Annotated in this window: 62 protein-coding genes, 1 tRNA gene and 1 pseudogene (1 of these 64 running past the window's edge); 39 read left to right on the top strand and 25 right to left on the bottom strand. The window is 60.6% G+C overall.

Annotated features, from left to right (window positions below):
* Positions 1–654 carry the end of a DUF1254 domain-containing protein gene (locus ACP7CJ_RS05250; protein WP_426099760.1) on the top strand. The gene continues 747 nt to the left of window position 1, outside the view, so the window shows 654 of its 1,401 coding nt (coding positions 748–1,401); the start codon falls outside the window, past its left edge; its stop codon occupies positions 652–654.
* An 18-nt stretch (positions 655–672) separates the two neighbouring features.
* On the opposite strand, the gene ACP7CJ_RS05245 is transcribed toward ACP7CJ_RS05250, so the two are convergent.
* From ACP7CJ_RS05245 to ACP7CJ_RS05230, 4 genes are all read right to left on the bottom strand, one after another.
* Positions 673–1,344: a DUF3313 domain-containing protein gene (locus ACP7CJ_RS05245; RefSeq protein WP_426099759.1), complete on the bottom strand. Its 672-nt coding sequence runs from the start codon at positions 1,342–1,344 to the stop codon at positions 673–675.
* Positions 1,345–1,423: 79 nt separating this feature from the next.
* Positions 1,424–1,918, bottom strand: coding sequence for a hypothetical protein (locus tag ACP7CJ_RS05240; protein ID WP_276192927.1), 495 nt, complete (start codon positions 1,916–1,918; stop codon positions 1,424–1,426).
* 68 nt (positions 1,919–1,986) lie between these two features.
* Positions 1,987–2,451, bottom strand: coding sequence for a DUF934 domain-containing protein (locus ACP7CJ_RS05235; protein ID WP_276192926.1), 465 nt, complete (start codon positions 2,449–2,451; stop codon positions 1,987–1,989).
* Positions 2,448–4,112, bottom strand: a complete 1,665-nt coding sequence (locus ACP7CJ_RS05230) for a nitrite/sulfite reductase (RefSeq protein ID WP_426099758.1) — start codon at positions 4,110–4,112, stop codon at positions 2,448–2,450. The genes ACP7CJ_RS05235 and ACP7CJ_RS05230 overlap by 4 nt, the downstream gene beginning before the upstream one ends.
* A 201-nt stretch (positions 4,113–4,313) precedes the next feature.
* Between ACP7CJ_RS05230 and ACP7CJ_RS05225 the strand changes: the two are divergent.
* Positions 4,314–4,556, top strand: a pseudogene (locus ACP7CJ_RS05225) (cbb3-type cytochrome c oxidase subunit I); the annotation flags it as partial.
* Positions 4,557–4,690: 134 nt separating this feature from the next.
* Positions 4,691–5,383 carry an aspartate/glutamate racemase family protein gene (locus ACP7CJ_RS05220; RefSeq protein ID WP_426099757.1) on the top strand — a complete coding sequence of 231 codons (693 nt, stop codon included), beginning with the start codon at positions 4,691–4,693 and terminating at the stop codon, positions 5,381–5,383.
* On the opposite strand, the gene ACP7CJ_RS05215 is transcribed toward ACP7CJ_RS05220, so the two are convergent.
* The 3 genes from ACP7CJ_RS05215 to ACP7CJ_RS05205 form a co-directional block, all read right to left on the bottom strand.
* Entirely contained in the window at positions 5,380–5,892 is a 513-nt protein-coding gene (locus ACP7CJ_RS05215) for a GNAT family N-acetyltransferase (RefSeq protein ID WP_426099756.1), read from the bottom strand. The two genes, ACP7CJ_RS05220 and ACP7CJ_RS05215, sit on opposite strands and share 4 nt — an antisense overlap.
* A 75-nt stretch (positions 5,893–5,967) precedes the next feature.
* Complete coding sequence (locus ACP7CJ_RS05210; protein WP_426099755.1) at positions 5,968–7,107, bottom strand: glycerate kinase; 1,140 nt, start codon at positions 7,105–7,107, stop codon at positions 5,968–5,970.
* A 91-nt stretch (positions 7,108–7,198) separates the two neighbouring features.
* Complete coding sequence (locus ACP7CJ_RS05205) at positions 7,199–8,305, bottom strand: sugar diacid recognition domain-containing protein (RefSeq protein WP_426099754.1); 1,107 nt, start codon at positions 8,303–8,305, stop codon at positions 7,199–7,201.
* A 161-nt stretch (positions 8,306–8,466) separates the two neighbouring features.
* On the opposite strand from ACP7CJ_RS05205, the gene ACP7CJ_RS05200 reads away from it, so the two are divergent.
* Positions 8,467–9,777 carry an MFS transporter gene (locus ACP7CJ_RS05200; protein WP_426099753.1) on the top strand — a complete coding sequence of 437 codons (1,311 nt, stop codon included), beginning with the start codon at positions 8,467–8,469 and terminating at the stop codon, positions 9,775–9,777.
* Between the two features lie 48 nt (positions 9,778–9,825).
* On the opposite strand, the gene ACP7CJ_RS05195 is transcribed toward ACP7CJ_RS05200, so the two are convergent.
* On the bottom strand, positions 9,826–10,530 hold the full coding sequence (locus ACP7CJ_RS05195; RefSeq protein WP_276192915.1) for an SDR family oxidoreductase: 705 nt from the start codon (positions 10,528–10,530) through the stop codon (positions 9,826–9,828).
* Between the two features lie 101 nt (positions 10,531–10,631).
* Between ACP7CJ_RS05195 and ACP7CJ_RS05190 the strand changes: the two genes are divergently transcribed.
* From ACP7CJ_RS05190 to rarD, 3 genes are all read left to right on the top strand, one after another.
* On the top strand, positions 10,632–11,534 hold the full coding sequence (locus ACP7CJ_RS05190) for a LysR family transcriptional regulator (RefSeq protein ID WP_276192914.1): 903 nt from the start codon (positions 10,632–10,634) through the stop codon (positions 11,532–11,534).
* Between the two features lie 82 nt (positions 11,535–11,616).
* Positions 11,617–12,627, top strand: coding sequence for an aldo/keto reductase (locus ACP7CJ_RS05185; protein ID WP_276192913.1), 1,011 nt, complete (start codon positions 11,617–11,619; stop codon positions 12,625–12,627).
* A gap of 157 nt (positions 12,628–12,784) precedes the next feature.
* Entirely contained in the window at positions 12,785–13,666 is an 882-nt protein-coding gene (gene rarD, locus ACP7CJ_RS05180) for an EamA family transporter RarD (protein ID WP_276192912.1), read from the top strand.
* A gap of 58 nt (positions 13,667–13,724) precedes the next feature.
* On the opposite strand, the gene ACP7CJ_RS05175 is transcribed toward rarD, so the two are convergent.
* The 3 genes from ACP7CJ_RS05175 to ACP7CJ_RS05165 all read right to left on the bottom strand — a co-directional run bounded on the left by ACP7CJ_RS05175 (position 13,725) and on the right by ACP7CJ_RS05165 (position 17,353).
* A complete protein-coding gene (locus tag ACP7CJ_RS05175; protein ID WP_276192911.1) occupies positions 13,725–14,978 on the bottom strand; it encodes a dermonecrotic toxin domain-containing protein in 1,254 nt (417 codons plus the stop codon).
* A 129-nt stretch (positions 14,979–15,107) separates the two neighbouring features.
* Complete coding sequence (hppD, locus tag ACP7CJ_RS05170) at positions 15,108–16,184, bottom strand: 4-hydroxyphenylpyruvate dioxygenase (RefSeq protein WP_247402030.1); 1,077 nt, start codon at positions 16,182–16,184, stop codon at positions 15,108–15,110.
* Between the two features lie 245 nt (positions 16,185–16,429).
* Positions 16,430–17,353, bottom strand: a complete 924-nt coding sequence (locus ACP7CJ_RS05165) for a DMT family transporter (protein ID WP_426099752.1) — start codon at positions 17,351–17,353, stop codon at positions 16,430–16,432.
* A gap of 78 nt (positions 17,354–17,431) precedes the next feature.
* Between ACP7CJ_RS05165 and ACP7CJ_RS05160 the strand changes: the two genes are divergently transcribed.
* From ACP7CJ_RS05160 to ACP7CJ_RS05150, 3 genes are all read left to right on the top strand, one after another.
* Entirely contained in the window at positions 17,432–18,346 is a 915-nt protein-coding gene (locus ACP7CJ_RS05160) for a LysR family transcriptional regulator (protein ID WP_276192907.1), read from the top strand.
* Positions 18,347–18,393: 47 nt separating this feature from the next.
* Positions 18,394–19,935 carry an EAL domain-containing protein gene (locus ACP7CJ_RS05155; protein WP_276192906.1) on the top strand — a complete coding sequence of 514 codons (1,542 nt, stop codon included), beginning with the start codon at positions 18,394–18,396 and terminating at the stop codon, positions 19,933–19,935.
* Between the two features lie 196 nt (positions 19,936–20,131).
* The gene (locus tag ACP7CJ_RS05150) at positions 20,132–20,494 is read left to right on the top strand and encodes a histone-like nucleoid-structuring protein, MvaT/MvaU family (RefSeq protein ID WP_247402038.1); all 363 of its coding nucleotides are present in this window, start codon (positions 20,132–20,134) and stop codon (positions 20,492–20,494) included.
* A gap of 113 nt (positions 20,495–20,607) precedes the next feature.
* On the opposite strand, the gene ACP7CJ_RS05145 is transcribed toward ACP7CJ_RS05150, so the two are convergent.
* Positions 20,608–21,144 carry a DUF4946 domain-containing protein gene (locus ACP7CJ_RS05145; protein ID WP_426099751.1) on the bottom strand — a complete coding sequence of 179 codons (537 nt, stop codon included), beginning with the start codon at positions 21,142–21,144 and terminating at the stop codon, positions 20,608–20,610.
* Between the two features lie 197 nt (positions 21,145–21,341).
* On the opposite strand from ACP7CJ_RS05145, the gene gloA reads away from it, so the two are divergent.
* Positions 21,342–21,863: a lactoylglutathione lyase gene (gene gloA, locus ACP7CJ_RS05140; RefSeq protein ID WP_276192904.1), complete on the top strand. Its 522-nt coding sequence runs from the start codon at positions 21,342–21,344 to the stop codon at positions 21,861–21,863.
* Between the two features lie 74 nt (positions 21,864–21,937).
* On the opposite strand, the gene ahpF is transcribed toward gloA, so the two are convergent.
* The 3 genes from ahpF to ACP7CJ_RS05125 form a co-directional block, all read right to left on the bottom strand.
* Positions 21,938–23,491 (bottom strand): alkyl hydroperoxide reductase subunit F, encoded by a 1,554-nt coding sequence (ahpF, locus tag ACP7CJ_RS05135; protein WP_276192903.1) that lies wholly within the window; start codon positions 23,489–23,491, stop codon positions 21,938–21,940.
* A gap of 117 nt (positions 23,492–23,608) precedes the next feature.
* A complete protein-coding gene (ahpC, locus tag ACP7CJ_RS05130; RefSeq protein WP_276192902.1) occupies positions 23,609–24,172 on the bottom strand; it encodes an alkyl hydroperoxide reductase subunit C in 564 nt (187 codons plus the stop codon).
* A 133-nt stretch (positions 24,173–24,305) separates the two neighbouring features.
* Positions 24,306–25,238, bottom strand: coding sequence for a site-specific integrase (locus tag ACP7CJ_RS05125; protein ID WP_426099750.1), 933 nt, complete (start codon positions 25,236–25,238; stop codon positions 24,306–24,308).
* A 169-nt stretch (positions 25,239–25,407) separates the two neighbouring features.
* On the opposite strand from ACP7CJ_RS05125, the gene ACP7CJ_RS05120 reads away from it, so the two are divergent.
* On the top strand, positions 25,408–26,415 hold the full coding sequence (locus ACP7CJ_RS05120) for a DNA-binding protein (protein WP_276192900.1): 1,008 nt from the start codon (positions 25,408–25,410) through the stop codon (positions 26,413–26,415).
* Here ACP7CJ_RS05120 and gorA read toward each other — a convergent pair whose 3' ends face one another.
* Positions 26,416–27,774, bottom strand: a complete 1,359-nt coding sequence (gene gorA, locus ACP7CJ_RS05115; protein ID WP_276192899.1) for a glutathione-disulfide reductase — start codon at positions 27,772–27,774, stop codon at positions 26,416–26,418.
* A 105-nt stretch (positions 27,775–27,879) separates the two neighbouring features.
* Positions 27,880–28,719, bottom strand: a complete 840-nt coding sequence (gene galU / locus ACP7CJ_RS05110) for a UTP--glucose-1-phosphate uridylyltransferase GalU (protein WP_003212579.1) — start codon at positions 28,717–28,719, stop codon at positions 27,880–27,882.
* 310 nt (positions 28,720–29,029) lie between these two features.
* Here galU and ACP7CJ_RS05105 point away from each other — a divergent pair, with 310 nt between their 5' ends.
* Together ACP7CJ_RS05105 and ACP7CJ_RS05100 are read left to right on the top strand one after the other, a co-directional pair.
* Complete coding sequence (locus tag ACP7CJ_RS05105; protein WP_247402407.1) at positions 29,030–29,215, top strand: hypothetical protein; 186 nt, start codon at positions 29,030–29,032, stop codon at positions 29,213–29,215.
* 144 nt (positions 29,216–29,359) lie between these two features.
* The gene (locus tag ACP7CJ_RS05100) at positions 29,360–29,641 is read left to right on the top strand and encodes a YgdI/YgdR family lipoprotein (protein ID WP_247402404.1); all 282 of its coding nucleotides are present in this window, start codon (positions 29,360–29,362) and stop codon (positions 29,639–29,641) included.
* An 11-nt stretch (positions 29,642–29,652) separates the two neighbouring features.
* Here ACP7CJ_RS05100 and ACP7CJ_RS05095 read toward each other — a convergent pair whose 3' ends face one another.
* A complete protein-coding gene (locus tag ACP7CJ_RS05095; RefSeq protein ID WP_276192897.1) occupies positions 29,653–29,883 on the bottom strand; it encodes a hypothetical protein in 231 nt (76 codons plus the stop codon).
* Between the two features lie 251 nt (positions 29,884–30,134).
* Positions 30,135–30,485 (bottom strand): hypothetical protein, encoded by a 351-nt coding sequence (locus tag ACP7CJ_RS05090; RefSeq protein ID WP_276192896.1) that lies wholly within the window; start codon positions 30,483–30,485, stop codon positions 30,135–30,137.
* Positions 30,486–30,698: 213 nt separating this feature from the next.
* Between ACP7CJ_RS05090 and ACP7CJ_RS05085 the strand changes: the two genes are divergently transcribed.
* The 10 genes from ACP7CJ_RS05085 (at position 30,699) to ACP7CJ_RS05040 (ending at position 39,474) form a co-directional block, all read left to right on the top strand.
* Positions 30,699–31,001, top strand: coding sequence for a DUF1883 domain-containing protein (locus tag ACP7CJ_RS05085; RefSeq protein ID WP_276192895.1), 303 nt, complete (start codon positions 30,699–30,701; stop codon positions 30,999–31,001).
* A gap of 26 nt (positions 31,002–31,027) precedes the next feature.
* Positions 31,028–31,192, top strand: a complete 165-nt coding sequence (locus tag ACP7CJ_RS05080) for a hypothetical protein (protein WP_276192894.1) — start codon at positions 31,028–31,030, stop codon at positions 31,190–31,192.
* A gap of 4 nt (positions 31,193–31,196) precedes the next feature.
* Positions 31,197–31,862 carry a DNA oxidative demethylase AlkB gene (gene alkB, locus ACP7CJ_RS05075; protein ID WP_426099749.1) on the top strand — a complete coding sequence of 222 codons (666 nt, stop codon included), beginning with the start codon at positions 31,197–31,199 and terminating at the stop codon, positions 31,860–31,862.
* 75 nt (positions 31,863–31,937) lie between these two features.
* On the top strand, positions 31,938–32,984 hold the full coding sequence (ada, locus tag ACP7CJ_RS05070) for a bifunctional DNA-binding transcriptional regulator/O6-methylguanine-DNA methyltransferase Ada (RefSeq protein ID WP_426099748.1): 1,047 nt from the start codon (positions 31,938–31,940) through the stop codon (positions 32,982–32,984).
* 119 nt (positions 32,985–33,103) lie between these two features.
* The gene (locus ACP7CJ_RS05065) at positions 33,104–34,162 is read left to right on the top strand and encodes an NAD(P)H-dependent flavin oxidoreductase (RefSeq protein WP_426099747.1); all 1,059 of its coding nucleotides are present in this window, start codon (positions 33,104–33,106) and stop codon (positions 34,160–34,162) included.
* Between the two features lie 119 nt (positions 34,163–34,281).
* Entirely contained in the window at positions 34,282–35,049 is a 768-nt protein-coding gene (gene modA, locus ACP7CJ_RS05060) for a molybdate ABC transporter substrate-binding protein (RefSeq protein WP_426099746.1), read from the top strand.
* Positions 35,050–35,730, top strand: a complete 681-nt coding sequence (gene modB, locus ACP7CJ_RS05055) for a molybdate ABC transporter permease subunit (protein WP_276192889.1) — start codon at positions 35,050–35,052, stop codon at positions 35,728–35,730. It abuts the gene before it with no gap.
* 5 nt (positions 35,731–35,735) lie between these two features.
* A complete protein-coding gene (gene modC, locus ACP7CJ_RS05050) occupies positions 35,736–36,815 on the top strand; it encodes a molybdenum ABC transporter ATP-binding protein (protein WP_426099745.1) in 1,080 nt (359 codons plus the stop codon).
* 262 nt (positions 36,816–37,077) lie between these two features.
* Positions 37,078–38,700, top strand: coding sequence for an ABC-F family ATP-binding cassette domain-containing protein (locus tag ACP7CJ_RS05045; RefSeq protein ID WP_276192887.1), 1,623 nt, complete (start codon positions 37,078–37,080; stop codon positions 38,698–38,700).
* A 69-nt stretch (positions 38,701–38,769) separates the two neighbouring features.
* On the top strand, positions 38,770–39,474 hold the full coding sequence (locus tag ACP7CJ_RS05040; RefSeq protein WP_276192886.1) for a YoaK family protein: 705 nt from the start codon (positions 38,770–38,772) through the stop codon (positions 39,472–39,474).
* A gap of 143 nt (positions 39,475–39,617) precedes the next feature.
* On the opposite strand, the gene ACP7CJ_RS05035 is transcribed toward ACP7CJ_RS05040, so the two are convergent.
* Complete coding sequence (locus tag ACP7CJ_RS05035; protein WP_276192885.1) at positions 39,618–39,971, bottom strand: hypothetical protein; 354 nt, start codon at positions 39,969–39,971, stop codon at positions 39,618–39,620.
* A 110-nt stretch (positions 39,972–40,081) separates the two neighbouring features.
* Between ACP7CJ_RS05035 and ACP7CJ_RS05030 the strand changes: the two genes are divergently transcribed.
* Positions 40,082–40,339, top strand: coding sequence for a hypothetical protein (locus ACP7CJ_RS05030; protein WP_247405364.1), 258 nt, complete (start codon positions 40,082–40,084; stop codon positions 40,337–40,339).
* Positions 40,340–40,445: 106 nt separating this feature from the next.
* On the opposite strand, the gene ACP7CJ_RS05025 is transcribed toward ACP7CJ_RS05030, so the two are convergent.
* The 3 genes from ACP7CJ_RS05025 to ACP7CJ_RS05015 form a co-directional block, all read right to left on the bottom strand.
* Entirely contained in the window at positions 40,446–40,757 is a 312-nt protein-coding gene (locus ACP7CJ_RS05025; protein ID WP_426099744.1) for an AzlD domain-containing protein, read from the bottom strand.
* Positions 40,754–41,449 carry an AzlC family ABC transporter permease gene (locus ACP7CJ_RS05020; RefSeq protein WP_426099743.1) on the bottom strand — a complete coding sequence of 232 codons (696 nt, stop codon included), beginning with the start codon at positions 41,447–41,449 and terminating at the stop codon, positions 40,754–40,756. Before ACP7CJ_RS05020 ends, ACP7CJ_RS05025 begins: the two co-directional genes overlap by 4 nt.
* Before the next feature lie 71 nt (positions 41,450–41,520).
* On the bottom strand, positions 41,521–41,736 hold the full coding sequence (locus tag ACP7CJ_RS05015) for a hypothetical protein (RefSeq protein WP_003191339.1): 216 nt from the start codon (positions 41,734–41,736) through the stop codon (positions 41,521–41,523).
* 177 nt (positions 41,737–41,913) lie between these two features.
* Between ACP7CJ_RS05015 and ACP7CJ_RS05010 the strand changes: the two genes are divergently transcribed.
* The 11 genes from ACP7CJ_RS05010 (at position 41,914) to ACP7CJ_RS04960 (ending at position 51,709) form a co-directional block, all read left to right on the top strand.
* A complete protein-coding gene (locus ACP7CJ_RS05010) occupies positions 41,914–42,270 on the top strand; it encodes a metalloregulator ArsR/SmtB family transcription factor (RefSeq protein ID WP_276192880.1) in 357 nt (118 codons plus the stop codon).
* Between the two features lie 19 nt (positions 42,271–42,289).
* Positions 42,290–43,573 (top strand): arsenic transporter, encoded by a 1,284-nt coding sequence (locus tag ACP7CJ_RS05005; RefSeq protein WP_276192879.1) that lies wholly within the window; start codon positions 42,290–42,292, stop codon positions 43,571–43,573.
* A 13-nt stretch (positions 43,574–43,586) separates the two neighbouring features.
* Positions 43,587–44,072 (top strand): arsenate reductase ArsC, encoded by a 486-nt coding sequence (locus tag ACP7CJ_RS05000; RefSeq protein ID WP_426099742.1) that lies wholly within the window; start codon positions 43,587–43,589, stop codon positions 44,070–44,072.
* Entirely contained in the window at positions 44,069–44,755 is a 687-nt protein-coding gene (gene arsH, locus ACP7CJ_RS04995) for an arsenical resistance protein ArsH (protein ID WP_276192876.1), read from the top strand. The genes ACP7CJ_RS05000 and arsH overlap by 4 nt, the downstream gene beginning before the upstream one ends.
* 50 nt (positions 44,756–44,805) lie before the next feature.
* On the top strand, positions 44,806–45,597 hold the full coding sequence (locus ACP7CJ_RS04990) for an AraC family transcriptional regulator (RefSeq protein ID WP_276192875.1): 792 nt from the start codon (positions 44,806–44,808) through the stop codon (positions 45,595–45,597).
* Between the two features lie 74 nt (positions 45,598–45,671).
* Positions 45,672–46,283 carry a LysE family transporter gene (locus ACP7CJ_RS04985; RefSeq protein WP_426099741.1) on the top strand — a complete coding sequence of 204 codons (612 nt, stop codon included), beginning with the start codon at positions 45,672–45,674 and terminating at the stop codon, positions 46,281–46,283.
* Positions 46,284–46,603: 320 nt separating this feature from the next.
* The gene (locus tag ACP7CJ_RS04980; protein WP_426099740.1) at positions 46,604–46,897 is read left to right on the top strand and encodes a hypothetical protein; all 294 of its coding nucleotides are present in this window, start codon (positions 46,604–46,606) and stop codon (positions 46,895–46,897) included.
* Between the two features lie 233 nt (positions 46,898–47,130).
* Positions 47,131–49,845 (top strand): magnesium-translocating P-type ATPase, encoded by a 2,715-nt coding sequence (gene mgtA, locus ACP7CJ_RS04975; protein WP_426099739.1) that lies wholly within the window; start codon positions 47,131–47,133, stop codon positions 49,843–49,845.
* A gap of 65 nt (positions 49,846–49,910) precedes the next feature.
* Positions 49,911–50,258: a DUF2493 domain-containing protein gene (locus tag ACP7CJ_RS04970; RefSeq protein ID WP_426099738.1), complete on the top strand. Its 348-nt coding sequence runs from the start codon at positions 49,911–49,913 to the stop codon at positions 50,256–50,258.
* Between the two features lie 18 nt (positions 50,259–50,276).
* Entirely contained in the window at positions 50,277–51,068 is a 792-nt protein-coding gene (locus ACP7CJ_RS04965) for a hypothetical protein (protein WP_276192868.1), read from the top strand.
* Positions 51,069–51,181: 113 nt separating this feature from the next.
* Positions 51,182–51,709, top strand: coding sequence for a DinB family protein (locus tag ACP7CJ_RS04960; protein ID WP_276192867.1), 528 nt, complete (start codon positions 51,182–51,184; stop codon positions 51,707–51,709).
* Positions 51,710–51,711: 2 nt separating this feature from the next.
* Here the strand turns inward: ACP7CJ_RS04960 and ACP7CJ_RS04955 are convergent, their stop codons facing one another.
* Positions 51,712–52,170, bottom strand: coding sequence for a GFA family protein (locus ACP7CJ_RS04955; RefSeq protein ID WP_276192866.1), 459 nt, complete (start codon positions 52,168–52,170; stop codon positions 51,712–51,714).
* A gap of 198 nt (positions 52,171–52,368) precedes the next feature.
* On the opposite strand from ACP7CJ_RS04955, the gene ACP7CJ_RS04950 reads away from it, so the two are divergent.
* The 3 genes from ACP7CJ_RS04950 (at position 52,369) to ACP7CJ_RS04940 (ending at position 53,860) form a co-directional block, all read left to right on the top strand.
* A complete protein-coding gene (locus ACP7CJ_RS04950; RefSeq protein WP_426099737.1) occupies positions 52,369–52,650 on the top strand; it encodes a hypothetical protein in 282 nt (93 codons plus the stop codon).
* Positions 52,651–52,962: 312 nt separating this feature from the next.
* Positions 52,963–53,049: transfer RNA gene (locus ACP7CJ_RS04945), tRNA-Leu, on the top strand.
* Between the two features lie 541 nt (positions 53,050–53,590).
* The gene (locus tag ACP7CJ_RS04940) at positions 53,591–53,860 is read left to right on the top strand and encodes a superinfection immunity protein (protein ID WP_276192864.1); all 270 of its coding nucleotides are present in this window, start codon (positions 53,591–53,593) and stop codon (positions 53,858–53,860) included.
* 170 nt (positions 53,861–54,030) lie between these two features.
* On the opposite strand, the gene ACP7CJ_RS04935 is transcribed toward ACP7CJ_RS04940, so the two are convergent.
* Positions 54,031–54,143: transposase (locus ACP7CJ_RS04935; RefSeq protein ID WP_036984840.1), on the bottom strand; the 113-nt coding region annotated here is incomplete at its 5' end.

Genomic DNA, 54,143 nt, shown 5'->3' with positions numbered 1-54,143 from the left:
AAAGACCTGCTCGCACGCTTTGCCACCATCGGCATCGCACCGGGCGCGCCGTTCAAGGTCAACCAGTTGAGCGCCGAACAGCGTAAAGCGCTGGAAGACGGGATCGCCGACGCCAAGGCCGAGTTTGCAGCGTTCAAAAAAGACAAACTCGACACCCAGCAGGTTGCCATAGGCGACTTGTTCGGCAACCGCGATCACCTGAACAACAACTACTTGTACCGCTATGCCGGTGCCGACGTGGGGCTTTTCGGCAACTCCGCCGATGAAGCCACCTACTTCAATTACGTTGTCGACAGTGAAGGCAAGCCCGCCAACGGCGCTCGCCACAGCTACACCGTGCACTTCGCCAAGGACCAACTGCCGCCGGCCGATGCGTTCTGGTCACTGACCCTGTACGACACCAAGACCAAGTTGCTGGTGCCCAACCACAAGAAACGCTACGTGATCAACTCGCGGATGCTGCCCCACCTCAAGCTGGACGCCGATGGCGGCCTGACCCTGGCGCTGCAGCACCACGAACCGCCAAAAGCCGAGCAGAGCAACTGGTTGCCGGCACCGCCCGGCCCGTTCTACGCCGTGTTGCGGATGTACCTGCCAAAGCCCGAGGCGAATAACGGTCAGTGGAAACTGCCGCCGCTGACTCCACTGAAATAGTCCCAGGCACTGCGCGATTTACTGCTTTTTCAGTTTCACATAGGACTGGTGCAAGTCCGACGCCCAACCGTCGACCACGCTTTTTACGTCATTGGGCGTCATCACCTGCGAGTCGTTTTCCAGCGGCTTGCCGGTGCCCTTGCGTACCACCTCAGCGATCACCTTGCCGTTGGCGCCGTCGAGAAACTGCGCCTCGGTGCCCAGCACAGTGTCCTGGTCGCGGATGCCGGTGCCGGCACTCATCGCCGCAGCCACCAAGGCGACCGGCACGAACTCATAAGGTTTCAGGCCCTGGGTTTTACTGCTGACCGCCGTGATCGCTGCACGCACCACTAACACTCCGCTACCTGGCCCTTGTGCAAGGGGCAATGACTTGCCGATTTCGCGCTTGAGGGCCTCGTTGAAGTAGTCGTTGATGCCGCGCAACGTGCTCTCAGGAATTTTCGCAGTGGCTTGGGGCCTGGGGTAAAACTGGGTCGGTTCGATATACACCGCGTTGTAGCGGCCCAGATCCAGTGTCGGGGCGACCCAGCGCATCACCTTGACGCCCGAAGGCGACGTGGCCGGCTTGAGACGGCTGTAATCGGAGAGGAATCCTGAATACTCATCCGGTTGCGTGACTTGGCTGGCACAGCCCACCATCCCGATCGTGGCGATGCAGAGCGTGCTGATCATTAGCCTTAGTTTCATCCTCGAACTCCTTGGCAGTCATCATCAGAACGTTGAGCTGTAGGTATAGCCAATCCTGTAAAAAACAGCGTTGAAAAACTCAGCCGCGCTCGCGAGGGATCAGGCTCTGCAACTGCGCGGCGAGGAAATTGGCGTTGAAGGCGAAGGTGTCCGGGTCTTTCAGGCCGTTGGTTTTTTTCCACAACCAGTCGTTTTTATCCGCCGGCAGCACCAGCGAGACGCTGCCGTGCCGGGCTGCGGTCAGGCCCATGACCGCCACCGAAATCAAGCCGGCGACGCCCATCACGTCCGGCACGAACTCGACGTTTTTGCCGGTGATCAGCACGGTGAGCTTTTCGCTCTTGAAGGGCGACGTCTCCACCGGAATGCTCGGGCCGCTGGCGACATACGCTTCGCGGTGGACTTCAAGCAAGCCAGCGGTATTGACCGGCTCCAGCCATTGTTCGATCTGCTGGAACAACTCGCCAAGCTTTAGCGCCCAGCGCGCCGATTGCAGCTCGAACTGCTGTTTTTTATGGGCTTCGCTGTCGGCGTAATGACGAAGCATCTCGCCCAGTTGCTGTACATCATCCATTGCGGTTTTCCTTGGGTGAGCCGTAGTGCGAACCACGATCATGGCAGATGCGGCGACTCACCGTGTGATTAACGCCGACGGAACAGCGGGCGTGGCTCGATCGCGCTGCGCCCATATTGCACGCTCATCCCCGCCAGCCCCTTCAGGGCGTCTTCAGCCGATTTGTCCGCGCGCACCGCAAATGCATCGAACCCGCACTGGCGCATGTGACTGAGCTGATCGCGCAGCACATCACCGATCGCCCGCAACTCGCCTCGCCAGCCCATACGCATACGCAACAGATAGGCCTGGCTGTAGGCGCGCCCGTCGCGAAAGCTGGGGAAATCCAGGGCAATCAGCGGCAGCGTGGCGAGCCAGGGCAGCACCTGTTCGACCTCATCATCCGGGCCCAACCACACGCCATGCCCCGGCGCATAGGACGCCAGCGGCAGGATCAGCGCACCGCCCGCCGGCACGTCATCACGCACCAATACCCACGGATCATCCGCAACCAGACGCGCTTCACCCTGCTCAAGTCTCAACAGATTGTTCATGCCGGCTGCTCCGCGTATACCCGCTCTTTGAACGGCTCCAGGCCAATGCGCTGCACGGTATCGACAAAGCGCTCTTCACTTTCGCGGTAGCGCACAAACGTGCTGATCACGCGCTCGATCACATCCGGAATCTCAGCGGCGCTGAACGAGGGGCCGATCACTTTGCCCAGTGAACTGTGTTTTCCCTGGGCCCCGCCGAGGGTGATCTGATACCACTCACTGCCATTCTTATCGACGCCCAGGATGCCGATATTGCCAATGTGGTGATGGCCGCAGGCATTGATGCAGCCGGAAATATTCAGGCTGATATCACCCAGGTCGTGCAGGTAGTCGAGGTTATCGAAGCGCTGTTGGATCGCCTGGGCGATGGGGATCGACTTGGCATTGGCCAGGGCGCAGAAGTCGCCGCCGGGGCAGGCAATGATGTCAGTCAGCAGGCCGATATTCGCCGCGCCCAAGCCGTGTTCACAGGCCAGGCGCCACAAGGCATGCAACTGATCCTTGGGCACATCCGGCAACACGATGTTCTGTTCATGGGCGATGCGTATTTCACCAAAGCCAAACCGCTCCGCCCACTGGGCCACGGCCTCCATTTGCTGGGCGGTAACGTCGCCGGGCGGCGCGCTGATGCCAGGTTTGGTGGACAGCACCACGCTGGTGTAGCCCGCGACTTTATGCGGCATGACGTTGCGGCTGACCCAGCGCGCAAAGCCCGGATTGTCGGCCAGCTCGGTGCCGTAGGCCAGGCTGGTATCGCTGAGCGAGGCGTAAGCCGGCGGCACGAAGGCCGATGCCACGCGGTCGTACTCGGCATCGGTCAACTGCGCCGGGCCATCGCGCAGGTACTGCCATTCTTCCTCAACTTCCCGGGAAAACGCCTCGATCCCCAGCGCTTTGACCAGGATCTTGATGCGCGCCTTGTACTTGTTGTCCCGCCGGCCATGCCGGTTGTACACGCGCAACACCGCCTCGACGTAGGACAGCAGGTGCCGCCACGGCAAGCCCTCGCGGATCTGCAAGCCTAGGATCGGTGTGCGTCCCAGGCCACCGCCCACCATCACGCGCAACAGCATGTCGCCGTGGTCGTCGCGGTAAAGGTACAGGCCGATGTCGTGCATCATGATCGCCGCGCGGTCTTCGCGGGCCGAGCAGATGGCGATCTTGAACTTGCGCGGCAGGAACAGGAATTCCGGGTTGATGGTCGACCACTGGCGCAGGATCTCCGCCAAGGGGCGCGGGTCCAGCAGCTCATCGGCGGCCACCCCGGCAAAGGCTTCGGTGGTGATATTGCGCACGCAGTTGCCGGAGGTCTGGATCGCATGCATATCCACCTGGGCCAGGCGTTCAAGGATGTCGGGCACCTGGTGCAGCTCGATCCAGTTGAACTGCAGGTTCTGGCGGGTGGTGAAGTGGCCGTAGCCACGGTCGTAGTCGCGGGCGATGCTGGCCAGGGTGCGCATCTGTTCGGCGCTCAAAGTGCCATAGGGAATCGCCACCCGCAGCATGTAGGCATGCTTTTGCAGGTACAGGCCGTTCTGCAGGCGCAAGGGCAGAAACTCGTCTTCGCTCAAGTCACCGGCGATAAACCGCTCGACCTGATCACGAAATTGCGCCACGCGCTCGAACACCAGCGCCCGATCGTATGCGTCGTACTGGTACATATCACCGCCTCATCAGGGTTGGCCGCGTCCCAGGGCGCGACTTCTAGGGGGGCGACTGTGCACCTTCGGCGCAGGTCATTAAAGATTCAGGTGCCGGCATAAAAAGCAGATCAGATGGACTGCAAGTCTTGCTTTTAAGCCGAATAAATTGATCCGTAGTAACGAGCTTTTTCTGAGTCTGTTTTGTTTTACCCACACTTCAAGACCGTCAATGCCCTCTCCCACTCCACCGATTGGACCATCGGCCACGTCCATGCCGGCGCGTTGGGCTGGGTGGCGATGATCACCTTCGGCTCGCTGTACCACATGATCCCCGAGGTATTCGGCCGCGAACAGATGCACAGCGTGACGCTGATCAACCTGCACTTCTGGCAGGCGACCATCGGCACCGTGCTGTACATCGCCTCGATGTGGGTCAACGGCATTACCCAGGGCCTGAGGTGGCACCGGAGCAAGCCAGGCCGGGCTGGGTCATTCGGGATATGTGAAACTGCTCCGGTGATTTGGCGCGCAACTGCGTATGACTAATCGGTGGCCGATGGGTAAGGTGATGCGATATTTCTTGTCAGGAGCATCGCATGCGCACTATCGGCCTGATCGGCGGCATGAGCTGGGAGTCCAGCGCCGAGTACTACCGCATCATCAACCAGCGCGTGCGCGACCAACTCGGCCCGCTGCGTTCGGCGCAATTGCTGATGTACAGCGTGGACTTCGGTCCGGTGGAGCAGGCCCAGCATGCCGGACGCTGGGACGACGCCGCGCTGATCCTGGAAGATGCCGCACGCCGCCTGCAAGCCGGGGGTGCCGAGTGTGTGGTGTTGTGTACCAACACCATGCATTTGGTGGCGCCGCGGATCGAAGCGGCCGTGTCGATTCCCTTTCTGCATATTGCCGATGCCGCAGGTTCGGCGGCCGTAGCCGCCGGCACGCTGACCGTCGGTTTACTCGGTACGGCGTTCACCATGGAACAGGACTTCCTCACGTCACGCCTCGCCGCCCAGGGCCTGAACGTGCTGGTGCCGAACGCGGAGGAGCGTCAGGCCGTGCACCGGATCATCTATGAGGAATTGTGCGTCGGCGTGATCAGCGAGGCGTCACGCCAGGTCTATCAGCGCGTGATTGCGTCCCTGGCCGCACGCGGCGCCCAGGCAGTCATCCTGGGCTGCACCGAAATCGGCCTGCTGATCAAACCCGAGCACAGCGACCTGCCGCTGCTGGACACCACCGCGCTGCATGCGCAGGCTGCGGTGGCGTTCGCACTACAGGACTAAGCCGAGCGGCGCAGGCGCGCCATGCTCAGGGTGTCGACGAAGACACCGTCGCGCAGGGCGTAGTCGCGCAGCCGCCCCTCCACTTCGAAGCCGAATTTGCGGTACAGGTTGTGGGCCGCTTCGTTGTCGGCATACACCGTGAGTTCCACGCGGTGCAGATTCATCCAGTTGTCGGCCACGTCCAGCGCGGCCGCCAACAGACGAGAGCCCACACCTTTGCCTTGCCAGGCTGGCGTCACGCCCATGCCGAACGAACCGACGTGGCTCTGGCGCACGCGCAGGTACTGTTCCAGGCCGAGCTGGCCGATCACCTCCCCACCATGCAGCGCCACCAGTTGCAGGCGCCGCTCATTATCTGTCACCAGCTTGTTGCGCCACGCCTCGACGGACTGGAAAGGCATCTGTAGCACCTGACGGCACACGGCCGGCTCGTTGTAGAGCGCAGCGACGCCTTCAAGATGGGCCTCGGTAAAGCGCTGGATCACGATATGGGGTTCAGGTGCGTGCATTGTGTTTCATCCTTTGAAAGACACGTGGCAGGCCAGTGTAGGCGGCACGGTCGGGACATGGCTACGGCGCGTTTATCAGCACCCCGCTGCGATGCGCCACAGCCGCGCAATATCCACCGCTCTCTCGCGCAACAAGCGCGGCGCCTCGCTGCAGGCCTGCTCCAGGCTCATCGGCCCGGACGGCAAGGCGAAGGCCGCATCCACGCCGTGGGCGTACATCTGCTCGTAGCCTTCACCCAGCGTGCCGGCGATGACGATCACCGGGACATGGTGTCGCTGGGCGATGCGCGCCACGCCGAAAGGCGTTTTACCGCGCAGCGTCTGAGCGTCGAAACGGCCTTCGCCGGTGATCACCAGGTCGGCGCCGCGTACCGCTTCGTCGAGGCCGACCAGTTCGGCGACGACCTCCACCCCCGCACGGAACTGCGCACCGAGGAAGGCCTTGGCGGCGAACCCCAGGCCTCCGGCAGCGCCACTGCCTGGCTCGTCGCGCACGTCAGTGGGCAGGACCTTGGCGCAGTGGTCGGCAAAGTGGCCGAGGGCCGCGTCGAGTTGCTCGACCTGCTGCGCACTGGCGCCTTTTTGCGGGCCGAAAATCGCGGAGGCGCCATGGGGGCCGCACAGCGGGTTATTCACGTCGGCGGCGATTTCAAAGCGCACCTGGGCCAGGCGCGGGTCGAGGTGTTCCAGGCTGATCCGCGCCAGGCGCGCCAAGGCCAGGCCACCCGGTGCCAGGGCGTTATCCTCGGCATCGAACAACTGCACGCCGAGCGCCTGCATCGCACCTGCGCCGCCATCGTTGGTGGCACTGCCGCCAATCGCCAGGATGATGCGCCGGGCGCCGGCGTCCAGGGCCGCGCGGATCAGTTCGCCGGTGCCAAACGTAGTCGTGGAGCACGCGTCGCGCTGCCCCGGCGGGACCAATTGCAGACCGCTGGCCTCGGCCATTTCGATGAGTGCGGTGTGGCTATCGGCCAGCCAGCCCCAATGCGCATCCACTGTGGCGCCCAAGGGGCCTTTCACCGACTGGCGCCGCAGCTCGCCCTGGCAGGCGGCGAGCACCGACTCCACCGTGCCTTCACCGCCGTCCGCCATCGGGCATTGGACCAATTGCGCCTCCGGCCAGACCTGTGCCAAGCCTTCGGCAATGGCCTTGGCGACGCCTTCGGCACTCAGGCTGTCCTTGAACGAATCGGGGGCGATGATGATTTTCATGGGCTTTCTCCGGTTTTTATGACGCCCATGCTGCCAGTTGCCAGCGGCAATGACGCTGGTCCGATGCACAAGTACGAACCTGGCTTGTTGGTCATTCCGACAAAACCTGGGGCAGCAACTGGACGCCGAGGTACAGCGCGAGCATGCCATCCAGGGTCAACGGGTCGACCCCGCTGAGTTCGGCAATGCGCTCCATGCGGTAGCGCAGGCTGTTGCGGTGAATGCCCAGCGCATCGGCACACGCCTGGCTTTGCCCGTCGTGTTCGCACCAACTGCGCAAGGTGGCCTGCAGTTGGCCGTTGCCGTCCTTGGCCAGCACTTTACGCAGTGGGTTGAGCAATTCGTCCAGGGCGTCGTCGTTGCGATGCCGCCAGAGCATCACGGGCAGGCGATAGCGGTTGAGGGTCAGCAGGCGCGAGTGCGGAAGTACGTCACGACCGTAGGCCAGCAAGTCGCCCACACGCCGATAACAACGACGCAACCCCGCCAAACCATCGGCTTGCCCACCGACCGCCACCCGCAGGATATTCCAGCCCAGGCCCTGGAGCTTTTCCAGCAGGCGTGGATTGTCCACCTGTACCGCCGCCGGTCGGCACCACAGCAAGGAATACTGCGCGGAGCTGACGCACCAACTGTCTGGATAGCGCGACGTCAACCAGGCACTCAACGCCTCCGCCGTCTGCCCCGCACCCAACTCGAATAGATACGGCGTGCGCGCCATCTGCGGCTTGAGCCCCAGTTGCTGCGCCTCATCCACCAGACGCGGCGAGTCGCCGGTTTCGGCCAGCAGCAATGCCAGCAAATCGTCGCAGCGCTGGCGTCGCCATTGTTGCTCGGCTTGCTGATGACGGTGACTGACCAGCATTTCTGCCGTCATGCGCACCAGTTCGGCGTAAGTGCGCAGCCCCTCCGGTTCGCCGGTAATGCCGAGCACACCGATCAGGCGCTGGTCGTGCATCAGCGGCAGGTTGATGCCGGGTTGCACGCCCTTGAGGTGTTTGGCGGTCTGCCCGTCGATCTCCACCACCCGACCATTGGCCAACACCAGTTGCGCGCCTTCATGCCGCGTGTTGATGCGCTCCGGCTCGCCGCTACCAAGGATCAGGCCCTGGCTGTCCATGACGTTGACGTTATGCGGCAGGATCGCCATGGTGCGATCGACGATATCCTGCGCCAGGTCATGATCCAGCTCGAACATGGGGCTAATTTCCTTGAAAGCGAAGGTTGTTCATCGGCACAGCGCAAAGGATGCTTCACTGTGCGCGAGCACAAAGACAGCACCCCGCCAGGTGGCCGAGACTCATTGGGCGATCAACGTTACCCGCGCATCGCGAAAAATCATAATAAAGAGAGACTCCCATGTCACAGAGCGCCGCTGCCCCACTGGCCACCGATGACGATAAAAACGCCATCTACAAGCGCATTACCTTGCGCCTGATCCCCTTCATTTTCATCTGCTACCTGTTCAACTACCTTGACCGGGTAAACGTTGGCTTCGCCAAGTTGCAGATGCTCGATGCGCTGAAGTTCAGCGAAACCGTATACGGCCTGGGTGCCGGGATCTTCTTTATTGGCTACGTGCTGTGTGGCGTGCCGAGCAACCTGGCGTTGACCAAGTTCGGTCCGCGGCGCTGGATTGCCTTGATGATGATCGTCTGGGGCGCGCTGTCCACCTGCCTGCTGTTCGTCACCACGCCGACGCATTTCTATACATTGCGCCTATTTACCGGTGCCGCCGAAGCCGGTTTCTTCCCCGGTGTGGTGCTGTATCTCTCGCAGTGGTTCCCGACGTTCCGCCGCGGGCGGATCATGGCGTTGTTCATGTCGGCGATTCCGGTGTCCGGCCTGCTGGGCAGCCCGTTTTCCGGCTGGATTCTCAACCACTTCGGCACCGGCCAAGGCGGCCTCGCTGGCTGGCAGTGGATGTTCCTGTTGCAAGGCATTCCGACCGTTATTCTGGGCGCCCTCGCCTACTTCCTGCTCAGCGACAGCTTTGCCAACGCCAAGTGGCTCAAACCGCATGAGCGTGCGGTGCTGGAAGCCGACCACGCCACTGACTTGGCAAACAAGCCGAAAACCACCACCGACTCCCTCGCCGAAGTGTTCAAGAACCCGGCGATCTGGGCGTTCGGCCTGATCTACTTCTGCATCCAGAGCGGCGTCTACGCGATCAACTTCTGGCTGCCGTCGATCATCAAGAACCTGGGTTTCAGCGACAACCTGATGATCGGCTGGCTCAGCGCGATTCCCTACCTGCTGGCCGCCGTGTTCATGTTGCTGGTGGGCCGCTCGGCTGACTTGCGCAAGGAGCGGCGCTGGCATTTGGTGGTGCCGATGTTGATGGGCGCTCTGGGCCTGGTGATCGCGGTGAATTTCGCCACCACCCCGGCTATCGCGATTCTCGGCCTGACCATCGCCACCATGGGCGCCCTCACCGGCCTGCCGATGTTCTGGCCGGTGCCCACCGCGATGCTCAGTGCGGGCGCGGCGGCAGGTGGCCTGGCGTTGATCAACTCGATGGGCCAGATGGCTGGCTTCCTCAGCCCGTATATCGTCGGTTTTGTGAAAGATGCCACCGGGTCCACGGATAGTGCGCTGTACCTACTGGCGGCGGTGATCGTCGCCGGCAGTGTGTTGGCATTGCGTATGACCCGGACCCTCAAGGTCTGACACGGGCGTACAGGTGGGGCAAGCCTGCTCCCACCTGTCATGCGGTGTTTACAACAGCCCGCCGCCGTTGATATCAATCACGGCGCCGGTCATAAAGCCATTCTCCATGGCCAATACATACCCCTCCGCCACTTCGTCGGCCTGCCCGACGCGCCCTACCGGCAATGTGCCCCCCACGCTGGCAAACATCGCCAGGCGCTGCGCTTCGTCCAACCCGGCATACGCCGGCGTGTCGATCACGCCAGGGCAGATCACATTGACCCGACGCGGTGCCAACTCCTTGGCCAATTGCTTGCCCAGGGCTTCAGTCGCGGCATTGATGCCGGTCTTGATGAACTGGCCGGGCGCAAATTTGCGGCCGAGTTGGCCGGAAGTCAGGCTGATGCTGCCGTGCTCGTCGAGGAACGGCAGCGCCCGTTGGATCGCGCGCAATGAACCCCAGAGTTTGACGTTGAAATTGTCTTGGGCTTCGTCCAGGTCGGTGTCGATCAGGTTTTTGGCGCGCACTGACGGGCCGGCGGTATAGACCAGATGATCAAAGCGCCCCACGGCGTCGAACAGGCGTTGCAGGGAGGCGCTGTCGGTGACGTCCACCGGTTCGCTGCGCACGCCGTTCTCGACGCCGGAGGACACACGCCGTCCGGCCAGCACCACCTGTGCGCCATGCGCGGCTGCCGCCTTGGCCACCGCTGCGCCAATGCCGCTGCTGCCGCCGATAACGACGACAGTTTTGCCGCTGAGAGAATGGGTCATGAAGAAATGTCCTGCGTCAGAAAGTGAAGGTTCATCTTCCCAGCTTGGCAATCGGCGAAAAATCCCGGTAAAACGACAAGATATTTAAAGGATTTTTACAAATGAGCTCGATTCTCGACCTGGAAATCTTCGTGCGCACCGCCGACACCGGCAGCCTGTCGGCGGCCGCGCGCAGCCTCAGCCTCACGCCAGCCGCCGCGAGTATTGCGCTCAAACGCCTGGAAACCCGCCTGGGCATACGGCTGCTGGCGCGCTCCACCCGCAACATGCGCCTGACCGAGGAAGGCCGGCGCTACCTGGACAGTGTGCGCGTGGCGCTGGAAGCCTTGTCTGAGGGTGAGCAGGCGATCAAGCAACACGGCCAAAGCCTGAGTGGTTGGCTGCAATTGGCTGCGCCTTCGGATTTCGGGCGCAACGTGCTGTTGGGCTGGCTGGATGAATTCAAGCTGGAACACCCGAACATCCGCGTTCAGTTGTTGCTTAACGACAGTAACGCCGACCTGTTCCGCGAAACCGTCGACATCGCCCTGCGCTTCGGCGTACCCCGCGACTCCAGCCTGGTGGCGTTGCCGGTGGTGCCAGGCCACCGGCGCATCGCCTGCGCCAGCCCCGCCTATCTGGCGCGCCATGGCGCACCGAGCACGCCGGCACAGCTGACGCAACACAACACGCTGCGCTACATGCGCCAGGGACGGGCCAACAACACCTGGTACTTCCGCCAAGGCGCCGAGCTGCAGGAGGTCGACGTGACGGGCGACTATTTGAGCGACGACGGGGAAATCGTGCGGCGCTGGGCATTGGCCGGGCATGGCATTGCCTATAAAGCCAACCTGGATATCGCCAGCGACATCCAGGCCGGACGCCTGGTGCCGCTGTTGACCGACTGGCAGGGCGAACCCACACCCTTCAACCTGATGTGCCCGCATCGCCTGCAAGTGTCGGAACGGGTGAAAGTGCTGCATCGCTTCCTCCAGGCACGTTGCCAGAGGCTGCTGAGCACATGAAGAAACACGCCCGGGGGCTTGTTCCAGAGCCTGCGAGTCTGGTATTGCATGGCACACGTTTTCCTGCCTTGAGGAGCTTTCCATGATTTACCGCACATTGGGCCAGTCCGGTTTGAAGGTCAGTGCCTTGACCTTGGGCACCATGATGTTTGGCGAACAGACCAACGCCGAAGACTCGCTGCGCATCATCGACAAGGCCTGGGACCAGGGCATCAACTTCATCGACACCGCCGACGTTTATACCGGCGGACGCTCGGAAGAGCTGGTCGGTGAAGCCATCGCCCGTCAGCGCCAGGACTGGGTGGTGGCGTCCAAGGTCGGCTTTGGCCCGCCGGACGGTTTGCCCAACCGCAGCGGTTTGAGCCGCAAGCGTATTTTCAACGCGCTGGAAGCCAGCCTTACCCGTCTCGACACGGATTACCTGGACATCTACTACCTGCACCGCGAAGACCACAACACCCCGCTGGAGGTCACCGTGTCGGCGATCGGCGACCTGATTCGCCAGGGCAAGATCCGTTACTGGGGCCTGTCCAACTACCGTGGCTGGCGCATTGCCGAAGTGATTCGCGTGGCCGAGCGCCTGGGCGTGGACAAACCGGTGATCAGCCAGCCGCTGTACAACATCGTCAATCGCCAGGCCGAGGTCGAGCAAATCACTGCCGCAGCCGCCTATGGCTTGGGCGTGGTGCCCTACAGCCCGCTGGCCCGTGGCGTGCTCAGCGGTAAATACGCACCCGATGTGACACCCGAGGCCGGCAGCCGTGCCGCACGCCAGGACAAGCGCATTCTGGAAACCGAATGGCGGGTGGAGTCGCTGCGCATTGCCCAGCAGATCCAGCAATATGCCCAAGGGCGTGGCGTGGGGATTGTCGAGTTCGCAATCGCCTGGGTACTGAACAACGCGGCCGTCAGCTCTGCGATTGTCGGGCCACGTACCGAGGCGCAGTGGGATGCCTACACCGGCGCGCTGGATGTGAAGCTCACGGCTGAGGATGAGGCATTTATTGACTCGCTGGTGACGCCAGGGCACTCGTCCACTCCCGGCTTCAATGATGTCGGCCATTTTGTCTCCGGCCGCATGTCGCTTACGTAACCCCCGGAAGATCGCGGCTCACTGCCCTCCCGCCGGGGGCAGTGAAAAATACCTGCATGAAACGCCCCAAAACAGAGCGCCGCTCTCACGCTAAAAGCACTATATTCCCCTGCTGAAATCCCCCTCTTTTGTATCCAACGGTTTTCGCGAGGACAGCGTGTCTAAAGGTGTTGTGTTATCGGTCTTGGCCTCGGTGCTGTTTGCCGTGATGTATTACTTCACGTCGCTGCTGACCCCCTTGAGTGGCCTGGAGATTTTCGGCTGGCGCATGTTACTCACCATGCCGTGCATGACGGTGTTCATGCTCGTCAGCGGCGAATGGCGACGGGCATGGGACGTGCTGCGGATGCTGGCGGCCAGGCCGCGACTGATTGGCGGCATCGTGGTGTCCTCGGCGCTGCTCGGCGCGCAATTGTGGTTGTTCATGTGGGCGCCGCTGAATGGGCGCAGCCTGGATGTGTCGCTGGGCTATTTCCTGCTGCCGCTGACCATGGTGCTGACCGGACGCCTGGTGTATGGCGAACGCCTGTCGCGGCTGCAACAGATCGCTGTCTTGTTTGCTGCCCTTGGGGTACTTAACGAGCTGTATCAGGCCGGTGGTTTTTCCTGGGCCACGCTGGTGGTGATCATCGGCTACCCGGTGTATTTCGTGGTGCGTAAATACCTGACCACCGACCATTTGGGCGGGCTGTGGCTGGACATGGCGCTGATGCTGCCGGTGGCGTGGTGGTTTGTGCAGAGCGGTGAACAGGGCTTTGTGGTGATGGAGGCCCACCCGAAGTTGTACGCATTGATTCCGATGCTGGGCGTCATCAGTGCCTCGGCGCTGGTGAGCTATATCATTGCCAGCCGTTTATTGGCATTCAGCCTGTTCGGGCTACTCAGTTATGTGGAGCCGGTCTTGTTGCTGGGGGTGGCGTTGTTGTTGGGGGAAGGTATCAAGGCGGGCGAATGGTTGACGTATATCCCGATCTGGCTGGCGGTGATGGTACTGGTGTACGAGGGCTTCAAGCACCTGGTGCGTCAGCGCAGGCCATGAGTGAACGAGCGGATGTCGGTGGTGGGGGCATCCATTCCCTCCGAGGCTATGTGGCGACTTAACCGATTCGCACCTGAGCCGTTGGTTGCTCAGGCGTGCCGAACTGCTTTTCCAGTAAGTCGGCCACGGTATTCAGTTGCTCCCTCCTTTTGCCGTAAATCGGGATGCTGCTCTGCACCTCATTGCCTATATCTTCCAAGGCGGCATCCATCACTTCTTTCTTAACGCCAAACAGATTGCCAAGCCGATTGTTTTGGTTCAGCTCAAGCAATGTCCCCGTGACCGGGTTCTTCGCGATTTTCTCGACCGAGTAAGCCACGTCTTCAGGAACGCCCAACTCTTTCAGCGCCGTCCCCAGGCCATGGCCAGGGTTTCTGAGCTGTTTGAGGAACTCATCGTAGAGCCCACTTCGATTATTGGCGCCCACATTGTCCAGGGCAACATTGCGCAGATTCGCGTTGTATCTCTCACGCGTCATCTTTACGAGCGGCTCGTTATTGTTCAGCCCGTTACGCACCAAGTACTGTCCGTCTGCGGCACCGCCATGCAGGTTGCCGTAAGCATCATAATTGTAAAGCACCTTATTTCCATCCGCGCGCGTCCCGACGTAGGTGGCCTTGCCGTCCGGCGACAGGTTGTAGAGCTGCGTATTGGTTAAGCCATTGACGGGCACCGGCGGGGTGCTGGCGTCTTTGTGCAGGCGCGTAAAGATGTCCCCCTTCTCATGCGCATAACTGCCGACCACCGTATCGGGATCGCCGGCGGCAAATTTTTCCAGCACCTGCTTGACCCGTTCCACTTGCTTTGGCGCCGCGTCACTGGCGAAGTGTGCGGCAAACGTGTCCCGCGCCTTTGGATCGCTGAGCGACGCCTTGAGCCAGGCAGTCATTTGCTCAGGGGTATTGAATGCGTGAAACGATTGGCCTTCTTTCTCCGGCAAATACATCAAAAAGTTCGGACCTTCGGCGGTCGCCGGCGTGCGCTTGACCATTACGAGGTCGTTGGATTGCGCGCCATCGACGGCGAAGGTAGACACCTGCACCCCAGGCGCTCCCGGCTTGTCGGGCCTGACGGCGGCATAAGCCAGCGCGCGCCCCCCGGTGCTCAGCGAACCGTTCTGGAACTCTGACTGCACACGGTCCATGTAGGTTTGAAACGCCAGGTCGACTGGGTCCGAGTCGCTGACCGAGCGGGTGCTGCGAGTGGACGCGACGGGCTGACTGTGCGTGTAAGGCGTAGACGTCTGTGGGTTTGCATAGGACGTATTGATCATAAAGAGGATCTCTGCGGCATGAACACTGAAGTACGGCATCCCTGCATCAAGGGGCAGGCTGTTTCCTGCAGTCCTGTCATCTTTGTGGGCGCTGGTCGAGATACGGTTCCGCACAAAAAAAGCCCGGCAGAGGCGACCTCTACCGGGCTTGTGGTGACGACAACGTGATCAGTCGGCGGTCAATACACCGCGACGCACCTGGTCACGCTCGATGGACTCAAACAGTGCCTTGAAGTTGCCCTCGCCAAAGCCATCATCGCCCTTGCGCTGGATGAACTCGAAGAACACCGGGCCCATCAGGGTTTCCGAGAAGATCTGCAACAGCAGGCGTTTGTCGCCTTCAATGGACGAGCCGTCGAGCAGGATGCCGCGCGCTTGCAACTGGTCCACCGGCTCGCCATGGTTCGGCAGGCGGCCTTCGAGCATTTCATAGTAGGTATCCGGCGGCGCAGTCATGAAGCGCATGCCGATTTTCTTCAACGCGTCCCAAGTCTTGACCAGGTCGTCGGTGAGGAACGCCACGTGCTGGATACCTTCACCGTTGAACTGCATCAGGAACTCTTCGATCTGCCCGGCGCCCTTGGACGACTCTTCGTTGAGCGGGATGCGGATCATGCCGTCCGGAGCGCTCATGGCCTTGGAGGTCAGGCCGGTGTACTCGCCCTTGATATCGAAATAACGCGCTTCACGGAAGTTGAACAGCTTCTCGTAGAAGTTGGCCCAGTAGGCCATGCGCCCGCGATACACGTTGTGGGTCAGGTGATCGATGACCTTGAGGCCGGCGCCGACCGGGTTGCGCTCCACGCCTTCGAGGTAGACGAAATCGATGTCGTAGAGCGAGCTGCCTTCGCCGAAGCGGTCGATCAGGTACAGCGGCGCACCGCCGATGCCTTTGATCGCCGGCAGGTTCAGCTCCATCGGCCCGGTTTCGATATGGATCGGCTGGGCGCCCAGTTCCAGGGCGCGGTTGTAGGCCTTTTGCGAATCCTTCACGCGAAACGCCATACCGCACACCGATGGGCCGTGCTCGGCCGCAAAGTAGGAGGCGATGCTGTTGGGCTCGTTGTTGAGAATCAGGTTGATCTCACCCTGGCGATACAAGTCAACGTTCTTGGAGCGGTGGGTCGCGACTTTGCTGAAGCCCATGATCTCGAAGATCGGCTCCAGGGTGCCGGGTGTGGGCGATGCGAACTCGATGAATTCAAAGCCCATCAGGCCCATTGGGTTTTCGTATTGGTCAGCCATGTTCGGCGCCTCTTCATTCTTGTGATGAACGGATGTCAATTGCCAGCAAGGATGAAGCAGGAGGGAGGCGCACACGAGAGACCTCGCACGCTACGGGCGAGGAAGTCACCAAAGATCAGGGGGGAGCCGAGTAGCTTCATGGTTACATCAGTCTCTGACGGCTGAGGCTTGCGTGAGCGCAAGTCCATATTCTTGTATGCGTAAACCGATTCTACACAGCGTAACAGTATTTGTCCGCCCTCTTATCAAATCCCCATTGGCCTGGCCGCAGCAAGGGGTTTGTTGCACAGGTAGATGCCAAGCAGGATCACCGCGCCGCCCAACAACATGGGTGGGGTCAGTTGCTCATCCAGCAACACCGCGCCGCAAATGACCGCGGTCAGCGGATTCAGGGCGATAAACACACCGGCGCGGGTCGCGCCGATTCGGCGAATACCGTCATACCAGCCGATATAGGCCACCGCCGAGCCCACCACCCCGAGATACAACAGGCCGAGCAGTTGCGGCAGATGGACGGCGGCCAGCGCATTCAGAGTGATCCCGCCACTGATGAGGGTGGTGATCATCAGCATCCCCGTGCCCAGCAGAATCGACCAGGTAACCGTTTGCAAGGGGCCCAGGCGTTGGTTGAGCTCACGCGAACACAACGAGTACACGCCCCACCCCACCACGCAGCCGAAGATCAGCAAATCGCCGCGCCAGGCGTTGTCTACCGCCTGCAACAGTTGGGGGTTGCGACTGACAATCACCGTGCCCGCGCCGGCCAGGCACAAGGCAATCCCCAGCCACCTGGCTGCACCCAGGCGCTCCTTGAACAGCAACCATGAAGCCACGCCGATCACCGCGGGGTTCAAGGCGACAATCAAGGAGGCTCGCGATGCATTGATGTAATGCAGGCCGTAAAAGAAACACAGGTTGTAGAAAAAGATGCCGAAAAAACCCAGCACGGCCAGACGCACGAACTGCCTGGCGTCTGGGCGGCTCAGGCGCACGCGTGCGCAGGCCATAAAGGCCAATAGCGCAACACTCGCCAATAGAAAACGCAGTGTCGCTGCCAGCAGCGGCTCTAGGTCGGTGGCCAGATAGCGGCCGGCCACGAAAGTCCCGCCCCAGATCATGGTCACAGCGGCGAGCTTCAGGTAGGTCGAGTGGTCCGGAGAAGAGGTCATCGGTGGGTTGCTCTGTGGCTTGCGGGATTGGCGTATCCTCCAGCTAATGATCAATCATCGTAAAATGAGTAAATACTCATGACACTCACGCAATTGGAAATATTCTCCCGGGTCGCAGAACTGCAGGGGTTCACCAGCGCGGCCCATCGCCTGGGGATCAGCCAGTCCGCTGTGTCCCACGCCATCAAAGCCCTGGAGCAAGAGCTGGGCGTCGAGCTATTTCGACGCCATCAGTCCCAAGTTGAACTCAGCGACATCGGCCGGCAACTGCTGATGCGCGCCCGCACACTGCTCGGCGTGGCCGACACCTTGCAGCAGGAAGCCTGCGACGCGCGCGGGATGAAGCGCGGCACCCTGCGCATCGGCTCTTTCGGCCCCACCTCATCCAATCGCCTGCTGCCGCGCATTCTAAAGCGCTACCGGATGCAGTATCCGGGCATTGAAGTGCATGTCGACGAAGGCCCGGATCGCCAGGTGATCCAATGGCTGGATGAGCGGCGTATCGATGTAGGGTTTGTAGTGTTGGAGCACGAACGATTCGATACGTTTGCGCTGTTCAAAGACCAGATGGTCGCCCTTTTGCCCGCAGCCCACCCCTTGGCCGAACGCTCATGCGTGGCGTTGAAGGCGCTGTGCGCTGACCCGTTCATCCTCACTGAAGCCGGTTCGCTGGAGCTGGTCTCGCGACTGTTCGACACGGCTCGGCTGAGCCCGAAGGTGCGATATCGCTGCTCGCAACTGCTCAGCACCCTGGAGGCGGTGAGCCGTGGTGACGGCGTCAGCGTGGTGGCCCAGGCGTCGTTGCCCGAAACGCCGGATGCGCGCTACACCGTGCGTCCGCTGTCTCCGCCGGTCAGCCGCGAAATTGGCCTGGCGGTGCTGGATCAACGCCAGTCGACGCCTGCGACCCTGGCCTTCATTCGCGTAGCGCAGAGCGTAGATTTCTCAGCTGCGGCGAGCTTAATCGGGCCCGGCCATCTATCATCGAGTTAATCGTGTGCCGCCCGGCACGCCCCATCCCACGACAGACCGTCCGCCCCATGCCCCTGACCGTCAACGCCCCGAGAAAGCGCGCCACGCGCTATCTGATTACCGCGCTCAGCGCACTGCTACCGATCGGGGTGGGCGTGGTCATCCTGCATTGGCAAGCTGAACACACCCTGCAACAAAGTACCGCGCAGACGGCCCAGGAGGCGGTGCGCCAGTTCGACCTGATGCTCGACAACACCGCCCTCGCCGCCCAGGCGTTACTGCCGCTGGCCGGTCAGCCGTGTAACAACGGGGTAAAACTGGCACTGCGTGAACAGGTCACGCGCCGGCCATTTGTAAGGGCGACCACCTTGTCCTGGCAGGAAAACATCTATTGCAGCTCCCTGTTCGGCGGTGGTTACGAATCACCGGTCAACCCGGAAGATTATGTCAATGGGCGCTTATGGTTGATGAATGGCAATCCGGTCACACCGGATACCGCGCTGTTGGTATACCGCCTGGTCGACGGCGATAAAGGCGCATTTGCATCGATTGACGGCTATCACCTGAGCAACGCCCTGCGCCTGATCAGCCACAACGCAGAGCTCGTCCTACAGGTCGGGCCTCACTGGATGAGCGCTGACGGCAAGGTGCGCGACAGTGCGCTGCCGGTGTTTGCCGTGGCCCACCACCACCTGGCGTCCACGCGTTATGGCTACAGCGTCGACGCCGGCATGCCGGCCGGGGAAGTCTGGCGCTATCTGCAGGATCGTTACCCGGCGCTGTTCATCCTGGTGGGATTCTTTGGCGCACTGGCGGGTGCGTCGGCTCATTGGTTGCAAAAACGCTCGTCAGCCCCGACCCACGAACTGCACCGGGCCTTGGGTGCCAATGAGTTCATCGCCTATTTCCAGCCGGTGGTACGCGGCGATACGCGCGAGTGGGCTGGCTGCGAAGTCCTGATGCGCTGGAACCACCCCAAGGAAGGCCTGGTGCGGCCGGACCTGTTTATTCCACTGGCTGAGGACTGTGGCCTGATCGTGCCCATGACTCGCGCGCTGCTGCGCCAGACGGCGGCGCAATTGGCGCCGCATGCCGAGCGTTTCGCCCGCGGTTTCCATATCGGCGTGAATATCACCGCCCGTCATTGTCAGGACCTGGCCTTGGTGGAGGACTGCCGGGAGTTTCTCGCTGCCTTCACGCCTGGCCAGGTGATCCTGGTGCTGGAGTTGACCGAACGCGAACTGATCAAGCCTACCGACATCACCCGCCGCCTGTTCGATGCGCTGCACGAACTGGGGGTGATGATTGCAATCGATGACTTCGGCACCGGTCACTCCAGCCTGACCTACTTGCGTAACTTCAATGTCGACTACTTAAAGATCGACCAGAGCTTTGTCGCCATGATCGGTGTAGATGCACTCTCGCGGCATATTCTGGACAGCATCATAGAGCTCTCCGGCAAGCTCGACTTGGGCATCGTTGCCGAAGGCGTGGAAACAATCGAGCAATGTGAATACCTGGCAGCACAAGGCGTAGATTTCCTGCAGGGTTACCTGTTCGGGCGCCCGCTACCCTGCGATGAGTTCATTAAATCTCTGACCAGCCATTGAATAGCCATCTACCGCGCCGATGAAAGAGTGTTAATTAGCTAAAGACATGATTTACTCGTGGCGGATTAACTACTACAATTTTTCATACCTGTGCAGAACTCGCAGGAAGGCCTCTTTCTCGAGTCGCCTTACCGCTCTTGGCTTATAGCGTTATCTGCAGTTGATATCAGCCAAATACACTATTGGAGTAAATATTTTGTCCAGACTCGCCGAATTTCGCGCAGCAGAAAAAGCCCTTCAAGAGCAGCTTGCCCAGCTGGAATCCCTGAAGAACGACGCTGGCCTGAAGAAAGAAATCGAATTCGAAGAAAAACTGCAAGCGTTGATGAAGAGCTACGGCAAGGGCCTGCGCGACATCATTTCCATCCTTGATCCTAACCCAGGCAAGGCCGCAGCGAGCGCGACCGCACCAAAACAGCGCCGCGCGCGCGTGGTCAAGGTTTACCACAACCCGCACACCGGCGAACTGATCGAGACTAAAGGCGGCAACCACCGCGGCCTGAAAGCCTGGAAAGAACAGTATGGCGCCGCCACTGTAGATTCCTGGCTTCGCAGCTGATCGAAAAGGCATTTACAAAGAGCCCCGCAATAGCGGGGCTTTTTTGTTTAACGGTTCGAATGCGAACTTAAATAACATTTCACTTCGTTCAAAAATGTTGGGGACAGCGCCTTTCAAAGTTTCAGACTGTCGCGCACCGAACGGACTTCATCCTTGCTCGCTTCGTATGCTTGCGCCTGGCCCGCGTATGAAAAAACAAAGGCTTTATCGGTATCAACAGCGCCAACCAATGTTTGCGAGAGTACGTGCCGGCCGTTCTCGGTAATCACGCAAGTAGTTTCCAGCGCTTCAAGACGGCTCAATGTTGTAGGACGCATCTTGCTGCACACACTTTGATAGCCGCCCTGGGCAAAATCTTTCTGGATGGACTTGCGCATTTCCAGTAACACGCCCTCAAGATTGACCGCATGCCCGGCCTCGATCGGGGTACCCGTCAACTCCATGACCATCACTGTCGCGCCATTTTCATCATTCTTTATTGCCCGCTGCCGAGACACGTTTTGAGTGCTGGCTGGCGCCTCTTTATCAGTGACCACTTCTTCGATTTGCCAGCCACTGGGCCAGAGGACTTCCGGTTCGGCCGCCAGCACCAAGGGGCTACTCAACAGCAAACACAACGCGTTCAACAGCGGTGTACGACATTCGATCATTGCAAAAACACCCCAGGTTCAAGCGCCAAAGTTTGCGGCCCAGCCCCTGCGGGTCGCAAGGCCTGCGTGACCTTTTTCATTTGGCGCAGTGGGCGGGCCTTGCGTATCATGGCCCAGCTGCACGAATGCTTGCCGCAAGCCAAGGGAACGCACCTCTCATCTCAAACCGCGTTTGCCCCATTTTTTCTGGAGGGTCCATGAGCCTGCACGATCTGAACACTTTCCCGGGCGTCACCGCCCAACCTGACACCGCCACCTCGAACTTCGTGTTCAATCACACCATGTTGCGGGTCAAGGACATCACCAAGTCCCTGGATTTCTACACCCGTGTCCTGGGTTTCTCGCTGGTAGAAAAACGCGACTTCCCGGAAGCGGAATTCAGCCTGTACTTCCTGGCGCTGGTGGACAAGGCCCAGATTCCGGCGGACGCCGCCGAGCGTACCCAGTGGATGAAATCGATCCCAGGCATCCTGGAACTGACCCACAACCACGGCACCGAAAACGACGCCGACTTCGCCTATCACAATGGCAACACCGACCCACGTGGCTTTGGCCATATCTGTATTTCGGTGCCGGATATCGTGGCTGCGTGCGAGCGTTTCGAGGCCCTGGGTTGCGACTTCCAGAAGCGCCTGAACGATGGCCGCATGAAGAGCCTGGCGTTCATCAAGGACCCGGACGCTTACTGGGTTGAGATCATTCAGCCAGCGCCACTGTAAACATCCCACGCCATAAAAAACCCCATGTTTACACATGGGGTTTTTCATTTCCGGGCCGGATTTTATGCTGGCGCCTAGCTACGGATCAGGTGATCAAAAGCACTCAGGGACGCCTTGGCGCCCTCGCCCACCGCAATCACGATCTGCTTGTACGGCACAGTGGTCACGTCACCGGCAGCGAAGATGCCTGGCAGTGAGGTTTCGCCACGTGCGTCGACAATGATCTCGCCACGGGGCGACAGTTCGACCGTGCCTTTGAGCCAGTCGGTGTTCGGCAACAAACCGATCTGCACAAAGATGCCTTCCAGGTCGATGGTCGTGAACTCGCCGTTGTCGCGATTCTTGTACACCAGACCAGTGACTTTCTGGCCATCGCCTTTAACCTCACTGGTCAGCGCGCTGGTGATCACGTCGACGTTCGGCAGGCTGAACAGCTTGCGCTGCAACACAGCGTCGGCGCGCAGCTTGCTGTCGAACTCAAGCAAGGTGACGTGGCTGACGATACCGGCCAGGTCGATGGCCGCTTCAACGCCGGAGTTACCGCCGCCGATCACCGCCACGCGCTTGCCCTTGAACAGTGGGCCGTCGCAGTGCGGGCAGAAGCACACGCCCTTGGCTTTGTATTCCTGCTCACCCGGCACACCCATTTCACGCCAGCGGGCGCCGGTGGCCAGGATCACGGTCTTCGACTTAAGCGTCGCACCGCTTTCAAAGCGAATTTCGTGCAAGTCACCGGCATTCTTCGCCGGCACCAGGCTACTGGCACGCTGCAGGTTCATGATGTCCACGTCATACTGACGCACATGGGCTTCAAGCGCGCTGACCAGCTTCGGCCCTTCGGTTTCCTGCACCGAGATAAAGTTCTCGATGGACATGGTGTCCAGCACCTGGCCGCCAAAACGCTCCGCCGCGACACCGGTACGGATACCTTTGCGCGCAGCATAAATAGCCGCCGCCGAACCGGCCGGGCCACCGCCGACCACCAGCACATCGAATGCCGCCTTGGCACTGATCTTCTCGGCGGCTTTTTCGATGCCGCTGGTGTCGAGCTTGGCGAGGATTTCTTCCAGGCCCATGCGGCCCTGGCCGAAGTTCACCCCGTTGAGGTAGACGCTTGGTACAGCCATGACCTGACGCTCATCGACTTCGGCCTGGAACAGCGCGCCGTCGATGGCCACATGATGGATGTTCGGGTTCAGCACGGCCATCAGGTTCAGCGCCTGGACCACGTCCGGGCAGTTCTGGCAGGACAGCGAGAAGTACGTCTCGAAGCTGAACTCGCCTTTGAGGGCGCTAATCTGTTCAATCACTTCGACACTGGCCTTCGACGGGTGGCCACCGACTTGCAGCAGGGCCAACACCAGCGAAGTGAATTCATGGCCCATGGGGATGCCGGCAAAACGCAGGCTGATATCGGCACCCGGGCGGTTGATGGAGAACGAGGGCTTGCGCGCATCGTCACCATCGGTTTTCAGGGTAATCAGCGTGGTGAGGCTGCTTACGTCCTGCAAAAGAGCCAGCATTTCCTGGGACTTCGCGCCGTCATCGAGGGAGGCGACGATCTCGATCGGCTGGGTGACCCGTTCCAGGTATGACTTCAACTGAGCTTTAAGATTGGCGTCCAACATACGGGCGATTCCTTTTGATTCGGTAAAAAAAACGCCCGAGCGAATCTCGCCCGGGCGTTTTTGAGGGCGGCTGCAGCTTACTTAGGTGCGGAATCCCGCCCTTGATGTGTCACAGACTTAGATCTTGCCGACCAGGTCCAGAGACGGAGCCAGGGTGGCCTCGCCTTCTTTCCACTTGGCTGGGCACACTTCGCCTGGGTGGGCAGCGACGTATTGAGCAGCTTTGATTTTGCGCAGCAGCTCGGAAGCGTCACGGCCAACACCGCCGTCGTTCAGTTCAACGATCTTGATCTGACCTTCCGGGTTGATCACGAAAGTACCGCGATCTGCCAGGCCGGCGTCTTCGATCAGCACGTCGAAGTTGCGGGAGATGGTCAGGGTTGGGTCGCCGATCATGGTGTACTGGATCTTGCCGATGGCTGGCGAGGTGTTGTGCCAGGCAGCGTGGGCAAAGTGGGTGTCGGTAGAAACGCTGTAGATCTCGACGCCCAGCTTCTGGAATTCGGCGTAGTTGTCAGCCAGGTCTTCCAGCTCGGTTGGGCAAACGAAGGTGAAGTCGGCCGGGTAGAAGAACACTACCGACCATTTGCCTTTCAGGTCAGCGTCAGACACGTCTACGAAGTTGCCGTTTTTGTAGGCGGTCGCTTTGAACGGTTTTACTTGGCTGTTGATGATAGGCATCGTTGACTCTCCGTCAGGGGTTAGTAAGTTGATGAGATGAATCCTACCCACTCTTGCGGCCGATGGCTCATTGGCAAACCTGATGCTCGCGATTGGCTTTCTCTATCAACTGACAGTATTAATAGAAGAAACCTCAAATCAGCGGCTGGGTGGCCAGGGTCATGCCAAGAAAGGGCGTCGCTTCAACATAGCGCATGGCGGATTTCATGTCGCTCCAGCCGACGTAACTCATCAACGACTTCAAATCCCAACCGCTGCGATGAGCCCAAGTGGCAAAGCCCCGGCGCAGGGAGTGGCTGGTGTATTGCTCGGCCGGGATGCCCGCGCGCTCCAGGGCCTGGCGCAACAGCGGGATCACGCTGTTGGGGTGCAACCCCGCCTCGCCCACGTTGCCCCAACGGTCAATCCCGCGAAACACCGGGCCGCGGACCAGCGCCGAGGCGCTGAGCCATTCGCTGTAGGCCTGCACCGGGCATAGCCGCAGCAATGCCGGGGTTTGGTAGGTCTTGCCAACGTTGTCGCGGTCGCTTTTGCTGCGCGGCAGGTACAGGCTGATGCCAGCCCCGGGCACGGCCTGAACGTGCTCGATGCTCAATCGGCACAACTCATCACTGCGAAAACCTCGCCAGAAGCCCAGCAGGATCAACGCGCGGTCACGTTTGGCGCGCAGCAGTCCGGCGGGGTCACGGGCTTCGCTCGCCGCTCGCGCCTCCCCTTCCAGGCATGCCACCACCTGCTCCAGGTGCTTGAGCTGCAATGGCTCTGCCTGCTTCTCTCGCGCAGGGTGCACGGCGCGAATCCCCTTGAGCACCTGGCGCACGACTGACGCCTTGGTCGGGTCGGGAAAGCCCTGGCTCGTATGCCACTGCGCCAACGCTGAAAGCCGCAGCTTCAGGGTATTCACCGCCAACACCCCCGCATGCGCCACCAGGTAACGCGCCACGCTGTCGCTGGTGGCGGGCAGGAATCCGCCCCAGCTCACCTCGAAGTGCTCGATGGCTGCGCGATAACTGCGGCGCGTGTTATCGCGGGTAGCGGCGTTGAGATAACGATCCAGATCGCTCATGAAGGCCTTTCCGTACTGCTGAGGGGCGTACTCACGGCTAAAACCGCACTGACACGGGATAATACGCCAATATCCCATCTGTTAGATCATGATTTTTAACCGATGACTATTGGTGTTATAGTATGTATATACATACCATGTACCACAGTACTAAATCGACGGAGACCCCATGGCTCGTGGCGGCATAAACAAAGCAGTCGTTCAAACGGCACGCCTGGCGATCCTCGCCCGCGGCGAAAACCCCAGCATTGATGCGGTACGCATCGAAATGGGTAATACCGGCTCGAAAACCACGATTCATCGCTACTTGAAGGAACTGGACGAGAGTGAAACGCGGCAAACCATCACCGAAGCGCCCATCGACGACGAACTGGGCGAACTGGTGGCGCGGCTCGCCCAGCGCCTTAAAGACAAAGCCCAGGAGCCGATTGACCTGGCCGTGGCGAAATTTGAGCAACAGAAAACCGCCCTGCTCGGCCAACTCGAAACGCTGCAAACAGCCCATAAGCAACTGCAGCAGCAATTCGATATCCAGGCCGCGGCCCTAGCCGACGAAAGCGCGGCCCTGCAAACCGCCAGCACCAGCCTGCAGACCGAGCAAACCCGTAACGCCGGGCTAAGCCAGGCGTGCAGTGACTACGAGTTACGCATCAGCGACAAGGACGAACAGATTCGCTCGCTGGAAGATAAACACCTGCACGCTCGGGATGCACTGGAGCATTACCGCAACGCAATCAAAGAGCAGCGCGAACAGGAGCAACGACGCCACGAAGGCCAGGTGCAGCAGGTTCAGGCGGAACTGCGCCAGGCCCAGCAGAGCGCAATGGTGCGCCAGGACGAGATCACCCAGTTGCACCGCGACAACGAGCGCCTGCTGATCGAGCATCGAGTAACCGTGAAGGAGCTGGCGGCATTGCAGGAGCAAGTGCGCAAGGACCAGGCGCAGCAACTCAAACTGAGCGAACAATTGAAGCAGATCGACAGCGAACGTGCCCTGCTTCAGGAGCGCCTGCGGGTCGCGGTGCAGGAGAGCCAGTCGCGCCAAGCCGCGCTGAGCGAATTTCAGCAGACCAACAAGACACTGGAGCTGGACCTGATCAAGGCCCAGACCAGCATTGAGGCGTTGCGCCTGACGGTCGCCATTGCAGCAACCGCCGAGGCAACGGCCAGCACCTGATCAGTCGGCCACGGGCGTGCGCATGGTGACGAACTCTTCCGCCGCCGTCGGGTGTACGCCAATGGTTTCATCAAAGTGCTGCTTGGTCGCGCCCGCCTTGAGCGCGATCGCCAAGCCCTGCACGATTTCCCCGGCGTCCGGGCCGACCATATGGCAACCCAGCACCTTGTCGGTGTCGGCGTCGACCACCAGTTTCATCAGGGTCTTCTCCTGGCAGTCGGTCAATGTCAGCTTCATTGGCCGGAAACGGCTCTCGAACACGGTCACCTTATGGCCTTTGCTCTTCGCGTCCTCCTCGCTCAGGCCGACCGTACCGATGTTCGGCAGGCTGAACACCGCCGTCGGGATCATCGCGTAGTCCACCGGGCGATACTGCTCCGGCTTGAACAGGCGGCGCGCCACGGCCATGCCTTCGGCCAGGGCCACCGGGGTCAACTGCACGCGACCGATCACATCGCCAATCGCCAGGATCGACGATTCGGCGGTCTGGTACAGGTCATCCACCTCGACAAAACCGCGCTTATCGAGTTTGACCCCAGTGTTTTCCAGGCCCAGGTTATCCAGCATCGGCCGGCGGCCGGTGGCGTAGAACACACAGTCCGTTTCCAGCACGCGCCCGTCTTTGAGGGTGGCCTTGAGGCTGCCATCGGCTTGCTTGTCGATCCGCTCGATATCGGCATTGAACTGCAGATCCAGGCCGCGCTTGGTCAGTTCTTCCTGCAGGTGCTTGCGCACCGCACCGTCAAAACCGCGCAGGAACAGGTCGCCGCGATACAGCAAAGACGTCTGCGCACCCAAGCCATGGAAAATTCCGGCGAATTCAACGGCGATATAGCCACCGCCCACCACCAGCACGCGCTTGGGCAATGCCTTGAGGAAGAACGCTTCATTGGAACCAATCGCGTGCTCATGCCCCGGAATCTGCGGAATCTGCGGCCAGCCGCCGGTCGCGATCAGGATGTGCTTGGCCGTGAAGCGCTCGCCATTGATTTCCACCTGATGCGGATCGACCAGTCGCGCATGCCCTTCGTGCAGGGTCACGCCGCTGTTGACCAGCAGGTTGCGATAGATGCCGTTGAGGCGGTTGATCTCGCGGTCCTTGTTGGCGATCAGGGTCGCCCAGTCAAAGTTCGCTTCACCCAGGGACCAACCAAAACCGCTGGCCTGCTCGAAATCTTCGGCAAAATGCGCGCCGTAGACCAGCAACTTCTTCGGCACGCAGCCGACGTTCACGCACGTGCCGCCCAGATAGCGGCTTTCCGCCACGCCCACTTTGGCGCCAAAACCAGCGGCAAAGCGCGCAGCACGAACACCGCCGGAACCGGCGCCAATCACATACAGGTCAAAATCGTAGGCCATTTCACTCTCCTCGGCAGGCAATCAGCATACCGACTTAGTTGGGGCTGAAAAACGAAAAAGCCACCCGAAGGTGGCTTTCTCTCACAACAGACGGGCAACCGTGAATCAGTAAGCCTTGCCGGTCTTGTAGAAGTGCTCGTAGCAGAAGTTGGTCGCTTCGATGTAGCCTTCGGCGCCACCGCAGTCAAAACGACGACCTTTGAACTTGTAGGCGATCACGCAACCGTCTTTGGCCTGCTTCAACAGGGCGTCGGTAATCTGGATCTCGCCACCCTTGCCCGGCTCGGTTTCTTCGATCAGCTTGAAGATGTCCGGGGTCAGGATGTAACGACCGATGATCGCGAGGTTCGACGGGGCATCTTCAGGCGCTGGCTTCTCGACCATGTCACGCACGCGGATCAGGCCATCGCCGATATCGTCGCCGGCGATAACGCCGTACTTGTTGGTTTCTTGAGGATCAACCTCTTGAACCGCGACGATGGTGCAACGGTACTTCTGGTACAGCTTGACCATCTGGGTCAGCACGCCGTCGCCTTCCAGGTTCACACACAGGTCATCCGCCAGTACCACGGCGAACGGTTCGTCACCGATCAGCGGGCGGCCGGTCAGGATGGCGTGGCCAAGGCCTTTCATCTGGGTTTGACGGGTGTAGGAGAACGAGCACTCGTCGAGCAGCTTACGGATGCCGACCAGGTATTTTTCCTTGTCGGTGCCTTTGATCTGGTTTTCCAGCTCGTAGCTGATGTCGAAGTGGTCTTCCAGCGCGCGCTTACCACGGCCGGTAACGATAGAGATTTCATTCAAGCCGGCATCCAGTGCCTCTTCGACGCCGTACTGAATCAGTGGCTTGTTCACCACCGGCAGCATCTCTTTGGGCATGGCTTTGGTCGCTGGCAAGAAGCGAGTGCCGTAACCGGCTGCTGGGAACAAGCATTTCTTGATCATATGGGTCCTTACAAAGGGCTGTGCGTACGGAATTCGGCGCAGTCTAATCAGGCCGCAGTCACCTTACAATGGGTCCTGCTGGCGTTGCGATGTCATCATAGAGAAAAAATGTCCGCGTAAGTTCCGCTAATCCTACGAAGAGCGGCACAAACGGCACGACAAAAACAACGTTGCCCTCTGGTTTAAAATGGGCTGAGACCCTTTTAGCACGCTTTTGCGCCTCAAACATTGACCTGGAATAACTTGGGCGGGGGCGCGACAATTGGCGCTATCATTACGCCCTTGAACCAGACCACGAGATTGTTAATAGATGTCAGAACCCAAAGGCGTAAACGGCTACCTGATCACGCAGCGTGCGGACGGTTGGCACTTGATCAACTTCCACGGAGACAGCGTTGCCGGCTCGTTCGCGACCGAACGCGAAGCTGTTGCGGTAGCCGAAGTGTTTGTAGATGAAGCGGGTCACGCGTCGAGCAAGCGGCCAAAGGGCAAGTAAGCCTGCAAGCCCTGCGCACAAAGCCCCGGTGACCGGGGCTTTTTTGTGTTTGTCATGTACCTACATGGCCGTTCGCTATAATCTTCCGCAAACGCCCCACGACAGTGTCCGCGCACCCCTCCAACATCCTGACGACGACCCCACATGAACAAGATTCTGGCACTCACCGCGGTACTGGCGCTCACCGGCTGCACCACCACCTCTGACGTTTATCTGAAAAACGGTGAACAGGGGCTGACGATCGACTGCTCGGGTGAAGCCAACTCCTGGGCCGGTTGCTATGAAAAGGCCGATGCGTCCTGCGCCGGCACTGGTTATCGCATCGTCGGCACCGAGGGCACGCCCGCCCTGAGCGAAGATGACAAGACCCTGGGCAAAGACGTGGGCAACTTCAAGAGCCGCAGCGTGGTCGTGGTCTGCAAGTAAGCGCTGCGGCCTTACATGTGAATTTCGGCAGACTTGATACCCAGGCTGCGAATCGTCTCGATCAGGTCATCCAGACGCTGGAACGACTCCACTTCATCCTGATCATCCACCAGGAAAAAGCTGCGACCGCCGCTTTTCTTGAAGAATACGATCCACTCTCCCAGATCAGCGGGATTCTGGATGATATGGGTGGCCGAGATCTGACCTTCGGCATGGCGGGCTTTGACGTGTTCACGTTTCATGACAGAGTTCCAGAAAAAGACAAATGCCGCGCAAACCCAGGGTTTGAGCGGCATTTTTTGTAGTGCATGGCCGACAGTTTAACGGATACCCTGCCCGATGAGCACGCCGTCTACTGTTTGACCATAGAGATTGACCCCGTCATTGGCGTGAACTTATGCACGACGGGACAACACGCAAAAAAAGCCTGACACCGCAATGGCAGGTCAGGCTTATTTATCGGATTCAAGCGTGCCGTGTGAAATGCACCGCCTCAACCGGAAATGCAGTCTTCCCCGGCCTTCTTCACATCGCCAGGACGGATCGGCACATTGGACATGCTCTCGTAGAGCTTTATGCTGCTGCCACTGGAGCGTTCTTCAATCTCGAAAATAGCCGACGGGCCAGTGGAGAATTTCTGCGGCACAATCACCTGCACGCCGTCTTTATGAGGCTCAATCTGCGGCGGCCGGCGGGTAGTCGACAATTTACGCACCACACAGGCGGCATATTCCTGCGGTTTTTTCCCTGAAATGACCGCCAAGGTCGGGGGGGTCTGCTTGATATCTGCAACCGAAGCACACCCAGCTATCGCCAAGGCCAGAACCAACACACTCCACTTCATATAAAACCTCCGATAAAGATCCTACGACAGCGGGGATGGTAATTTTCTCCCGCCCACGTAGGATTTATCTCTGATAACTCGGCAAATAACTGTTTTAAATTGTCGACGTCGTCGACGACGGCCCGATAATAAACGCGCTGGGGCTGATAAACTCTATCTTAACCTACGTATCGTTCTGATTTTTCAGAAAAAGCCCTTCTGGAGACACCCCCCATGAAATTCATCCACCAGCGTGAGCACCTCAACGAGGGAGACATTGTTGTCATCGAATGCTCGCAGACTTGTAATATTCGTCTGATGAGCGATGCGAATTTTCGCAGCTTCAAGAATGGCGGTCGTCATACCTACCATGGCGGCGCATTCGACAAGTTCCCCGCGAAAATCACCGCGCCCAGCACCGGTTTCTGGAACATCACCCTGGACGTTGTGACACGCCGCGCTATCAGCGTCACCCGCACACCTGCGCTGTCCCACAAGATCCGCATCGTTCGTCGCACCAACACCAAATTGAGCTGAGCCGAACACTCGACAGGAAAAAAGCTGTGACCACCACCAAATACGTCATCAAGTACAAGCTCAACGGCGAACGCCGCTTTGAGTTTGCTCAACTGCAAAGCAACAGCGTCGAAGAAGCCAAGCAGGTACTGGCGAAGATTCACGACGCCAGCGATGAGATCACTGACATCAACGTGAGCAAGGCGCTGTAAGCCCATGCCCGGCCCGACCGCCGACCTGTTTGCCGAAGACGCCCTGCAACAACCCGCAGGGCGCGAGCAGATTGGCGAACAGTCCCACGTTCTGAGGGGCTATGCCCTGCCCTACGTTGAACATCTTCTGCCAGCGTTGCGGCGTGTGCTGGCTCAGTCGCCGTTTCGGCAAATGGTCACACCCGGTGGTTTCACCATGTCGGCTGCCCTGAGCAGTTGCGGTGAGCTGGGGTGGACCACCGATCCCCGCGGCTATCGCTACACCGCGCTTGACCCGCGCAGCCGTCAACCCTGGCCAGCCATGCCCGAGACCTTGCGCCAACTGGCGGCACACGCAGCGGCCGACGCCGGGTTCAGCGAGTTTGTACCCGACGCCTGCCTGATCAACCGTTATGTGCCGGGGGCGAAGATGTCGTTGCACCAGGACAAGAACGAACGCTGCTACACCGCGCCGGTGGTTTCCGTGTCGCTGGGGCTGCCGGCGGTCTTCCTGTTCGGCGGCCATGCACGCAGTGACAAGCCGCAAAAAATCTCGTTGTTCCATGGCGATGTGGTGGTGTGGGGCGGGGTCGATCGCCTGCGTTTTCATGGCGTCATGCCGGTCAAGGGCGGCACGCATCCGATCATGGGCGCGCAACGCATCAACCTGACCTTTCGTACCGCCGGCTGATTTGACCGCAAACTTCAGAGTGCCAGGCCACTGCGACACGACTAATCTGGCCGTGACCCGTCATGAGAACAGCCAATGAATAACGAACATGACCCCCGTTGGGCGGCAATCCTCGCCCGCGATCCCCAGGCGGATGCGCTGTTTGTCTATGGGGTGAAAACCACCGGCGTGTATTGCCGTCCCAGCAGCGCCTCGCGCTTGCCGCGCCCGGAAAACGTCGAGTTCTTTGATACGCCCCGGCAGGCCGAGGCGGCAGGCTACCGCCCAAGCAAACGCGCAACCGGCGACCAGACGCAGCGCGCGGCGCGACACGCCGAGCTTGTCGCCAACGCCTGTCGGCAGATCGAACACGCCGAAACCCCGCCCCGCCTCGACCAACTGGCCCTGCGAGCCGGGTTGAGTCCGTTCCATTTCCATCGGGTGTTCAAGTCAGTCACCGGTCTCACCCCCAAGGGGTATGCCAGCGCCCAGCGCTCACGCAAAGTGCGTGAGGGGCTCAAGGGACGCAACACGGTGACCGACGTGCTGTATGACGCAGGCTTCAATTCCAACAGCCGCTTCTATGAATCGGCGGATCAACTGCTTGGCATGAAGCCAAGCGATTACAAAGCCGGCGGCACGAATACTCACATCCATTTTGCCGTCGGCCAGTGTTCCCTCGGCGCGATTCTGGTGGCGCAAAGTCATCGCGGCGTGTGCGCGATCCTCCTGGGCGACGAACCGGACGCGCTGGTGCGTGACCTGCAGGACCAATTCCCCAAGGCCGAACTGCTCGGCGCCGACCCGGCCTTCGAACAGTTGGTCGCCCAGGTGGTGGGGTTTATAGAAGCCCCCGCCCTGGGCCTGGACTTACCGCTGGATCTGCGCGGAACGGCCTTTCAGGAACGGGTGTGGCAGGCCTTGCGCGACATCCCGGTGGGCAGCACCGCCAGCTATGCGCAGATCGCCGAACGAATTGGCGCGCCCACATCCTTTCGTGCCGTGGCCCAGGCCTGTGGCGCTAACCGCCTGGCAGTCGCCATTCCGTGCCACCGGGTAGTGCGCAGTAACGGCGACTTGTCGGGCTACCGATGGGGCGTGGAACGCAAACGCCTGTTACTGGAGCGCGAGCGCGACGTCTAAAACAACGGGGCGCCACTGCACGAAACTCAGGCTGCGTCCAGTGAATAAAACAGACTGGCCGGGTGCCAAGTGCCCTGCTAAAACAACGAAAAATCTTACTACCGCTGGAGACGCATCCCATGAGCACCTGGCCAGACACGCGCATTCTCGACCTGTTGGGCATCGATGTGCCGATCATCCAGGCGCCCATGGCCGGTGCGACCACTGCGCAAATGGTCATCGCCTCCAACGAGGCCGGCGCGCTTGGCTCGATGCCGGCAGCGGCGCTGAGTATCGAGCAATTGCGCGAGGCTTTGGCCACTGTCCGCAAGGCCAGCACGCGGCCAATCAATGTGAATTTCTTCTGCCACCAACCGCCCGAAGCGGACGAAGCGCGTGATCGGCGCTGGAAGGACCTGCTGCAACCCTACTACCGCGAACTGGGCGCCGACTTTGATGCGCCGACGCCAGTAACCAACCGTGCACCGTTCAACGAAGACGCCTGCCAAGTCGTCGAAGCATTTCGCCCTGAGGTGGTCAGTTTCCATTTTGGCTTGCCGGAAAAGTCCCTGCTCGACCGCGTCAAAGCGACCGGCGCCAAGGTACTTTCGTCGGCCACAACCGTCGAAGAGGCGATTTGGCTGGAGCAGCATGGCTGCGACGCGATCATCGCCATGGGCATTGAAGCCGGCGGCCACCGCGGCATGTTTCTCCGCGACGACCTCAATAGCCAGATCGGCTTGATGGCGCTGGTGCCGCAGATCGTCGACGCTGTCAGCGTGCCGGTGATCGCCGCCGGCGGCATCGCTGACGCGCGCGGGATCACCGCCGCCTTCGCTTTGGGCGCCTGCGCCGTGCAGATAGGTACGGCGTACCTGTTCACCCCCGAAGCCACGGTCAGCCCCTCGCACCACCATGCATTGCGCCATGCCCAGGCCAGTGAAACCGCGCTGACCAACCTGTTTACCGGCCGACCGGCGCGGGGCATCGTCAACCGGGTGATGCGTGAGTTGGGCGCGATCAACCCATTGGCCCCGGCATTCCCCAGGGCCGGCGGTGCCTTAATGCCACTCAAGGCCAAGGATGAAGCGGGCTTCAGCAACTTATGGGCAGGCCAGGCGTTGCGCCTGGGTAAAGAGATAGGCACCTATGAGCTGACCCGCGAACTGGCCAAACAAGCGCTGGCGAAGCTCAAATAGACCCAACCGCTGTGGCAACTTTGCACTGTACCGGCAATGGCCAACCGCTATATATTCCCCTACATAGCGGTTGAGCCTTCTACCTATAACAAGCCGTACATTTCCTAAGGAGCTGCTTCATGACGATTCGCGCTTCACGCCTGGCCCCTACCGCCCTGGCCACCCTGATTGCTGCCTGCGCTTTGGGTCCGGCCCACGCCGATGAAGTCCAGGTGGCCGTCGCCGCCAACTTCACCGCACCCATCCAGGCGATTGCCGCCGATTTCGAGAAGGACACCGGGCACACGCTGGTCGCCGCCTACGGCGCCACCGGGCAGTTCTACACCCAGATCAAGAACGGCGCACCGTTCGAAGTGTTCCTCAGCGCCGACGACACCACCCCGCAAAAACTCGAGAGCGAAGGCGACACCGTCAAGGGGTCGCGCTTTACCTACGCCGTGGGCACCTTAGCGCTGTGGTCGGCGAAGGAAGGTTACGTCGACGCGAAGGGCGACGTCCTCAAGAAAAATGAATTCAAGCACCTCTCCATCGCCAACCCGAAAGCCGCGCCTTACGGCCTGGCAGCAACCCAGGTGCTGGCGAAGGAAGGTTTGACCGACAAGGTCAAGGACAAGCTCGTCGAGGGCCAGAACATCACCCAGGCCTATCAGTTTGTGTCCACCGGCAATGCCGAGCTGGGGTTTGTGGCCTTGTCGCAGATCTACAAAGACGGCAAAGTCACCAGCGGTTCGGCGTGGATCGTCCCAGCCTCCATGCACGACCCGATCAAGCAGGACGCGGTGATCCTCAACAAGGGCAAAGACAGCGCCGCTGCCAAGGCGCTGGTCGAGTACCTAAAAGGACCGAAAGCCGCTGCCGTTATCAAGTCCTACGGTTACGAGCTCTAAATGCCGCTATCGAGTGCCGATTTTTCCGCGATCTGGTTGACCATCAAACTGGCGTCACTGACCACGGTGATCCTACTGGTCATCGGCACTCCGATTGCCCTGTGGCTGTCGCGCACCCGCTCGTGGTGGCGCGGGCCTATCGGCGCGGTGGTCGCCCTGCCGTTGGTGCTGCCGCCCACGGTCATCGGCTTCTACCTGCTGCTGACGATGGGGCCCCATGGTTACTTCGGCCAGTTCACCCAATGGCTGGGCCTGGGCACCCTGACTTTCAGTTTCGCCGGGCTGGTGATCGGTTCGGTGATCTATTCCATGCCGTTCGTGGTGCAGCCGTTGCAAAACGCCTTCTCCGCCATCGGTACACGCCCATTGGAAGTGGCCGCGACCTTGCGCGCCAATCCCTGGGACACATTCTTCAGCGTGATCCTACCCCTGGCCCGCCCGGGGTTTATCACTGCGTCGATTCTCGGTTTTGCGCATACCGTCGGCGAGTTCGGCGTGGTGCTGATGATCGGCGGCAATATCCCGGACAAGACCCGGGTCGTCTCGGTGCAGATCTACGACCATGTCGAAGCGATGGAGTATGCCCAAGCGCACTGGTTGGCCGGCGCCATGGTGGTGTTCGCGTTCCTCGTGTTGCTGGCGCTCTACTCCCGCCGTACCACCAAGATGGGCTGGAGCTGATGTCGATGATTGACGTGCGCCTGCACCTTAAGTATTCCGCCTTTGCCCTGGAGGTGGACCTGCATCTGCCCGGGCGTGGCGTCACCGCCCTGTATGGGCATTCCGGCTCCGGCAAGACCACCTGCCTGCGCTGCATTGCCGGGCTGGAACGTGCTGCGGACGGGTTTGTCCAGGTCAACGATGAAGTCTGGCAAGACAGCCGCAGCGGGCTGTTCGTGCCGCCGCATAAACGTGCGCTGGGCTATGTGTTCCAGGAGGCGAGCCTGTTCCCCCATCTGTCGGTGCGGGCCAATCTGGAATTCGGCCTAAAGCGCATCCCGCGTGCGCAACTTCGCGTCGACATGGCCCAGGCCACCGAACTGCTCGGCATCGGTCACCTGCTTGAGCGGCATCCGCAGCACTTGTCCGGCGGCGAGCGCCAGCGCATCGGGATCGCCCGCGCGTTACTGACCAGCCCGCGCCTGTTGTTGATGGACGAGCCGCTGGCCGCCCTCGACAGTAAACGCAAGAGCGAAATCCTGCCGTACCTGGAACGCCTGCACGACGAACTGGACATCCCGGTGCTCTACGTCAGCCATGCCCAGGACGAGGTGGCGCGCCTGGCCGATCACATCGTGTTGCTCCGCGAGGGCAAGGCCCTGGCCAGCGGCCCCATCGGTGAAACTCTGGCGCGACTGGATTTGCCCTTGGCGTTGGGCGACGACGCGGGGGTGGTCATCAGTGGCACGGTGAGCGCTTACGACGCGCACTATCAGTTGCTGAGCCTGCAACTGCCCGGCAGCGCCTTACACATGCGTGTCGCCCATGCCCCGCTGGCCTTGGGCAAAGCCTTGCGAATCAAGGTCCAGGCGCGGGATGTGAGCCTCAATGTGCAGGCGGAAGAACACAGCAGCATCCTCAATCGCCTGCCGGTGACGGTCATCCAGGAGATTGCGGCGGACAACAACGCCCACGTGCTGGTGCGCCTCGATGCGGGCGGCACGCCGCTGCTGGCACGGATCACCCGCTTCTCCCGCGACCAGTTGCAACTGCACCCCGGCCAGACGCTATGGGCACAAATAAAAGCAGTGGCGGTGCTGGCGTAAGCCACGAAACCCTTTTGGCACGAGCGCGCCCCGCTGCGATCAGTCAGGCATACCGGCCTGATTTGTTGCCAAGGAACGCGCGCCATGCCCGATTTTGCATCGGCCGCCGACTTGCTGAACAAAACCAAGGTGGGTTAGCCTCTGCATCCCTTCTGATTTACCGGACGACCGCCGACGTGAACCGCTAAGCCTTCCAAAATGTATCTGCAACGGGCCGCCTGGCGTGCTTGTTGGCCTGTTCGACATTTTTTTGGAGGTGCTGATGACTGACGTCAACCGGCTGCCCGTACTGGTTTCCCTGCAACACCTGTCCTTCCAGTTCGCCGATGGCGAAACCCTGCTGGACGACCTGAACCTGTCCATTGACCACACGCCCACTGGCATTGTCGGCCGCAATGGGCGCGGCAAAAGTATTCTGGCCAGGTTGATTGCCGGGAGGCTGGCGCCCACTTCCGGCAGCCGCGAGGGTTCTGCCAGCGTCGTGTATGTGCCGCAAACCCTGGTTATCGAGCCTGGCGACAGCATCGCCCACGTCACCGGCATCGCCCAGGCATTGGCCGCGCTTGAGCGCATGGCCCACGGCGCCGCTCGGGCCGACGACCTGGAACTGATCGACGATCGCTGGGACCTGGCCGAGCGTTTGCGCACCGCGCTGGATGTGGCGGGGCTGCAAGCACTTCATGCGCACACCCCAGCCCATCACCTCAGCGGTGGTCAGTTGGCCAGGGTTGCGCTGATAGGTGCGTTGTTGGCCTGTCCTCAGTTGCTGATTCTCGATGAGCCGACCAATCACCTCGACAGCGCCGGGCGTGATTGGCTGCTGCAGGTGCTGGGTGACTGGCGCGGCGGCCTGGTGGTGGTCAGCCATGATCGGCAACTGCTCAATGCCATGGGTCGCATTATCGAACTGTCGACCCTTGGCGCGCGGGCGTATGGCGGCAACTACGAAACCTATCGACAACAGCGCGATACGCAGCAGCACGCGGCTATCGCCGCCTGGGAGCACGCCCGCCTGGAGCGCAGCCGCGAGCGTCGGCGCCTGCAAAAAGACCACGACAGCCTGCAACGTAGCGCTGCCCGTTCACGCAAGCACGCTGAAACCGCGAATGTCGACCGCTTCACCAAGGCCCGCTGGAAAGGCGCCGCCACGCAAATCGTCGGCACGGTGCGCGGTGCCCATCGCGAACACAACGCCCGGCTGGAGGCGCAAGTGCGTCAAGCCTACGAAGGCGTGGCGGATCAGACGCCGACGCTGCTGGCCTTGCCCGGCTCGGCGTTGCCCAATGGCCGACAGGTCCTGACCCTGGTCGATGCCGAGCTTCCGTGGCTGGGCGCTCAAACCATCACGCTCAGCCTGATCGGCCCCGTGCGCGTCGCTGTGCGGGGGCCGAATGGTTGTGGCAAGTCGACCTTGCTCAAGCTGTTGGCGGGCCAATGGCCGGCCGTCAGTGGCGAATGCTCGGTGCATGTGCCCAGCGCCTATATCGATCAACACCTGGCCCTGCTGGACAACCAACGCTCCATCGTCGAGCAACTCAACCTGCTCGACACGCCACTGGCCGAGGCCGCGTTGCGTACCCGGTTGGCCTTGCTGCAACTGGACGCCTCACGGGTCACGCAACCGGCGGGCCGGCTCAGCGGCGGCGAACGCTTGAAAGCCGCGATGGCTATCGCCTTGTGGCGCGAGACGCCGGCGCAACTGCTGCTGTTGGATGAGCCCACCAATCACCTGGATCTGGAGTCGATCGTCGCGTTCGAACAGGCGCTGAAGGGATTTACCGGCGCAATGGTGGTGGTGTCACATGACGAGGGGTTCGTGCAGGCGATCGAGCCGACTCATACTTTAGTCTGGCAGAGCACTGGCTGGCGGCTGGTAGCTGTGTGAGATCATTGCGCCGGACATCAAAGCGCCTTACGGTGGTGGCCAGATAATCTCACCGAGGAACCCGGCCCCATGCTGCCTTCGTCCCAAAAGTCCTACGCCAACGCCGGGCTCGCCCATCAACAGCGATGGCGTGGCCGTGTCGGTATGCTGCTGGTGGCCAGCCTGTCGGTGCTGGCGGGGATGACCGATGCCATAGGCTTCATGGCCAGCGGCGACTTTGTCTCATTCATGAGCGGCAACACCACGCGCCTGGCGGTGGCGATCAGCGAAGGCGACCTGGGCCTGACCGGGCGCCTGCTGTTGCTGGTCGCAACCTTCATCGTCGGCAACGCGTTGGGTGTCATGGTCAGCCGTATCAGCCGACGCCACGCCCTGCCCTTGCTGCTGTGCATCGCGACGCTGCTCTGCGCCGGCGCGCTGTGGCCGTTCGACGACATGCTGCCCGCCTTGCTGGCGGCAATTGTGGCGATGGGCATGCTCAATGCCGCCGTCGAAGAAGTGAACGGATTGCCGGTGGGGCTCACCTATGTCACCGGAGCGCTATCACGCTTTGGTCGGGGGCTGGGGCGCTGGCTGCTGGGGGAGCGTCGCAATGGGTGGCGCGTGCAACTGATCCCATGGACGGGGATGTTTATCGGTGCAGTGATCGGTGCGCTGCTGGAGCATCGGATGGGCTTGAGTGCGCTGCTGGTCAGCGGGGCGCTGGCTGCAGTTTTGGGCGTGGTGTCACTGAAGATCCCCCGGCGCTGGCACTTGGGGTACATGCCGCGCTGATAACCAGGGGTGCTCGCCCGACGTTACGGCCTCGACGTCCGTGTACTGGTAAAGAGCCATCACGTCGAGCGAGCGGGTGAATCATAAGACAATGTCCAGCGTCTGTCCCGCCAGGCATGTCCTAAAACCACTAAGGCAACGGATTACAGACAAGTCGCGAGTGCGGCCAAACGACGCTTGGCGACCATAGAGTCATCAGCGGCGTAGTAATGCACGGAGGAACCGGCCCCTGTGCTGCGCACGTCGACAAAGTAGTCGCCGCCGGTGGTGTACACCGTGAAACCACCCGCCTCGATCGGCTCCTTGAAGCCGCCGGCGTCGACACCAAACACCGTCTCGTCCTGCCAGCCGAACTGGACACATTGGGCAACCACCAGCGCAGCCTTGTCCGAAGCCAAGGTCTTGTAGGGCGTGCCGGAGCGTGCCGCGTTCATTTTCGAGCCCGCGCAACCGCCCAGTGCAGCCAGTACCAATGCGCCAATTACCAGTTTCCGCATGCCATCGCTCCTTGGAAAAAAAACGCGACTCTACCATTAGCAGGCGACACTCACGGATTATTACGTCACCCTGTCGCCTACTTACGAGCTCGCTTCTACCTGGAAAACCGATGACACCCAATGCCGAACACTACAACCCATCCACCGACTATGCCGACAAGCTGATCAGCCGCATCGGCCAGACGCCCACGTGGATCGCCAAGCGCATTGGCGTGACGGACAAGCGGATTCGCTACATTCTCGACGGCGAGCGCACGGTGAAAGGCGAAAGTACTCCGATCCAGATGACCTACACCGAGCAGTTTGCGCTGGAGTGCCTGGCGGCCGAGGCCAAGGCGAAAAAGAAGCCGGCGCCGGCCGCCGAATGAATTTAGTTTCACTGTGACGGGGGAACGCGCCATGGATAATGGCCAGGCTCATTTTTAGAAGCTCCCTTCAGCCCGCCCTCCCGCGGGCTTTTTTTCGCCTGCGCGTTTAAAGCCACCAGCGAAACAGGTAGAACAACGCCATGCTCAACAGCACGGTGAGCAGCACATTGCGCGTCCAGAACATCAGCGCCACCGCACAGATCCCGGCCAGCAGGTAGGGGTTGGCCGGGCTCAGGTTGAGCCGGTGGTCGGCGAAAAAAATGATCGGCCCGCAGATCGCCGTGAGCATGCCCGGTACCGCAAACCCGAGAAACTCCCGCGCACCGCGATTGAGCCGCACGGGCAGGCGCGGTTCGATAAACAGGTAGCGGTTAAGAAACACAATCAGTCCCATGCCAACAATCATCACGAAGATCATGCCTGCCCTACTCCCAGTCGCTTGCAGGCAAACCCTGCGCTCATGCCCAACACACCCGACACCACCACGGCCGACTCCCATTGCAAGAAGCTCAAGCCCACCGAGCCCAACAGCGCCACCGCCACGCACACCACGGTGGGCACATCGCGCACCACGGGCGTGATCAACGCGATAAAGGTCGCGGCGATCGAGAACTCCAGGCCCAGGTGTTCGAGCCCTGGAATACTCTTGCCCAGGACGATGCCGGCGAGGGTGAACAGGTTCCAGGCGATATAGAACGTCAGGCCAACGCCCAGCGCGTACCAACGGTTGAAGGTTTCGCGGTCGTACTGGCTGACCAGGGCGAAGAACTCATCGGTCATCAGGAAACCCAGGCTCATGCGCCAGCGCGGCTTGAACGTCGACAAGGTGGGACGCAGATGCATGCCGTAGAGCAAATGTTGCGAGGTCAGCAGCAGGGTCGTGAGCAAAATGGAGACCAGGCTGGCGCCGCTCTTGACCATGCCGATTGCCACCAATTGCGCGGCGCCGGCAAAGACGATGGCGGAAAGGCCTTGGGCTTCGAGCGGGGAAAAGTGCGCATCAATAGCCATTGAACCGGCCAGCAAGCCCCAGGGCGCGCACGCCAGGGATAGCGGAATGACAGCAATCGCGCCACGGGCGAATGCGTAATGAGGTAAGGCAGTAGGCATGGGAACCGCTCATCGACAGACAGTCGACAAGCATGCCAGCGCCCTGTGCAGGTTGTCTTGAACGATCTTGCTCAGGCCAGCTTGACGGACACCTGCTCCACCGAGTCTCGCGCTTCGCGCAGCTCATAGGCATCCTGGTTGAGGCGGTGGATGGTATTGAGCAAGCGCTGGCGCAGCACTTCATCGCCGAGTTTTTCGACGGCGCGCATCAGATCAAACGCCGCGGTTTCATTATTTTCCGCGACGGAATCGAGGGTCTTGCGCAGGTTGCGAGTGGCACGGGTCACGCGTGGTCTTCCTTCATCAGCTATGGGCAGGCACTTTAGGACATTTGTGTTTCATTTTAATTTCAATCACTTGTGGCGTGTTCCCAGACATTTGATCCATATCAGTTGAAACAGGATTTGACTGAAATATATGGAAATACGTATATTCGAATACACATATAAGCATAGGCCGTGGCCATGTCAGACCCTTTCTCCCCTCCCGCGCTGTTCAAATGCCTGGCCGATGCCACGCGCTTGCGAATGACCCTGTTGGTCCTGCGCGAAGGCGAACTTTGTGTGTGCGAACTGATCCATGCACTTGACAATAGCCAGCCGAAAATCTCCCGCCATCTCGCGCAACTGCGCAGCAGCGGATTGCTGCAGGATCGGCGCCAGGGGCAATGGATCTACTATCGCCTCAATCCGGCACTGCCCGCCTGGGTAACTCAGGTGCTGGACACCACCCTGCAAGCCAACCAGCCCTGGTTGCAAAACGACGCGCAGCGTCTTGATGCAATGGGCGACAGACCACAACGAGCCAGCACCTGCTGTTGAACCACCGGAGCGTTTATCCATGCTTGTCGCAATAGCGATTTTTATCTTCACCATCGTCCTGGTCATCTGGCAGCCCAAAGGCCTGGGCGTCGGCTGGAGCGCAACCCTGGGCGCCATCCTCGCGCTGGCCTTCGGCGTGATCAGCCTGGCGGACATCCCGGTGGTGTGGCACATCATCTGGAATGCCACCGGCACCTTTGTCGCGCTGATCGTCATCAGCCTGTTGCTGGATGAGGCTGGATTCTTTGCCTGGGCAGCGTTGCATGTGGCCCGCTGGGGCCGTGGGCGCGGCCGGCGGCTGTTTGCCTATATGGTGCTGCTGGGCGCGCTGGTGTCGGCGCTGTTTGCCAACGACGGCGCGGCGCTGATCCTCACGCCTATTGTGATGTCGATGCTGCTGGCGCTGCGCTTTTCCCCGGCGGCGACCCTGGCGTTCGTCATGGGCGCAGGGTTTATCGCCGACACGGCGAGCCTGCCGCTGGTGGTGTCGAACCTGGTGAACATTGTCTCGGCGGACTATTTCAAGATCGGCTTCAATGAATACGCGGCGGTGATGGTGCCGGTAAACCTCGTCAGCGTCGCCGCCACCCTGGCGGTGCTGCTGTGGTTTTTCCGCCGCGATATTCCGCAGACCTACGACCCGGCCGACCTGGCTGACCCGGCCAGCGCCATTCACGACCGCGCCACCTTTCGCGCCGGCTGGTGGGTGCTGGGCATCCTGCTGGTCGGGTGTTTTGCCCTCGAGCCGTTGGGGATTCCCATCAGCGCCATCTCTGCCGCGTGCGCGGTGTTGCTGTTGGTGATCGCCGCCAAAGGCCACAAGATTTCCACGCGCAAAGTGCTCAAGGACGCGCCCTGGCAGATCGTGATTTTTTCCCTGGGCATGTACCTGGTTGTCTACGGGCTGCGCAACGCCGGACTGACCACCTATCTGGCGACCTGGCTCGACACCTTCGCCACCTACGGCGTGTGGGGCGCGGCCATGGGCACCGGGGTGCTGACGGCGTTGCTGTCCTCGGCGATGAACAACCTGCCGACGGTGTTGATCGGTGCGCTGTCCATCGAATCCAGCCATGCCGTCGGCGTGGTCAAGGACGCGATGATCTACGCCAACGTAATCGGCAGCGACCTGGGCCCAAAAATCACGCCCATCGGCAGCCTGGCGACCCTGCTATGGCTGCATATCCTGGCGCGCAAAGGCATCACCATCACCTGGGGTTACTACTTCAAGGTCGGGATTGTACTGACCTTGCCGGTGCTGCTGATCACGCTCGCCGCCCTCGCCTTGCGCCTTAGCCTCTGAAGGACATCCGTCAATGAAAGTCTTGTTCATGTGTACCGCCAACAGCTGCCGGAGCATTTTGTCCGAAGCGATGTTCAACCACCTGGCGCCGCAAGGGTTTCAGGCGGTCAGCTCCGGCAGTTTCCCCAAGGGCCAGGTGCTGCCCCGCAGCCTGAGCACCTTGCAGGCGGCGGGCATCGGCACGCAGGGGTTGTACAGCAAGGGCAACGACGCCTTTGAAGGCAGCCCGCCGGATGTGGTGATCACGGTGTGCGACAAGGCTGCCGGTGAAGCCTGCCCCGTGTATTTCGGCCCGGCGCTGAAGGCACATTGGGGCTTGGAAGATCCTTCGGATGTCGACGGTGACGAGGCAAACATCCAAGCCGCCTTCGACGCCACGTTGCGCACCATCGCCACGCGCTGCCGGGCGTTTTTCGCCCTGCCCTTCGCCGATCTCGACCCTGACGAACTGAAAGCAGAACTCGAACGCATTGCGCTGTTGCAGGCGCAGCAAGCATGACCACCCTGCCCAATCTGGACGCGTCGTTAATCACTTCACGCCCTGTCGAAACGCGTCAGCCCCCGCGCATTCTGCTGCTCTATGGATCGACCCGCGAACGCTCGTTCAGCCGCCTGCTGGTGGAAGAGTCCGCGCGTCTCTTGCAACACTTCGGCGCGCAAACGCGCATCTTCAACCCGAGCGGTTTGCCATTACCCGATGATGCTCCGCGTGAGCATCCCAAAGTGCAGGAGCTGTTGGAGCTGATGCAATGGTCGGAAGGCCAGGTCTGGTGCTCCCCTGAACGACACGGTTCGATGTCGGCGGTGTTCAAGGCACAAATCGACTGGGTGCCGCTGTCCTTGGGCGCGGTCCGCCCGACCCAAGGCAAGACCCTGGCGGTGATGCAAGTGTGCGGCGGCTCCCAGTCGTTCAACACGGTCAACCAACTGCGCGTACTCGGCCGGTGGATGCGTATGTTCACCATCCCCAATCAATCCTCAGTGCCCAAGGCGTTCATGGAGTTCGATGATCAGGACCGCATGAAACCCTCGGCGCTCTATGATCGCGTTGTCGACGTGATGGAAGAACTGGTGAAGTTCACCGTGCTGCTGCGTGATCGCCCGGACTTGGTAGACCGCTACTCGGAGCGCAAGGAAAGCGCGGATGAACTGTCGCAACGGGTCAATCAACGGTCGATCTGAGCCCTGCTGACGGCGTATGCTCACGTCCATCCCGTGACTGAGCCGACCCCATGAGCACCCTGCAACACGCCTGGCTGGGCAACTACGAAATCAACAGCGTCCATTGCACCGGCCTGACCTTTGCCCGCCACAGCCATGACGAATGCGTGATCGGCGTGAACCTTGTAGGCGAGGAAAAAGTGTGGCTGGACCGCCAGGAGTTCGCGGCCGGGCCAGGGTCCATCACCCTGTATAACCCAGGGCAGATTCAGGGCGGCGGTGCGGCGGACGGAGCGCCCTGGCAGTTTGTCAGCCTCTACGTCAGCGCGAACCAATTGGCCTGCGACCTGGGGCTGGCGCATGTAGAGTTCGATCGATCGCTGTGTTTCCAGCCGGATCTCGCACGGCGCCTGGCGGTTGTGGCGAAGGGCGCATCTAGCGGCGACGCGCGGGTCCGTGAGTTGAACGAAGACGCCTTGGTTGTATTGCTGGGCGAAGTGGTCAGCCTCAGCGGCGTGCGCGTGCCCGCCAGCGCGACAGCCGGTAAAAGCCTGATCGGTCGCGCCCAGGAAATGCTTGCCGAACAGTTGCATCAATCGCTGCCCCTGGACCACCTCGGCGAGGCGCTGGGGTTGTCCAAATTCCACCTGCTACGCACCTTTCAAAAAGAGACCGGGCTCAGCCCTCGTCAGTGGGCCATGCAATTGCGCACGCGCCGCGCCAAAGGCCTATTGCGCAATGGGATGGCGGCCGGCGAGGTCGCCCATCAGCTCGGTTTTGTCGACCAAAGCCACCTCAACCGGCATTTTCGCGCTGCCTATGGCATCACGCCTGGCCGCTATCAAAGTGTGGCGAAACGCTGAATAGCACAATCTGGTCCAAGACAACCTCTGCGTGCACCAGCACACTGCCCGCCATCATTTGATGGAGCACAGGCATGCTGGCGATCTTCTTCTACGCACTGGTATTGGGTTTTGTGTTTTGCCTCTCCCCCGGCGCTGTGCTGGCGGAGACCCTGCGCCGTGGCTTACAGCACGGTTTTACTCCGGCGCTGCTGGTGCAGGTCGGCTCGCTGGTCGGCGATGCGGTGTGGGCCGTGATCGGCCTGACCGGCATCGCGCTGTTGATCCAACATGACGCCGTGCGCGTGCCGCTGACCATCGTCTGCGCGCTGTACCTCGCCTGGCTCGGCGTGCGCAGCCTGGGCGACGCCTGGCGTTTGCCCGAAGCCGACAGCGCACCGGCCGGCTCCGGTCAGAATGCGCTGGCCGTGGGCGCGGCCATTTCGCTGGCCAACCCGAAAAACATTGTGTACTGGGGCGCCTTGGGCAGCGCCTTGTCGGGCATCGTCGGAGCCACGCCCAGCCACGCGCAGACGCTGATGTTTTTCGCCGGTTTCATGCTGGCCTCGGTGTTGTCGTGTTTTCTGACTGCTGCACTGGTGAATCTGTTGCGCAAGAATGCCTCGCCGACCTGGCAGCGCATCAGTTATGGGGCATGCGGTGTGGTCTTGATCTATCTCGCCGTTCTCGCCGCGCAAGGGGTATGAAGTTATATATGGTCGACAACTTGCGAGTGTGTTTTATCTGAATAGACTCTGAACACTTCGCCATTTGATTAATCATGCGTTGACATTCTGTAACGGGCTAAGTAGATTGCCCCTGCCCGCAACTGGGGCCTTTTTTAAACCTCACAAAAGAAGCCAATGGACACAGTATCTAGTCGCTGTCCGAGCACCGCGTTGGCGGGCATCGGGCGCCAAATCCAGAATATGACAGGACTTGCCTTCCCGGTCCGGTAAGCTGCGCTAGAGCTTGTGCTCCATCGTAACTGCCTCGCCGGTCGCCCGTCCGGTCCCGAGGTGTTGTTATGACCTTCCAAACCTTTGTTGTAAATGATCTACGAATGCTGGCCACCGTCCTGCGCGCCAAGCTGTGCCGCGCGCCCGCAGGCTTTTCTGCTGCACGCCCGGCCTTTGCTGCACCCTCCCCTCAAGTACGTCCGGCCCATCCGCTGGCGCATTGGCGTGTCTGCCCAACGACCGGACGCCTGCAACAGCATTGGGCTCAAACCTACCCTCAGGACCCACAGAGGCGTATCGTTTCCAGCCTGACTGAAGCACGCCGGATGCTCGATCTATCCCTGAGCACTCGCGCCGCATAAATCGGCTGAAACAGCAACTTTCCGACTAATACCCTGGAGTTCTTTATGAACCTGTCCAGTAGTATCCCGCTGCGCGAGTAGTAACTAACGCGTTATTTTCGGGCCCCTTGAAAGTTATTCAACACCTTATTTGAACCGATCGCGAAGTCCGCGGCTCGGCATGCTTTCGCTCGCCTGTCATCAGGTCAGTACCGGGTATGTTTTGTCGAGAATTGGCGACAGGAGTACACACCATGAGCGCCGTAAAAAAACCACCACAGCACAAGAAAAACCGCACCGACGCCGACACCCGCCTGTCGATGCGTGCCGCCCGCGAGGCCCACAACGGTCTGTCGGCCACCCTGGCCAATGTGCGGGCCACCCAGGATGGCCTGACCGAACTGGACGCCGCCGCGCGCCTGCAACGGCAAGGCCATAACGAAGTGGCCCATGACAAGCCGCCTCACGCCATCGTCCAGTTCCTGCAGGCACTGAACAATCCGTTTATCTACGTGCTGCTGACGCTGGGCGCGATCAGCTTCGTCACTGATTACTGGCTGCCGTTACAGGCCGGTGAAGAAGTCGACCTGACCAAAGTCATCATCATCATGACCATGGTCCTGCTCAGCAGCCTGCTGCGATTCTGGCAGGAGCACCGCTCGGCCAAGTCCGCCGAAGCACTCAAAGCCATGGTGCGCACCACTGCCACCGTGTTACGCCGCGCACAAGTCGGCGCCCAACCGACACTGCGCGAAGTGCCGATGCGTGAACTGGTGGCCGGCGATATCGTGCAGCTATCGGCCGGCGATATGATCCCGGCCGACATCCGCCTGATCGAATCCCACGACCTGTTTATCAGCCAGGCCGTGCTGACGGGCGAAGCCTTGCCGGTGGAGAAATACGACACGCTGGGGGACGTAACGCAGAAATCCGCCAGCCCCCTTGCCGTCGACCGGGGCAACTTGCTGGACCTGCCGAACATCTGCTTCATGGGCACTAATGTGGTCAGTGGCCGGGCGAAAGCCGTGGTGGTGGCCACCGGGCCGCGCACCTACTTCGGCTCTCTGGCCAAAGCGATTGTCGGCTCCCGGGCGCAGACCGCGTTTGATCGCGGCGTGAACAGCGTCAGTTGGCTACTGATCCGCTTCATGCTGGTGATGGTGCCGATCGTGTTCTTCCTCAACGGTTTCTCCAAGGGGGACTGGGGCGATGCCTTCCTGTTTGCCCTGGCGGTCGCCGTGGGCCTGACCCCGGAAATGCTGCCGATGATTGTCAGCGCCAACCTGGCCAAGGGCGCCACTGCCATGGCCAAGCGCAAAGTGGTGGTCAAGCGCCTCAACGCGATCCAGAACTTCGGTTCGATGGACGTGCTGTGTACCGACAAGACCGGCACCCTGACCCAGGACAAGATCATCCTTGAGCACCACGTCAACACCTTTGGCCAGCGGGATGATGCGGTGCTGTCCCTGGCCTGGCTCAACAGCTATCACCAGAGCGGCATGAAGAACCTGATGGACCAGGCCGTGGTGCAGTTCTCGGCACAGAACCCCAAGTTCCAGGTGCCGTTTGCCTACAGCAAGATCGATGAATTGCCGTTCGACTTTGTACGCCGTCGCCTGTCGATTGTGGTCAAGGACGCCGCCGACGACCACCTGCTGGTGTGCAAAGGCGCCGTGGAAGAGATGCTGAGCATTTCCACCCATGTGCTCGAAGCCGGCGCCGCCGTGCCGCTGGATCAGCGACGTCGCCAGGAGTTACTGGCGATTGCCAATGACTACAACGAAGACGGCTTCCGCGTACTGGTGGTCGCCACCCGCAATATCCCGAACGCCGTGGCGCGCCGGCAGTACACCACCGCCGATGAGCGCAACCTGGTGATCCAGGGGTTCCTGACCTTCCTCGATCCACCGAAGGAAACCGCAGGCCCGGCGATTGCGGCGCTGCAACAGATCGGCGTCGCGGTGAAAGTGCTGACCGGCGACAACGCCGTGGTCACCAGCAAGATCTGCCGTCAGGTCGGCCTTGACCCAGGCCAGCCGCTGCTCGGTGTGGACATCGAAACAATGGACGACGCAACCCTGCTGCGCCGCGTGGAAGAACGCACGGTGTTCGCCAAGCTGACACCGCTGCAGAAGTCGCGGGTGCTCAAGGCCCTGCAAGCCAACGGCCACACCGTCGGCTTCCTCGGTGACGGCATCAACGATGCACCGGCGCTGCGCGATGCCGACGTGGGTATCTCGGTAGACAGCGGCACCGACATTGCCAAGGAATCGGCCGACATCATCCTGCTGGAAAAGAGCCTGATGGTGCTGGAGGAAGGCGTGCTCAAGGGCCGCGAGACCTTCGGCAATATCATGAAGTACCTGAACATGACCGCCAGTTCCAACTTCGGCAACGTGTTCTCGGTGCTGGTGGCCAGTGCGTTTATTCCGTTCATGCCGATGCTGGCGATCCACCTGCTGCTGCAGAACCTGATGTACGACATCTCCCAACTGGCCTTGCCGTGGGACAAGATGGACAAGGAATACCTGGCCAAGCCGCGCAAGTGGGACGCGAAGAACATCGGCCGCTTCATGCTGTGGATCGGGCCAACCTCATCGATCTTCGACATCACCACCTTCGCACTGATGTGGTACGTGTTCGCCGCCAACAGCGTGGAGATGCAGACGCTGTTCCAATCCGGCTGGTTCATCGAGGGGCTGCTCTCGCAAACCCTGGTGGTGCATATGCTGCGCACCCGCAAGATCCCGTTCTTCCAGAGCACCGCCGCATGGCCAGTATTGCTGATGACCTGCGTGGTAATCGCCCTGGGGATCTACGTGCCGTTTTCACCGCTCGGCACCCTGGTGGGCTTGCAACCGCTACCGCTGGCGTACTTCCCGTGGCTGGTGGGCACCTTGCTCAGCTACTGCTGTGTGGCCCAACTGATGAAGACGATCTACATCCGCCGCTTCAAGCAGTGGTACTGATCACTCCCTCCGTTTAAACGGTGGTGGCCGCCCGGCGGCCACCGTGTACTAAAAGGATTTCAACGATGCGCGTGCTGATCTGTGCAGGTCGTCATTACGCCGACACGAAAATGTCCCGCCAAGTGCTGGACGCTTACCACCGCCTGCGGCCGGTGCAGGTATTGATCCACGGCGGCAACCCATTCCTAGGCAGCGACATCGAGGAATGGGCGCGGGAAATCGGTATCTATGTGGTGCGTTACCCGCCCAATTGGCAACGCCACGGCAAGCAGGCGGAGCGCCAGCGCAACGAATTCATGCTGACCGACAGCCGCCCCAATGTGGTCATCGCCCTGCCAGGCGGTGATGACACATCCGAGCTGGTCTGCCAGGCCAAAGCCAGCGGAATTTCGGTGCTGACCGTAGAAAGCTGAATTCAAGCGAGGTACACCATGCACAAGAAACACCGTCAACACTCGAACGGGGTTGCCCGCTATCGCAGCGCTCGCCATACCCTCTTGTTGCTACCGCCCGCCAAACGACGCGCGCTGCGGCGCAATCTGATGTTTATCGGGCTGACGCTCAGCGTCATCCTCCTCATCAGCCTATTGTCGAAGGCCTTCGCAGCGGGGGGCGCCTACGTGGTCGACGACGGCGCAATCAATGCGCCTGGCGAATGCAACGTCGACGCCTGGTACAGCGCCCAGCGACACGACGGCAGTACGCACAACGAGACGCTGTCGCCTGCCTGCACCTTCAACGCCCTGCCTGCAATACAGTGGGGCGCGACACTGTCACGGGCCAACCGCGAGACTCAAGTAAGCCCGCAAGTGAAGGCACAGATGATGTCACGCCAGGACTTGGGTCTGGAGATGGCCGTGTCCGTCGGTGCCCACGTTGCCCTCGACCGGCGGCACGCGTTTGACGGCGCGGATTTCAACGTGCCGTTGACGTGGCAACCGCTGGGGGCCCTGCGACTGAACCTGAATGCCGGCTGGACCCATACGTATGACGACGGCGAGCAAAACCATCGCCTCACATGGGGCTCCAGCGTCGAATACCAGGTGGCGCATTCATTGACACTGATAGTCGAGCGCTACGGCCAGAAAGGCAGTGAGCAGGCCTGGCAAGCGGGCCCGCGATTCCACATTGGGCCGTTGGTCGACGTAGACGTCGTGGTCGGGCGCAGCCTGGTGGCTGAGCGCGCACAATGGTTGAGCACCGGCGCCACGCTGCGTTTCTAGGGATTCCCCCCTTCGCATCGGTGGCGCCTGCGGCGCCGCCCCTACCGGAACCCGATGACCGCCGGGCGGACACGTCTTATGATGGCGCCATCGCACCGCCAGAGAGCACGCACGTGAACCGTCTCGAACAGATTGCCCTGATGGCGACCTACAACCAGTGGATGAACCGCAAAGTCTATGACGCGGCCGCCAAGCTGACGGACGCCGAATTACGAATGGATCGCCGTGCGTTTTTCGGTTCGATCCTCGGCACGCTGAACCACCTGACATTGGGTGACACCGTGTGGCTCAAGCGCTTTGCCCAGCATCCCGCCGGCCATTCGGCGCTGGCACCGTTAAGCGCGATTGCCACCCCCACCGACCTCAAGCACCTGGCCTTCGCCAACCTGCGCGAGTTGACCACGCACCGCGCCTGGCTGGATCGACTGATCATCGACTGGGCGCAGAGCCTGCGCGAGCCCGACCTCGACCTGCGCCTGCAGTACCACAACATGCGCGGCATCGCGGCGGACAAACCGTTTTTCAGCCTGCTGCTGCACTTTTTCAATCATCAGACCCACCACCGGGGCCAGGTGACAACGCTGCTGACCCAAGCGGGACACGATGTGGGCGATACCGACCTGCTCGCGCTGATCGACTGAACTCAGCGGGCGCGGAACTCGGCGTAGGCCTGCAACAAGCGCGGAAAATCCTGCGGCGCGGGCAATTGTGCAAAGCCCTCGACCGCCGGCGTCGTGGCCCAAGGCAGTTTCTCGCTGGTCCAGGTTTCCATGAAAGGCTCGTAATCCCTGGCGCTATCCAGCAACGTCGCGCGCACATTGACGAATTCATCAATGCCATGGGGGCGTGTGAACAGCCAGCTCATGCAATGGGGGCAGAAGTAATGGCGGTCGGCGCCATGCATACCGCCGACCACGGGGCACCCTTGGGTCACGGTGAACGCACTGGCGGGAATCAGCGCACTGAGGGAGAACGCGCTGGCGGTCATCTTCTGACAACCGGTGCAATGGCAAGCCATGGTGATCACCGGGGCCTGGCTCACACTGAAGCGCACTCGGTTACAACGGCAACTGCCTTCATGGGGCAGGTTTTCGACGCTCATCCACTCACTCCTTTTTATGATTAGGCTCAAGCCAGGGTAACGTCGCGCCCAGGGGTTGAACAGGGCTGCAGGGCACAAACCGAACGCTGCGACCGGCGCGGGGTCGTAATTGAAGGTGTCGGGATTAATCGCAGCCCGCCCTCCCCGCGTGCATTGTGGGTCTACCGATGCGCGCCCCCCCAAGAAGGAGACGCTTACATGGTCATTCACTTCAAGGTCGCCGGGCACTTAGCCTGCGGCCATCACGGCGGCAACCTCCCCTCCAGTACTGAGCTGAACCGCGTCAAATGCCGTACCTGCCGCAACACCGAAGCCTATAAGGAAGCGCGACGCACCCAACGCAACGCCGCGCGCCGTGCCTCGCGGCGAGCCAGGACCCACACCTCCAGCGACTGGCGCAGCGCTTGGGCACAACGCCTGACCGACCTGCCCGGGTTGCAACGCCTGCCACGCGGTTTCAGTGGCCAGCCCTTCGTATAGGCCAACATGCAGAAGCCCCGGTTGCGCTGGGGCTTTGTTCTGCTGGGCGAAGTGCGAGTGCCCTACACTCAGACACCAGCCTGCTTACTACTGAGCATCCACGCTGAAGTGCAGAGACAGCGTATCGGCGCACTTGTCATTTTTGAGGCCTGTTCCCCAACCCTCGGAATCTTCGGTTTCTCCCTGGGCACCTATGTAGATCACTGATCTATCGAGCTTTTTCATCCCCCTCTTTGTACAACAAAGGCGCCTTCGACCTTGCGCCCAAGCGCCCGGATCTATATATTCCCAACCCTGCTGCACCGCGCTACCGCCCGAATGGCGAAACTGGTAGACGCATGGGACTTAAAATCCCCCGCTCGTAAGGGCGTGCCGGTTCGATTCCGGCTTCGGGCACCATAGATATCAAGGGCTTGCATGATGAACTTCATGCAGGCCCTTATTTTTTTGTTCCGCAATTCCCTTTCTTCGGCGCCCTGCCGATCGAACACAAGCCATCGAAAACGTTTCAACTGCCAACCGATGTGTCAGATCGGTACGATCATCGGGAAACCAACGCGGTAGTGTTGGATTATTGGCCGCGAACTCCGCGCGCCCTACTCTGCTAGAGTGACGCCCTCCGGTCGCAATGGAAGCATCGAAGAATGAACTAATGGAAGACCCTGGCAGGCGCCCTCAGGGTATCGATCAGCACTCAGGTCGTGGCCGCCGAAAACAACAACCTATTCCAAGCGCCACCGATGTCCGACATGCAGTTGGCCCAGGCGATAGCAACTTCATTCTAATACCGACCTTCGCGCGGGCTTCCGGCCAGGGCTTCTTGTGCCACCCTATCGAACGGATAGTTTTTCCGCATTACCCAATTCATATGTACCTACGTACATTGATGTCATTACGCCGCCAGCCGGCGTGATTACATTTATGGGCAGAGGGCGTTTCAGTGAAAGTTTTTGGTCTTGGCATTCTGATTCCTCTATGCGGACTCAGCTATTTAGGTAGAGGCGGCTGTAATGAGGTTGCGCTTTTTGCCAACATTCTTTTTTTATTCAGCGCTATAGCTCTGTACTTCTACCCATCGATATGTGCAATCGGCCATGTCAAGAAAGCCCGTGTATCGATATTCAAGCTGAACCTGCTTGCTGGCTGGACTGGCATCGGTTGGTTTGTAGCGCTTTACAGGGCTTTAGTGTTGCAGGTTACAGACAAATGAGTGTGCATCGGGTTTCTTGTATCTGCCCATCGTCGTGCCGCCATTGAGCTGGCTTTCTGCTTTTGCGACATCCTTTTCACCTGGCATTTACAGGACAGAGTGCAAAGTTGCCCTACTCCTTTGAAGAATTCCCTTTAGGTCCGCCCACAAGCGGGCTTTTTTTTGGTTCTTCACGGATTACCGGGAAAGACGCTCTTGATCTTCATGAAAAAGAATTCGCTATCCCGGTAACCATACGCCATACGCTTGATCACCTTTATTCGATTGTTTATTCCTTCCAACT

This window comes from Pseudomonas sp. PSPC3-2 (assembly GCF_049897085.1).
GTDB classification, from domain to species: Bacteria; Pseudomonadota; Gammaproteobacteria; order Pseudomonadales; family Pseudomonadaceae; genus Aquipseudomonas; species Aquipseudomonas paraveronii.
Note: the sequence above shows the minus strand (reverse complement) of the source record. Positions and strands in the feature narration are given on the sequence as shown.

What these genes read in the sequence shown, in the direction of transcription:
- ACP7CJ_RS05240 (WP_276192927.1), bottom strand. Translation starts at nt 1,918, where the DNA reads ATGGATGATGTACAGCAACTGGGCGAGATGCTTCGTCATTACGCCGAC.
- ACP7CJ_RS04965 (WP_276192868.1), top strand. Translation starts at nt 50,277, where the DNA reads ATGCACAAGAAACACCGTCAACACTCGAACGGGGTTGCCCGCTATCGC.
- ACP7CJ_RS05000 (WP_426099742.1), top strand. Translation starts at nt 43,587, where the DNA reads ATGAAAGTCTTGTTCATGTGTACCGCCAACAGCTGCCGGAGCATTTTG.
- ACP7CJ_RS05065 (WP_426099747.1), top strand. Translation starts at nt 33,104, where the DNA reads ATGAGCACCTGGCCAGACACGCGCATTCTCGACCTGTTGGGCATCGAT.
- ACP7CJ_RS05095 (WP_276192897.1), bottom strand. Translation starts at nt 29,883, where the DNA reads ATGAAACGTGAACACGTCAAAGCCCGCCATGCCGAAGGTCAGATCTCG.
- ACP7CJ_RS05010 (WP_276192880.1), top strand. Translation starts at nt 41,914, where the DNA reads ATGTCAGACCCTTTCTCCCCTCCCGCGCTGTTCAAATGCCTGGCCGAT.
- ACP7CJ_RS05245 (WP_426099759.1), bottom strand. Translation starts at nt 1,344, where the DNA reads ATGAAACTAAGGCTAATGATCAGCACGCTCTGCATCGCCACGATCGGG.
- ACP7CJ_RS04980 (WP_426099740.1), top strand. Translation starts at nt 46,604, where the DNA reads ATGACCTTCCAAACCTTTGTTGTAAATGATCTACGAATGCTGGCCACC.
- ACP7CJ_RS05155 (WP_276192906.1), top strand. Translation starts at nt 18,394, where the DNA reads ATGCCCCTGACCGTCAACGCCCCGAGAAAGCGCGCCACGCGCTATCTG.
- ada (WP_426099748.1), top strand. Translation starts at nt 31,938, where the DNA reads ATGAATAACGAACATGACCCCCGTTGGGCGGCAATCCTCGCCCGCGAT.
- ACP7CJ_RS05030 (WP_247405364.1), top strand. Translation starts at nt 40,082, where the DNA reads ATGACACCCAATGCCGAACACTACAACCCATCCACCGACTATGCCGAC.
- modC (WP_426099745.1), top strand. Translation starts at nt 35,736, where the DNA reads ATGATTGACGTGCGCCTGCACCTTAAGTATTCCGCCTTTGCCCTGGAG.
- ACP7CJ_RS05165 (WP_426099752.1), bottom strand. Translation starts at nt 17,353, where the DNA reads ATGACCTCTTCTCCGGACCACTCGACCTACCTGAAGCTCGCCGCTGTG.
- ACP7CJ_RS05215 (WP_426099756.1), bottom strand. Translation starts at nt 5,892, where the DNA reads ATGCACGCACCTGAACCCCATATCGTGATCCAGCGCTTTACCGAGGCC.
- ACP7CJ_RS05175 (WP_276192911.1), bottom strand. Translation starts at nt 14,978, where the DNA reads ATGCCGTACTTCAGTGTTCATGCCGCAGAGATCCTCTTTATGATCAAT.
- ACP7CJ_RS05160 (WP_276192907.1), top strand. Translation starts at nt 17,432, where the DNA reads ATGACACTCACGCAATTGGAAATATTCTCCCGGGTCGCAGAACTGCAG.
- gloA (WP_276192904.1), top strand. Translation starts at nt 21,342, where the DNA reads ATGAGCCTGCACGATCTGAACACTTTCCCGGGCGTCACCGCCCAACCT.
- ACP7CJ_RS05005 (WP_276192879.1), top strand. Translation starts at nt 42,290, where the DNA reads ATGCTTGTCGCAATAGCGATTTTTATCTTCACCATCGTCCTGGTCATC.
- ACP7CJ_RS05035 (WP_276192885.1), bottom strand. Translation starts at nt 39,971, where the DNA reads ATGCGGAAACTGGTAATTGGCGCATTGGTACTGGCTGCACTGGGCGGT.
- ACP7CJ_RS04985 (WP_426099741.1), top strand. Translation starts at nt 45,672, where the DNA reads ATGCTGGCGATCTTCTTCTACGCACTGGTATTGGGTTTTGTGTTTTGC.
- galU (WP_003212579.1), bottom strand. Translation starts at nt 28,719, where the DNA reads ATGATCAAGAAATGCTTGTTCCCAGCAGCCGGTTACGGCACTCGCTTC.
- mgtA (WP_426099739.1), top strand. Translation starts at nt 47,131, where the DNA reads ATGAGCGCCGTAAAAAAACCACCACAGCACAAGAAAAACCGCACCGAC.
- ahpF (WP_276192903.1), bottom strand. Translation starts at nt 23,491, where the DNA reads ATGTTGGACGCCAATCTTAAAGCTCAGTTGAAGTCATACCTGGAACGG.
- ACP7CJ_RS05145 (WP_426099751.1), bottom strand. Translation starts at nt 21,144, where the DNA reads ATGATCGAATGTCGTACACCGCTGTTGAACGCGTTGTGTTTGCTGTTG.
- ACP7CJ_RS05200 (WP_426099753.1), top strand. Translation starts at nt 8,467, where the DNA reads ATGTCACAGAGCGCCGCTGCCCCACTGGCCACCGATGACGATAAAAAC.
- hppD (WP_247402030.1), bottom strand. Translation starts at nt 16,184, where the DNA reads ATGGCTGACCAATACGAAAACCCAATGGGCCTGATGGGCTTTGAATTC.
- ACP7CJ_RS05105 (WP_247402407.1), top strand. Translation starts at nt 29,030, where the DNA reads ATGTCAGAACCCAAAGGCGTAAACGGCTACCTGATCACGCAGCGTGCG.
- ACP7CJ_RS05120 (WP_276192900.1), top strand. Translation starts at nt 25,408, where the DNA reads ATGGCTCGTGGCGGCATAAACAAAGCAGTCGTTCAAACGGCACGCCTG.
- ACP7CJ_RS04970 (WP_426099738.1), top strand. Translation starts at nt 49,911, where the DNA reads ATGCGCGTGCTGATCTGTGCAGGTCGTCATTACGCCGACACGAAAATG.
- ACP7CJ_RS05205 (WP_426099754.1), bottom strand. Translation starts at nt 8,305, where the DNA reads ATGTTCGAGCTGGATCATGACCTGGCGCAGGATATCGTCGATCGCACC.
- ACP7CJ_RS05210 (WP_426099755.1), bottom strand. Translation starts at nt 7,107, where the DNA reads ATGAAAATCATCATCGCCCCCGATTCGTTCAAGGACAGCCTGAGTGCC.
- modB (WP_276192889.1), top strand. Translation starts at nt 35,050, where the DNA reads ATGCCGCTATCGAGTGCCGATTTTTCCGCGATCTGGTTGACCATCAAA.
- ACP7CJ_RS05090 (WP_276192896.1), bottom strand. Translation starts at nt 30,485, where the DNA reads ATGAAGTGGAGTGTGTTGGTTCTGGCCTTGGCGATAGCTGGGTGTGCT.
- ACP7CJ_RS05190 (WP_276192914.1), top strand. Translation starts at nt 10,632, where the DNA reads ATGAGCTCGATTCTCGACCTGGAAATCTTCGTGCGCACCGCCGACACC.
- ACP7CJ_RS04950 (WP_426099737.1), top strand. Translation starts at nt 52,369, where the DNA reads ATGGTCATTCACTTCAAGGTCGCCGGGCACTTAGCCTGCGGCCATCAC.
- arsH (WP_276192876.1), top strand. Translation starts at nt 44,069, where the DNA reads ATGACCACCCTGCCCAATCTGGACGCGTCGTTAATCACTTCACGCCCT.
- ACP7CJ_RS05040 (WP_276192886.1), top strand. Translation starts at nt 38,770, where the DNA reads ATGCTGCCTTCGTCCCAAAAGTCCTACGCCAACGCCGGGCTCGCCCAT.
- ACP7CJ_RS04990 (WP_276192875.1), top strand. Translation starts at nt 44,806, where the DNA reads ATGAGCACCCTGCAACACGCCTGGCTGGGCAACTACGAAATCAACAGC.
- ACP7CJ_RS05235 (WP_276192926.1), bottom strand. Translation starts at nt 2,451, where the DNA reads ATGAACAATCTGTTGAGACTTGAGCAGGGTGAAGCGCGTCTGGTTGCG.
- ACP7CJ_RS05185 (WP_276192913.1), top strand. Translation starts at nt 11,617, where the DNA reads ATGATTTACCGCACATTGGGCCAGTCCGGTTTGAAGGTCAGTGCCTTG.
- ACP7CJ_RS05220 (WP_426099757.1), top strand. Translation starts at nt 4,691, where the DNA reads ATGCGCACTATCGGCCTGATCGGCGGCATGAGCTGGGAGTCCAGCGCC.
- ACP7CJ_RS04955 (WP_276192866.1), bottom strand. Translation starts at nt 52,170, where the DNA reads ATGAGCGTCGAAAACCTGCCCCATGAAGGCAGTTGCCGTTGTAACCGA.
- ACP7CJ_RS05085 (WP_276192895.1), top strand. Translation starts at nt 30,699, where the DNA reads ATGAAATTCATCCACCAGCGTGAGCACCTCAACGAGGGAGACATTGTT.
- gorA (WP_276192899.1), bottom strand. Translation starts at nt 27,774, where the DNA reads ATGGCCTACGATTTTGACCTGTATGTGATTGGCGCCGGTTCCGGCGGT.
- ACP7CJ_RS05195 (WP_276192915.1), bottom strand. Translation starts at nt 10,530, where the DNA reads ATGACCCATTCTCTCAGCGGCAAAACTGTCGTCGTTATCGGCGGCAGC.
- ACP7CJ_RS05100 (WP_247402404.1), top strand. Translation starts at nt 29,360, where the DNA reads ATGAACAAGATTCTGGCACTCACCGCGGTACTGGCGCTCACCGGCTGC.
- ACP7CJ_RS05025 (WP_426099744.1), bottom strand. Translation starts at nt 40,757, where the DNA reads ATGATCTTCGTGATGATTGTTGGCATGGGACTGATTGTGTTTCTTAAC.
- ahpC (WP_276192902.1), bottom strand. Translation starts at nt 24,172, where the DNA reads ATGCCTATCATCAACAGCCAAGTAAAACCGTTCAAAGCGACCGCCTAC.
- ACP7CJ_RS05230 (WP_426099758.1), bottom strand. Translation starts at nt 4,112, where the DNA reads ATGTACCAGTACGACGCATACGATCGGGCGCTGGTGTTCGAGCGCGTG.
- ACP7CJ_RS05125 (WP_426099750.1), bottom strand. Translation starts at nt 25,238, where the DNA reads ATGAGCGATCTGGATCGTTATCTCAACGCCGCTACCCGCGATAACACG.
- ACP7CJ_RS05045 (WP_276192887.1), top strand. Translation starts at nt 37,078, where the DNA reads ATGACTGACGTCAACCGGCTGCCCGTACTGGTTTCCCTGCAACACCTG.
- modA (WP_426099746.1), top strand. Translation starts at nt 34,282, where the DNA reads ATGACGATTCGCGCTTCACGCCTGGCCCCTACCGCCCTGGCCACCCTG.
- ACP7CJ_RS05020 (WP_426099743.1), bottom strand. Translation starts at nt 41,449, where the DNA reads ATGCCTACTGCCTTACCTCATTACGCATTCGCCCGTGGCGCGATTGCT.
- alkB (WP_426099749.1), top strand. Translation starts at nt 31,197, where the DNA reads ATGCCCGGCCCGACCGCCGACCTGTTTGCCGAAGACGCCCTGCAACAA.